At 30.9% G+C, this 40620-nt stretch carries 32 protein-coding genes and 1 riboswitch; of the genes, 24 read left to right on the top strand and 8 right to left on the bottom strand.

The genetic code is table 11. From position 1 onward, the window contains the following. Positions 1-86: 86 nt before the first annotated feature. The 4 genes from dapD to I4U58_RS01330 form a co-directional block, all read right to left on the bottom strand. Complete coding sequence (dapD, locus tag I4U58_RS01315; protein WP_195929184.1) at positions 87-794, bottom strand: 2,3,4,5-tetrahydropyridine-2,6-dicarboxylate N-acetyltransferase; 708 nt, start codon at positions 792-794, stop codon at positions 87-89. A 70-nt stretch (positions 795-864) separates the two neighbouring features. Next, entirely contained in the window at positions 865-1611 is a 747-nt protein-coding gene (gene dapB / locus I4U58_RS01320) for a 4-hydroxy-tetrahydrodipicolinate reductase (protein WP_195929186.1), read from the bottom strand. Positions 1612-1697: 86 nt separating this feature from the next. Then, entirely contained in the window at positions 1698-2609 is a 912-nt protein-coding gene (gene dapA / locus I4U58_RS01325; protein WP_195929188.1) for a 4-hydroxy-tetrahydrodipicolinate synthase, read from the bottom strand. Positions 2610-2742: 133 nt separating this feature from the next. Then, the gene (locus tag I4U58_RS01330) at positions 2743-3747 is read right to left on the bottom strand and encodes an aspartate-semialdehyde dehydrogenase (protein WP_195929190.1); all 1005 of its coding nucleotides are present in this window, start codon (positions 3745-3747) and stop codon (positions 2743-2745) included. A 172-nt stretch (positions 3748-3919) separates the two neighbouring features. Then, positions 3920-4088: riboswitch (Lysine riboswitch) on the bottom strand. Between the two features lie 496 nt (positions 4089-4584). On the opposite strand from I4U58_RS01330, the gene I4U58_RS01335 reads away from it, so the two are divergent. From I4U58_RS01335 to I4U58_RS01345, 3 genes are all read left to right on the top strand, one after another. Next, positions 4585-5802 (top strand): L-serine ammonia-lyase, iron-sulfur-dependent, subunit alpha, encoded by a 1218-nt coding sequence (locus tag I4U58_RS01335; protein WP_195929192.1) that lies wholly within the window; start codon positions 4585-4587, stop codon positions 5800-5802. Positions 5803-6112: 310 nt separating this feature from the next. Beyond that, a complete protein-coding gene (locus I4U58_RS01340; protein ID WP_195929194.1) occupies positions 6113-9289 on the top strand; it encodes a sensor histidine kinase in 3177 nt (1058 codons plus the stop codon). Between the two features lie 351 nt (positions 9290-9640). After that, entirely contained in the window at positions 9641-10759 is a 1119-nt protein-coding gene (locus I4U58_RS01345; protein ID WP_195929196.1) for an amidohydrolase, read from the top strand. 249 nt (positions 10760-11008) lie between these two features. Here the strand turns inward: I4U58_RS01345 and I4U58_RS01350 are convergent, their stop codons facing one another. Continuing rightward, a complete protein-coding gene (locus I4U58_RS01350) occupies positions 11009-11197 on the bottom strand; it encodes a hypothetical protein (RefSeq protein WP_195929198.1) in 189 nt (62 codons plus the stop codon). A 328-nt stretch (positions 11198-11525) separates the two neighbouring features. Between I4U58_RS01350 and I4U58_RS01355 the strand changes: the two genes are divergently transcribed. From I4U58_RS01355 to I4U58_RS01375, 5 genes are all read left to right on the top strand, one after another. Continuing rightward, entirely contained in the window at positions 11526-12398 is an 873-nt protein-coding gene (locus I4U58_RS01355) for an N-acetylmuramoyl-L-alanine amidase (RefSeq protein WP_195929200.1), read from the top strand. A gap of 272 nt (positions 12399-12670) precedes the next feature. Continuing rightward, on the top strand, positions 12671-13642 hold the full coding sequence (locus tag I4U58_RS01360; protein ID WP_195929202.1) for a bile acid:sodium symporter family protein: 972 nt from the start codon (positions 12671-12673) through the stop codon (positions 13640-13642). Positions 13643-13789: 147 nt separating this feature from the next. Beyond that, positions 13790-14080, top strand: coding sequence for a small, acid-soluble spore protein, alpha/beta type (locus I4U58_RS14300; protein WP_307993558.1), 291 nt, complete (start codon positions 13790-13792; stop codon positions 14078-14080). Next, a complete protein-coding gene (locus I4U58_RS01370) occupies positions 14067-14813 on the top strand; it encodes a class I SAM-dependent methyltransferase (RefSeq protein WP_195929204.1) in 747 nt (248 codons plus the stop codon). Before I4U58_RS14300 ends, I4U58_RS01370 begins: the two co-directional genes overlap by 14 nt. 58 nt (positions 14814-14871) lie before the next feature. Continuing rightward, positions 14872-15813 (top strand): Hsp33 family molecular chaperone HslO, encoded by a 942-nt coding sequence (locus I4U58_RS01375; RefSeq protein ID WP_195929206.1) that lies wholly within the window; start codon positions 14872-14874, stop codon positions 15811-15813. 184 nt (positions 15814-15997) lie between these two features. On the opposite strand, the gene I4U58_RS01380 is transcribed toward I4U58_RS01375, so the two are convergent. Further along, a complete protein-coding gene (locus I4U58_RS01380; RefSeq protein WP_243269526.1) occupies positions 15998-17011 on the bottom strand; it encodes a hypothetical protein in 1014 nt (337 codons plus the stop codon). Positions 17012-17548: 537 nt separating this feature from the next. On the opposite strand from I4U58_RS01380, the gene I4U58_RS01385 reads away from it, so the two are divergent. From I4U58_RS01385 to secG, 15 genes are all read left to right on the top strand, one after another. Then, positions 17549-18724 (top strand): M20 family metallopeptidase, encoded by a 1176-nt coding sequence (locus I4U58_RS01385; RefSeq protein ID WP_195929210.1) that lies wholly within the window; start codon positions 17549-17551, stop codon positions 18722-18724. Between the two features lie 131 nt (positions 18725-18855). Beyond that, on the top strand, positions 18856-20313 hold the full coding sequence (locus I4U58_RS01390) for an MFS transporter (RefSeq protein ID WP_195929212.1): 1458 nt from the start codon (positions 18856-18858) through the stop codon (positions 20311-20313). 711 nt (positions 20314-21024) lie between these two features. Beyond that, entirely contained in the window at positions 21025-22056 is a 1032-nt protein-coding gene (locus tag I4U58_RS01395; RefSeq protein WP_195929214.1) for a sugar-binding domain-containing protein, read from the top strand. Between the two features lie 108 nt (positions 22057-22164). Beyond that, complete coding sequence (gene gap / locus I4U58_RS01400; protein ID WP_195929216.1) at positions 22165-23172, top strand: type I glyceraldehyde-3-phosphate dehydrogenase; 1008 nt, start codon at positions 22165-22167, stop codon at positions 23170-23172. Positions 23173-23419: 247 nt separating this feature from the next. After that, entirely contained in the window at positions 23420-24616 is a 1197-nt protein-coding gene (locus I4U58_RS01405) for a phosphoglycerate kinase (protein ID WP_330593235.1), read from the top strand. A 240-nt stretch (positions 24617-24856) separates the two neighbouring features. Continuing rightward, entirely contained in the window at positions 24857-25603 is a 747-nt protein-coding gene (tpiA, locus tag I4U58_RS01410) for a triose-phosphate isomerase (protein ID WP_195929220.1), read from the top strand. Positions 25604-25619: 16 nt separating this feature from the next. After that, positions 25620-27146 (top strand): 2,3-bisphosphoglycerate-independent phosphoglycerate mutase, encoded by a 1527-nt coding sequence (gene gpmI, locus I4U58_RS01415; protein WP_195929222.1) that lies wholly within the window; start codon positions 25620-25622, stop codon positions 27144-27146. Between the two features lie 274 nt (positions 27147-27420). After that, positions 27421-28713, top strand: coding sequence for a phosphopyruvate hydratase (eno, locus tag I4U58_RS01420; RefSeq protein ID WP_195929224.1), 1293 nt, complete (start codon positions 27421-27423; stop codon positions 28711-28713). 307 nt (positions 28714-29020) lie between these two features. Further along, entirely contained in the window at positions 29021-29647 is a 627-nt protein-coding gene (locus I4U58_RS01425; protein WP_195929226.1) for a class I SAM-dependent methyltransferase, read from the top strand. Between the two features lie 196 nt (positions 29648-29843). After that, on the top strand, positions 29844-31703 hold the full coding sequence (locus I4U58_RS01430; protein ID WP_195929227.1) for an NAD(P)/FAD-dependent oxidoreductase: 1860 nt from the start codon (positions 29844-29846) through the stop codon (positions 31701-31703). Between the two features lie 13 nt (positions 31704-31716). Next, positions 31717-32646 carry an ABC transporter ATP-binding protein gene (locus I4U58_RS01435; protein WP_195929229.1) on the top strand — a complete coding sequence of 310 codons (930 nt, stop codon included), beginning with the start codon at positions 31717-31719 and terminating at the stop codon, positions 32644-32646. Between the two features lie 12 nt (positions 32647-32658). Continuing rightward, positions 32659-33807, top strand: a complete 1149-nt coding sequence (locus I4U58_RS01440) for an ABC transporter permease (protein WP_243269527.1) — start codon at positions 32659-32661, stop codon at positions 33805-33807. Further along, entirely contained in the window at positions 33800-34909 is a 1110-nt protein-coding gene (locus I4U58_RS01445; RefSeq protein WP_243269528.1) for an ABC transporter permease, read from the top strand. Before I4U58_RS01440 ends, I4U58_RS01445 begins: the two co-directional genes overlap by 8 nt. Before the next feature lie 237 nt (positions 34910-35146). Beyond that, the gene (locus I4U58_RS01450) at positions 35147-35890 is read left to right on the top strand and encodes a metallophosphoesterase (RefSeq protein WP_195929233.1); all 744 of its coding nucleotides are present in this window, start codon (positions 35147-35149) and stop codon (positions 35888-35890) included. 148 nt (positions 35891-36038) lie between these two features. After that, complete coding sequence (gene secG / locus I4U58_RS01455; RefSeq protein ID WP_243269529.1) at positions 36039-36278, top strand: preprotein translocase subunit SecG; 240 nt, start codon at positions 36039-36041, stop codon at positions 36276-36278. Positions 36279-36450: 172 nt separating this feature from the next. Here the strand turns inward: secG and I4U58_RS01460 are convergent, their stop codons facing one another. Both I4U58_RS01460 and ilvD read right to left on the bottom strand, forming a co-directional pair. After that, positions 36451-37389 (bottom strand): AEC family transporter, encoded by a 939-nt coding sequence (locus I4U58_RS01460; protein WP_195929235.1) that lies wholly within the window; start codon positions 37387-37389, stop codon positions 36451-36453. Between the two features lie 72 nt (positions 37390-37461). Next, positions 37462-39129 carry a dihydroxy-acid dehydratase gene (gene ilvD / locus I4U58_RS01465; protein ID WP_195929237.1) on the bottom strand — a complete coding sequence of 556 codons (1668 nt, stop codon included), beginning with the start codon at positions 39127-39129 and terminating at the stop codon, positions 37462-37464. Positions 39130-39564: 435 nt separating this feature from the next. Here ilvD and I4U58_RS01470 point away from each other — a divergent pair, with 435 nt between their 5' ends. After that, complete coding sequence (locus tag I4U58_RS01470) at positions 39565-40254, top strand: FadR/GntR family transcriptional regulator (RefSeq protein ID WP_195929239.1); 690 nt, start codon at positions 39565-39567, stop codon at positions 40252-40254. Positions 40255-40620 lie beyond the last annotated feature (366 nt).

The raw sequence follows: 40620 nt of genomic DNA on the forward strand, positions 1-40620 counted from the left end.
ATTGACAATCTATCATATAAAAAAGACCATGCAAATTGGCAAGGTCTTTATCTATATAAATCTCTATTTTTATATTTTATTATTAATTATCCTCTTAAATCATCCATTAATTGAGTTTTACCAGCAGTTTTTTCGTCTTTCATTTTAACTACTTTAGCTGGTGAACCTGCAACAACAGCACCTGGTTCAACGTCTTTTGTAACAACTGATCCAGCAGCTACAACAGCGCCTTTACCGATTCTTATACCTTCTAATATTACACAGTTAGCTCCGATAACAACGTCATCTTCAACTATAACTGGAGTTGCTGAAGGTGGCTCAAGAACACCTGCTACAACTGAACCAGCACCTAGGTGTACGTTTTTACCTAATGTTCCTCTAGCGCCTACAACAGCATTCATATCTACCATAGTTCCTTCGCCTATAATAGAGCCGATATTTATAACAGCACCCATCATTACAACAGCATTTTTTTCTATAGTAACCATATCTCTTATTATAGCGCCTGGTTCTATTCTAGCGTCTATATTTAACATATCTACCATTGGTATAGCAGAGTTTCTAGCTGTATTTTCAACATACATATCTGTTATTTTATCTTTTATAGGAGCTATAGCTTCTGTTATAGTTTTGTAATCTCCTATTAGAGTATATTCTCCATTGTTTCCGAAAACTTTGAAGTTCTCATTTTTTTCTATTTCAGCAGTAGTAGAAACATAAATTTTAACTGGTGTTTGTTTTTCTGCGTCTTTTATATATTTTGCAATTGCATAAGCATCATTTAAATCTAACATGTCAATCTCCTTAAAACTTTATATTATTTGTAGTGTAAGTAGGTTAATCAAAATTTTATTAATATAAATTTTAGCCTAACATATCGTCCATATTATAGAAACCAGGTTGTTGATTTACTAAGTATTTTGCTGCAGCTATAGCGCCTTCAGCAAATACATTTTTAGAACGAGCTGAGTGATTTATTTCTAATATTTCGTCGTTTCCAGCAAAGATAGCGCTATGTTCACCGACTATAGTTCCACCTCTTACAGCATGTATTCCGACTTCGTTTTGTTGTCTTTTTCCTGTACGACCATGTCTGCCATAAATAAATTCAGATTGTTCTCTTATTTCCTTAACAGCATTTGCAATCATTACAGCAGTACCGCTAGGAGAGTCTACTTTTTTGTTGTGATGTTTTTCTATTATTTCTATATCAAAGTTGTTTAAATTTTTGGCAGCTTCTTTTACTAATTTAAGTAAGATATTTACTCCAAGTGACATATTGAATGATAAGAAGACAGGAATTTGTTTAGAAGCTTGATGGATTTTTTCCATTTCCTCATCATTGTATCCAGTAGTTGCAAGAACTACAGGAGTTTTTGTTTTTAGACAACAATCTAATATATCATCTAGTGCAAGTGGGTTAGAGAAGTCTATAACCACATCTGCATCTTCTTTTACTTCGGCAAAACTTGAGTAAGTGTTAAATTGATTATTAACATCATGGTGTTTTGGACTAACACCGGCAACAAGTTGAAGTTCTTCATCATCTAATACGCATTTTGTCAATACTTGACCCATTGTTCCGCTGTATCCGTTTATTATAACTTTCAATGTTATACCCCCTAATTAAGTTTGATTTATTTCAAGGAAGAATAATAAATTATTTATATTCTTCCCTGTCAAAATTAAGCTTCGATCTATTTTACTCCAAGTTCAGCAGTTTGTTTAACATCAAGACCAGCATTTATTAATTCTTGTTTTAATACTTCTAAGTTTTTCGGATTCATTTCACCAAGTGGTAATCTTAAGTGACCAACTTCAAATCCTAATAAGTTTAATGCTGTTTTAACTGGAACTGGATTTACTTCTATAAATAAAGCATCAATAAGAGCTTTTAAATCTAATTGTATTTTGAAAGAACCTTTAACATCACCGTCTAAGAATTTTGCAACTAAATCATGAGTTTGTTGTGGACAAACATTTGCTAAAACAGATATAACTCCGCTACCACCTAATGATAATAATGGAGTGATAGAGTCGTCATTTCCAGAATAGATTGCAAAATCATCTGGAACTAATCTAGCAACTTCAGCAACTTGAGCTATATCACCGCTAGCTTCTTTTATAGCAACTATGTTTTCACATTCGTTAGCAAGTTCAGCAACTAAATCTGGAGCAATATTAACTCCTGTTCTAGAAGGAACGTTGTATAAAATTATTGGTAAATCAACAGCATCAGCTATTGCTTTGAAGTGAGCTTTAAGACCAGTTCTATTAGCTTTGTTATAATAGGGTGTGATTATTAATAAAGCATCAGCTCCCATATCTTGAGCACCTTTTGCTAAACTAAGAGAATGTCTAGTATCGTTTGTACTAGCACCAGCGATAACTGGTATTCTTTTATTTACTGTATCGACGATACATTTAATAACATCTAGTTGTTCTTCATCAGTCATAGTACTAGCTTCACCAGTAGTACCAGTAGCAACTATGGCATCTGTTCCGTTAGCAATGTGGTATTCAACTAACTCTTTAATTTTTTCAAAATTTGGTGTGTTATCTTCATTAAATGGTGTAACTAATGCAACTGCAGAACCTGTAAATATCATATATATCTCCCCTTTTTATATCATAATCATTTTTAAAAATTATTTTATTAATACTAATTAAGTTTTGTTTACTAAGTTGTGAAACTGTTAAACATTTATTTTATTGAGTTTATAAATAAGTTATTTTGTCAGATTAAACTAAATCATTTTTTACTAATAATTCAGCTATTTGTACTGCATTTGTAGCAGCCCCTTTTCTTATATTGTCAGCAACTACCCATAAGTTGATACCATTATCAACACTAAAGTCTCTTCTTATTCTACCAACAAAAACTTCGTCATGTCCTTCAGCATCTACAGCAAGAGGGTATTCATCTTTAGCTGGATTATCAACTAATACAACACCTTCAGCGTTTTTGATTGCTTCAACAACATCTTCAAGCTCAAAAGGTTTATTAAATTCAACGTTGATTGATTCACTGTGAGCACCTCTAACAGGAACTCTAACAGTAGTAGCAGTAACTTTTATGCTATCATCATTAAATATTTTTTTAGTTTCATTTATCATTTTCATTTCTTCTTTTGTATAACCATTATCCATAAATACATCTATATGTGGTAAACAGTTATACGCTATTGGATGAGGATAGAATTGATTTGGTTTTCCAGCAATTCCGTCTTCTAAATCCTTAACACCTCTAACTCCTGAACCAGAAACAGCTTGATAAGTAGAGAATACAATTCTTTTTAAACCGTATTTTTCATATAAAGGTTTTAGTGGAACCATAGCTTGTATAGTAGAGCAGTTAGGATTAGCTATTATACCTTTTTTTATTTCTTTTATAGCTTCTGGGTTAACTTCTGGTACTATAAGTGGAACGTCTGGATCCATTCTCCATTGAGCTGAGTTATCTACAACTATTATGCCTTTTGATGCAACTATTGGAGCAAATTTTTCACTAGTAGCTCCACCAGCAGAGAATAATGCTATTTGAATATTTTTTCCATCAAAAGCAGTTTCAGTTAATTCTTCAACTGTGTAATCTTTTCCTGCAAAAGTTATTGTTGAACCAGCAGATTTTTTAGAAGAGAAAAAATATATATTTTCTATTGGAAATTGTCTTTCTTCAAGAACTTTTAAGAAAGTTCTCCCTACCATACCAGTAGCACCAACTACTGCTACATTAACTTTTTTCATTTTATATCACCTCATATAATTTATTGTATTTTGTATCTAATCATGATTACTTCCCAAATAGAGATATAAAAGTAAGGGGAGGGTATATATATAAATGGATACTGCAAAAGTAGATTTTGATATTAAAAAACGCACAAAGGAATACTTTGTACGTTGCTAACACAAATCAAAGTAAACCTGTAGCCCCCCACTTAGATAAGTGACAGTCTCATGTATCTTATACATGACCCCAGCATATACCTTCGCCAAGATATAAACTTCGGCAAATCATCCTTTCAGTAATTATCTACACTTGCCAGCTACTATTACTTACTGATAATCATTGCGCCTCTACTTAGGTTAGTTAATTGTTTTTGATTTTTAATAAGTTGTTATGAATTAATGTTATTACAAAATTATGGAAAAATCAACCGAATTGTTATAAAAAGTTAAAAAATTTAAAAAATAATGAAAAGTGTGGCGGAAAACATTTTTTTGGGTTAAAATAATAAAGTAAAAAGTATATTTAGGTTTAAAAAAATTACCATTACTGTAAAATAATAGAAATTAACAATAAGTATATGATTTATTTAAAGAAATATGTATAATGTTATGCGTAAGGATTTTTATCAAGCAGAAAAAGTAGGCATTTATTAATATAAATGCTTAAAAAATTTCTTCTAAAAGCTTTAGCATAAAAATATGCCTTAGGAAAATGTTTGGAATAATGATTTTCTGATATATGATTAATTTATTAAAAATGACAAACAATAATTATCATATACAACTATTATTATCAGATATTATTAAAAGTTTAACATACAAAAATAATTAATTTTTTATTAGGAGGAAAATTTAATGGAATCATTAAAAGAGCTTTATAAAATAGGTCCTGGACCATCAAGTTCACACACTATGGGACCACAAAGAGCAGCAAGAATATTCAACGAAAAAAACCCTAATGCAGCAAGCTTCAGAGCGCACTTATACGGAAGTTTAGCAGCTACAGGAAAAGGTCACTTAACTGACTATATAATAATAAAAACTTTAGAGCCTAAACATGTAGAAATAGTATGGCAACCAGAAGTAGTAAAAGAATTCCATACTAACGGAATGAAATTAGAAGCTTTAGATAAAGACGGAAATGTAGAAGATGAATGGACTGTATTCTCAATCGGTGGAGGTTCTTTAGCTGAAGAAGGTAAAAGAGGACATTCTTCTGCAAGTGTTTACCCACACGACAACATAGAAGACATTATAGAATGGTGTAGAGAAAACCACAAAAACTTCGTTGACTACGTAAAAGAATTCGACGATGAAGATATAATGGATTACTTAAGACAAATAAGAATAACTATGAGACAATCATTAAACGATGGTTTAAAAGCTACAGATGTTATTCCAGGAAAATTAAAATTAGCTAGAAGAGCTAGAACTTTCTTCAGACAATATAAAGTTAACAAACAACTTTCTTCAATGATATATGCATACGCTTTAGCTGTATCTGAGCAAAATGCATCAGGATTTGAAATAGTTACTGCTCCAACTTGTGGATCTGCAGGTGTATTACCAGCTGTATTATTCACAATGCAAGATTTCTATGGATTCGATGATGAAGCTGTAGAAGAAGGTCTTGCTGTAGCAGGTTTAATAGGTATAGCTGTTAAGAAAAATGCATCAGTTTCAGGTGCAGAAGTAGGATGTCAAGGTGAAGTTGGTGTTGCATGTGCAATGGCAGCAGCAGCGGCAGCATTCATGAAAGGTGCAGCTCTTAGAAAAATAGAATACGCTGCAGAAATAGGTTTAGAGCATCACTTAGGTATGACTTGTGACCCAGCTTACGGATATGTTCAAATACCATGTATAGAAAGAAATGCAATGGGAGCACAAAGAGCGTTAGATGCTGCTAACTATGCATTATTATCTGATGGTGTTCACCACGTTAAATTCGACCAAATAGTTAAAATAATGGACGAAACTGGTAGAGACATGATGGATAAATACAAAGAAACAGCTCAAGGTGGAATCGCTTTATTATACGAAGAAAGCGGAGAATTCGACGATAACGAAGCATAATAAAAAATTAATAATAAATATATAAAGAAACTACATCTAGATATTTTATCTAGGTGTAGTTTTTTTATTTGAGCAACGGACGAAGTCGTTGGCGATATGAACACAGTGAATTTTAAGCAACGGAATCTTCGATTCGTTGGCGCATGAGCGAAGCAAATCTTATACATAAATCCTTCTAAGAAAATATTACCTTCCTTAAAAATAAAATTCTACTTGGTATAATATATTAAATTAATATATACTAAAGTAGCACAAAACTATAAAAGGCAAATTTTATAATTTATTATAAAGTACTTAAAAAAGGTGGGCTATGATAAAAAATAAATATATAAAAAAGATATTAGTGATGGCGTGTATATTTTCTTGTATTAATATTAGTACGAGTTACGCGAATATAAGTGAAAATTATAATTTTAAAAATATTATGAGTGAAGATGGTTTATCTCAATCTACTGTAGAAACTATATATCAAGATAGTAAAGGATATATATGGATAGGTACTAATGATGGTCTTGATAGATATAATGGCTATGAGTTTAAACAATATAAATATAATAAAAATGATAAAAACTCAATAGCTAATAATTATATTGTTGATATTATGGAAGATAAAGACGGGTATATATGGATATCAACTATAAATGGACTTAGTAGAATAGATACAGATAATGATGAGATAAAGAATTATTCATCTGATAAAAATAATGGAAATTTATCTGATGAAAATTTATGGCAGATAATTTATACTTCAGAAGATAAATTTTTAGTTTCAAGTGTAAATGGACTTAATTTATATAACCAAGAGAAAGATAGTTTTGATAGAGTTTTATCTGATGAAGATGAACTTCCAAGTCAGTTTATATATTCTCTAAAAGAAGATTCTAATGGCCATATATGGGTCGGTACTGACAAAGGTTTAGTTGAATTAGATAAAAATTTAAAATTAGTAAATTCTTATCAAGATTCGATTGGAGAAAGTGAAATATATAACTTGTATGAAGACTTAAATAAGAATCTATGGGTTTGTACTGTAGATAAAGGTTTATTTAGAATAAATTTAAATGATAAAAGTATAAAGAATTATAAAAGTAGTGAAAGTAAGTTTTCTCTACCAAGTAACACTGTAAGAGATGTAATAAATAATTCAAAGAATGAGCTTTGGATTGGAACAGATAAAGGCCTTTGTTTATTTAATTATGAAACAGAGGAATTCGTAAGATATAGTAAAAAGGCGTACGAAAGCAATACTTTAGTAGATAACTCAATATTTTGTTTATTCAAAGATAGAAGTGGTCTTATATGGGTGGGGACATATAGGGGAATATCTGCATTTAATCCTAATACTAAATTCCAACATTACAAGTCTGACAAAGAAGACAGTAATAGCATAAGTGGAGATGTAATTCAAGGGATATACAAAGATGATGATAATTTAGTATGGATGGGAACGAGTGAAGATGGTATAAATATCATGAATGGGAAAGCAGTTGAGTATTTAAATACAGGAAATAGTAAATTATGTAGTAATGCAATACAAGATATAACAGGATATAAAGAAAAAATATTTATAGGAACAAATGACGGTTTATCCGTTTTAGATAAAAGTAGTGAAAATTATACTATAACAAATTATACAGAAAAAGATGGATTGCCATCAAATAAAATAAGATCTTTGTTTGTAGATTCTAAAGGACAGTTGTGGATAGGAACTAATAAGGGCTTGGCATTGTATTCAGATAACGAGCTTAGAGATATTACATATATTTTTGATGAAATGGGAGTATCAGATAAATTTATTAGAGCTGTTTATGAAGATTCAAAGGGAAATTATTATATCGGTTGCTTTCTAGAGGGAGGGTTAATAAAAATTAATCCAAAGGCTAAATCATATAAAATATATAAACATATTGAAAATGACGAAAATAGTATAAGTAATGACTGTATAAGATTTATAACTGAAGACCTAAAGGGAAACATATTAGTTGGAACAAGCTATGGACTAAATATTCTTAATTCTAATACAGATACATTTAGAAGTTATACTGAAAAAGATGGTCTTATAAATAATACTGTATATGGAATATTAGTTGATGATAAAAACAACATATGGATGAGTACAAATGGTGGAGTATCAAGACTTTGTGCTGAAGAAGGTATATTTGAGAACTTTACTATAACAGATGGACTTCAATCTAATGAGTTTAATGGAAGATCTTGTTTTAAAGCTAGTACTGACAATATGTACTTTGGTGGTATAAATGGATTTAATGTTTTTAATCCTAATAAAATACATATATCTAAATTTAAACCTAATATTATAGTTGATAATTTTGAAGTAAATGGATTAAATAAAAAAGATATATCAAATACTAAATTTAAATATAATGAAAATAATATAAAAATAAGCTATTTTACAGATGATTATGTAAATACAAAGACAACTCAATATTATTATAAATTAGATGGAGATGAAAAAGAGTGGAGTACAACCAAAAATAATTCAATTATATTTGCCAATTTAAGTCCTGGAGATTATACATTGAGAATAAAAGCTAAGAGCCAACATGGAGTAATAGGAGAAGAAACTGTAATTAAGTTTACTATTAAATATCCGTTTTGGAAAAGTAAATACGCAATATGCTTATATTTACTATCAATAATAATTTTGATACTTATAAATAAATATAAAGTAAGAAAGTTAGATAGATTGATAAATGAAAAAACTAATGATTTAAAATTAAAAATGGACGAAAATGAATTATTATTCAAAAAGGTACTAACACTAGAACAAAATAAAAATAATTACTTTATCAACTTATCTCATGAGCTTAGAACACCGTTAAATGTATTAAATGGTATTAATCAATTAATAAAAGATTTTTGCAATAAAGATGTATTTATAACTCCTAAAAAGCTATCTTATTATATGGATATAATGGAGAGAAATACTTCTAGATTATTAAATTTAATTAACAATATAATCGACAATACAAAAATTGAAAATAATAGCTACATACTGACTAAAGAAAAAACAAATATAGTTTATCTAGTAGAAGAAAACGTTATGGATATGAAAGACTATATAGAAGAAAAGGGTCTTGAATTAATTTTTGATACAGATATAGAAGAAAAGATTATTTCATGTGATAAAACAGAAATAGAAAGATGTATCATAAACTTAGTTGGAAATGCTGCTAAATTTACTCCAAAAGGTGGATTAATCCAAGTTATAGTAAGTGATTTAGGTGATAAAGTTAAAATATCGGTAAAAGATAATGGTATAGGTATTAGTGAAGAAAATAAAAAATTAATATTTAATAGATTTAACCAAGTTGTAGAAAATAACTCTGAAGTTAAGGGAGGGAGTGGTTTAGGACTTACAATATCTAAACAACTTATATCACTTCATGGAGGAGATATATATGTAGAAAGTGAAGTTGGAGTAGGGAGCGAATTTATAATAATACTTCCTGTAGAAAATGACTAAATACAATAAATTACAACTTATAAAATTTAATATTTATCACATTATAAAAATTAATCTAAAGAGATGTTAAATAAAAGTAACATCTCTTTTTTATATCTTCGTTGGCGTTATGAACGCAGTGAATTTTAAGCAACGGACGAAGTCGTTGGCGTTATGAACGTAGTGAATTTTTATATATTATGAAAAAGAGATTATGAGCATAAATAATTGGACAATTTATTAAAATTGTATATAATAAAATTATCTAAAAATTAAAACTATTAAATTATACATAATTGTAATTATAAAAATATATAAATTTAGGGAGAGATTTAGTAGTTAAAATATAAAGTTAAATTAGGGGGAAATTAAATGAAAGACATATCATATATAGATAAAATAGTAAAACAACATAGAACAAATCTACACAAATTAGCAGAACTTTCTCATGAAGAATTCAATACAGCTAAATATATAAGAGATTATTTAGACAAACTAGGTATACGATATGAAACTCCTTTAGAAACAGCAACAGTAGGAATAATTAAGGGGAATAATCCTAAAAAAACTATAGCTTTTAGAGCAGATATTGATGCACTTCCAACAGAAAACGGCGCTCAACATCTATGTGGTCATGATGGACATATGAGTATTCTTTTAGGATTTTTGGAATATATAATGGACAACAAAGAAAACTTAAATGATAATATAGTTTTTGTATTCCAACCAGCAGAAGAAGACACAGGTGGAGCAGAGCCACTAATGAAAGTGGGCATATTTAAAAAGTACAATGTAGATGAGGTATATGGTCTTCATATTCATCCAGATTTTCCAGAAGGGTATATAGGATGCAAAGCTGGGTACTTAATGGCACAAAATGGTGAGATAGATGTTGAAATAATCGGAAAAAGTGGTCATGGAGCTATTCCGCAAAATACAATAGACGGAATAGTTATAGGGGCTAATTTTGTTACTTCTGTCCAAAGTATTGTTTCGAGAAATCTAAATCCTATGGAAGGTGCTGTTCTTACATTTGGAAAAATGGCAGCAGGTTCTATAAGAAATATAATTGCAGAGAATGTCAAGTTAGAAGGAACAATGAGATGTTTTAATCCAGAAATTTATGACACAATGAAGAAAAGACTTTTTGAATTTGCAAAAGGATTTGAAATAGCATATAACTGTAAAGTAAATGTAAAAATAGAAGATGGATATATTGCAGTAAATAATGATGAAAATCTATTTAATGAATTTGTGGAGGCAGTTGGAAAAGAAAAAATAACAAAAACTGAACCTCTTATGATTTCAGAAGACTTCTCTTATTATCAAAGAGAAGTGCCAGGGCTTTTCTTTATGCAAGGAGCCAGAAATGAAGAGAAGGGATTTGTTAATGGTCTACATAGTTTAAGATTCGACTTTAACGAAGATATTATGTTAGATGCTATAAAAACTTATGTGAAACTACTTAAATTTAAAGGTTCAATAGAATAAATTATTATAGGTTAAACTTATTTTCTATAAAATTAAATATAGATTTATAATAAAAATCAGTTTACACCGTTTAGATGTAAACTGATTTTTTAAATTCTAAGGAAATTATATATTATCTGGTTTGTGGATAATATATAATTTCCAACCTATTCACTAAAGCAACGGAATCTTCGATTCGTTGGCGCTATGAGCGAAGCGAATTTTAAGCAACGGACGAAGTCGTTGGCGCTATGAGCGAAGCGAATTTTTTTATCTAATGTCAAATAATAATCCTGCTTTATAATCGTCGTCGCTTATATCTGTTATTGAATCGATATTTCTTAGAATCATGTCCTTATGATCATCACTCATTGGAATACCTTCTTCCTCTAATGATTGAATAAATTCTAAGTTTTTGATTAATCTTTCTACTGATTCGTTAAGTTTATCAAAATCCATGGCAGTATACCTCCTGTATTTGTTTGAAATTTAATTCCTCACTCCACCCAAATTCAGGATACAACGATGTTTTTGATTTATAATTGAATTTCATCATTGATTCCTCCGTATATATTATTTTCGAAGTCCCTCAACCAAGTTTGAAAAGCAATTTTGTTTCTATTATTATTATAGAGTTTAAATCGTAGAAATAAAAGGGAAAAAACAAAAAAACATTGGAATCACTAATAGAATCGTAAAATGCTCTTTAATAAAATTGATTAAAAAACTTTTAACATTTATAATTATATGTAACAGGGGAAATTTTTATGATTATAAGGAGGGAAAAATGAGAAAAAAATCATTAATACTATTAGGGATACTTATTATATCAATGATAAGTTTTGGTTGTTCAAACTCCAACCAATCAAGTGACAATGAAGTTATATCAAATCAAAATAATTCATCGCAACAGTCTTTACAAAATAATCAAGAAAATTCAGCGGGGAATAATTCACAAGATAATAACAACTCACAAAGTAATCCACAACAAAGTCAAATAACTGATAATGATAATTCACAAAATAAAACTGGACAATATGTAATTTGTATAGACCCAGGTCATCAAGCAAAGGGAGATATGAGCCAAGAGCCAGTAGGACCAGGTTCATCTGAAACTAAGTTTAAGGTGTCATGGGGTACACAAGGTGTATCTACAAATATTCCAGAATATGAATTGACATTAAGTGCATCAAAAATTTTAAAAAGCTATTTAGAACAAATGGGATTTAAGGTAATAATGACTAGGGAAACTAACGACGTAAATATTACAAATTCAGAAAGAGCAACTTTTGCAAATGAAAATAATGCAGATTTAGTAATTAGAATTCATGCTGATGGTTCAGAAGACCAATCTGTAAGTGGGGCATCACTTCATATTCCAGCACAAAACGGTCAATATACGAGCAAGATTTATCCAAAGAGCAACGAATGTGCAGAGATTATGATGGCTAGCATGAGACAAGCTGGATTTAAAGTGAATAATATATACCAAAGAAGTGATTTAACAGGATTTAACTGGTCGGAAGTACCGGCTGTGCTAGTTGAAATGGGATATATGTCTAATCCAGAAGAAGATCAAAAAATGTCACAGACATCTTATCAAGAAAAGATGATGAAGAGTATAGCTGAGGCAACACAAAAATATTTCAATCAAAATTAATCGAAAAAATACCATAACAGACCTTTTTTATATAAAAAAACATATAGTTTTTTACGAAGAATGAAAATTTTCAGTTTTTTCATAAATTTCTCTAAAATGCCTTGACATCATATGACAAAAGTATTAGTATTATGTAATACTTGAACAAGGAAAATATTACCTCATAATGTTTTTAGCTTGGGGGAGCTTAAGACAAAGGTAGATATTCTTTATCAGGGGAATCAAAATCGGGGATATTTTGATTATATATATTTAAAAAGGGGGAATAAACAATGAAAACATTAGAAAAAATAAGCGACTTTGTAGGAAAGTATATGGCAATTATAGTATTAGTTATAGCTGCAATGGCGCTATTTGTACCTACTTCATTATCATGGGTTAAGACATCTTGGGTAAATTACTTATTAATGGTGGTTATGTTTGGTATGGGGCTTACGATAAAACCAGATGACTTTGTAATAGTATTTAAACAACCTAAAAATGTTATCATAGGATGCTTATCACAATTTACAATAATGCCGTTATTAGCATTTGTATTGGGGAAATTATTTAAAATAGACGACGCATTATTAGTAGGTTTAGTATTAGTTGGTACATGCCCAGGGGGAACATCTTCTAATGTAATGAGTTTCTTAGCACAAGGAGACGTAGCATTATCTGTTGGAATGACTAGCGTTTCAACAATACTAGCACCAATATTAACACCAGCAATAACATATTTATTATTAAGAACAACTGTAGATATAGATGCATTTAGTATGTTTTTCTCAATAATACAAGTTGTTATAGTACCAATAGGTCTTGGATTTATAGTTAACAAATTATTCTACAAATTTACTTCAAATGTAAAAAAGGTACTTCCATTAATATCAGTTACAGCTATAGTAATGATAGTTGCAGCAGTTGTATCAGCAAACTCAGCAAAAATACTTACAACAGGATTAGTAGTATTTGCAGTAGTTATACTACACAACTGTGGAGGATATGCACTTGGTTACACAATAGCTAAGATGTTAGGATTAAATTTAAGTCAAAGAAAAACTATAGCTATAGAAGTTGGAATGCAAAACTCAGGTCTTGCATCAAGTTTAGCGACGACAGCTTTTCCAAATTTAGCAATGGCAACAGTACCAGGGGCAATCTTCAGTGTATGGCATAATATATCGGGGGCAATAATAGCGAGTATATTTTCTAAGATGAAAGATGATGAAACACAATCAAGTAATCGAGAAAGTGTAAGCTAAGATTCGGAATTATAATAGGAAAATTTAAGTGAGATATTTTTTATATAAGATGGCTTTTATCGATTTAGAAGTCATCTTATTTTTATGAATTTATGTATAAAAGGCTTTAATATGGCAATACTCCTAAATATAGAAGGAGTGTTAAATATGGAAAATAAAAAAACTAATACGCAATTAAGCGCTGAATTAATATATAAATGTGAGAAAACTAAAAAAAATAGCAGCAAGAAAGATAAACCATTGACAGACAATGATATAATGAAATATGAGATAGCATCAGAATTAGGATTAATCGACAAAGTAAGCGAAAGAGGCTGGGCAGGCCTTACTGCAAAAGAAGCAGGTAAAATTGGCGGAATGCTTACAGCCCGCAAGAAAAAACTAAAAAAACAAGAAGAAGAAAACAAGGGGAACGATAGCGAGGATGGATCAGTATAGAGATTTTGCATTCGTCTATGATGAACTTATGGACGATGTTGATTATGATGGTTGGGTAAACTATATAGAACAAATAATTAAAAACGAAAATGCAGAAGTAAAAAACATCTTGGAGTTAGCTTGTGGAACTGGTAATATAACAATACCACTAGCTAAGAAAAACTACGATATAGCAGGTATAGATATTTCTGACGAAATGCTTAACGTAGCAAGAAGTAAAGGTGAAAAACAAGGTATAGATTTAGTTTTACTAGAACAAGATATAGCAGAACTTGATTTCGATGTTACAAATTTAGATTGTGTTTTATGCGCTTGCGATGGATTTAATTATATAACTTACGACGAAGATTTAATGAATGTATTTTCTAAAACATATGAACTACTAAAACAAGAAGGTATATTTATTTTTGACATCAGCTCATTCTACAAATTATCTACAGTATTAGGAGATAATATGTACGGAGAAAACAGAGATGGTGTATCATATATGTGGCAAAACTACTTCGATGATGAACAAAACTTAGTTGAGATGGAATTAACATTTTTTGTTGCAGACGAAGATGGAAAATATGACAAACACGAAGAAAGACATTTACAAAGAGCTTACACAGAAGAGGAAATCCTAGATATGCTTGAAGAAGCAGGTTTTTCTGATGTTAAGGTTTATGGAGATTTTACTTTTGAACAACCTGAAGAAGATTGTGAAAGAGTATTTTTCGTATGCAGAAAATAATATTATGCTTATAATAACTAAGTATGGGCAAATTTTAGATAATTAATGGAGGAATACAATGAAAGATTACGTAATAAAAGCTACAAGTGGAAATGGTGAAATAAGAGCTTATGTTGGTAACACTAGAGAAATGGTTGAACAAGCTAGAATAAACCACAATACAACAAAAGTAGCAACAGCAGCATTAGGAAGAACATTAACTGCAACTAGCATGATGGGTCTTATGATGAAAAATGAAAAAGACGAATTAACTGTAATAATCAAAGGTGGCGGACCAATAGGAACTATACTTGCAACTTCTGATGCAAAAGGTATGGTTCGTGGATATGTTCAAAACCCAGATGTACAAGTTGAAAACTATCCAAATGGTAAATTAAACGTAGCAGGTGCTGTAGGAACAGATGGATACGTTCAAGTAATAAAAGACTTAGGATTAAAAGAACCTTATATAGGATCTTATCCATTAGTAAGTGGAGAAATAGCAGAAGACTTCACACATTACTTTGCATTATCAGAACAAACTCCTTCAGTAGTTTCACTAGGTGTTTTAACTAGAAATATGGAAGTTGAAAGAAAAATAACTAAAGAAGATGGTTCAGAAGAAATAGTAGCATGTAGAGAATTCGACGTTGAACAAGCTGGTGGATTTATAGTACAATTAATGCCATTTGCTAGCGAAGAAACTATTGCTCAATTAGAAAACAACATAAAAGATATACCATCTATAACAACTTTATTAAAAGCTGGAAATAAACCAGAAGACATAGTAGAAATGGTACTTAAAGATTTAGAACCAAAAATACTAGATGTATGTGAAGTTGGATTTGAATGTAACTGTTCAAAAGAAAGAACAGGAAAAGTTCTTCAATCAATAGGAGAAAAAGAACTTCAAGCTATAATAGATGAAGATAAAAAAGCAGAAGTAACTTGTCATTTCTGTAACAACAAATATAACTTTACAGAAGAAGAATTAGTTAACCTTTTAAACGATATAAAATAATAAATTTAAAAGATATGTAGAATAAATATTCACATAAACATAACTGTATAAAAATGAAAAGGAGTATATAAAATAGATAAAATTTTCTACTTTATATACTCCTTTTTCGTATAACAATGGTTAAGTTGATATTTATTAGAGTATAAAAAATAAATGCCAACTTAACCATTGTTATAAATCAAGATTAAATATGGAAATTTAATTCATATACTTTTGTTGGTCGCCCCTTAATATTGCTAGTTTGGGTACAAGTGATTTTTGCATAACCACCTTTTTCTAAATTTTTAAGTATACGGTTTGCATTTCTTACTGTACTTTTTAGATGGGACGATAAATCTTGAGTTGTTACCATATTTGAATTGGTAAGTTTTAAAATGCTTATGATTCTTTTTATTGTAACAGCTGACAGATTACTGTTCTTAGCTATTTTCCCAATATCATAAATTGCATGATTTTCAATAACCATACACGCTTTTGAATTTAGTGGTCCAATAAGGTTGCCCTTTTCAGTAAATATAAAGCTTTTTCCTGATAATAATGCCTCCCTGCGTGCAGTATGTGAATTTTTAATTGCCATGTCTAAGTTAAGTCCTATCCCATAACCAATTGATACTTCAAAATCTAGATGTTCATTTAAATAGACACTTAAATTACAATTTTGCTCATTATTTGTAATTTGATGTAAATTATCTACAGTAATAAGAGCGCAACAATCAGCACTATTTTTGTATGTTGTACTATTTATCATATTAGAGCGTAAAAAATTCTTTGTATGTTCCATGATTAACTCTATATTTTCATCTGTATTTAAACTATTATCAGAAGCTGAGATACTAATCATTACAGGTAGGTTTTCACGCATATGGTCTAAAGACATAAGTGACATAAATCTTTTGACTAAATTTTCAAGAAAAACTGGTGTTTCTATTGCATATTCATAAGGGATATTATGCTCTTGCAAAATCGGTACAATATTACCATATTGGCATAAAACTATATCTATTGCATTCATATTCCATAGTCTTAGAATTTCATTTACAATTTGAGTTTCTAATTTTTTTATACTATCTTTACTTAAGTTTTTACTCCAAATATCAATAGGATACTGTTGATAATCTGAATCCATTAAACTTAAATAATCATTAGCTGTAATTCCAACTTCTAGCGGAATCATAAAATCCAAGATAACTCTATTCATATTTAAGTCCCGATTTCGTAGAAGTAAATTTAAAATTGAGCGATATACTCCCGTAGAATCTATTTCAAAAGAAATGATGGGACGTTTTATTTCATGATCTACCATCTCAAGAACAGCTTTTGCAGCAGAACTGCTAACTATAAAGCCATCAGTACAAGCGGCGTACTGGTCATAGACTTTATGTATTTTTTCAATACTATCAAAAGCTACAACTTTGATATTGCAATCTAAGTCTAACTTTGAAAACATATTTTCTAAATGAGAATGGAGAAAATGACTCGTAATAACTACAATATTTGTGTTCATTTTTTATTCACCTCTAGCAATTATATTATCAAAAAGCATTTTATAAATCAATGTAAATATTCCAAAAGGGAAATGTTTGTTAAAAAAATACATAAATGTATAATAACAAAGCAGAATTATTTGACAAATGGAACAAATATTGATATATTATTATTAAGAAAGTATTCTATATATATTCTATAAATATAGAAAATACTTCAAAAAATATTCCGTAAAAGGAGAACAAAGGTTATGAATTATTATAACAGAGCAAAAGAATTAGCAGAAGAAACGGTTGCACATCGTCGTTATATCCATACAAATGCTGAAGCGGGATTAGATCTTCCTAAAACTAAAGCATATGTTATGGAACAATTAAGAGCGTGTGGTATAGATGCTCAAGATTGTGGATATGGTGTAACAGCTACTCTTGGAAAAGGCGGCAAAGTATTATTATTACGTGCTGATATGGACGCACTTCCAATGGCAGAAGAAAGTGGAGAAGAGTTTGCATGCCCAACAGGCAAAACTGCACACACTTGCGGACATGACTTCCATGCAGCTATGTTACTTACAGCAGCTAAGATGTTAAAAGAAAATGAAGATGCTCTAGAAGGAACAGTAAAATTAATGTTCCAACCGGCAGAAGAAACATTTGAAGGTAGCAAAAACATGATCGAAAATGGTATATTACAAAACCCACCAGTAGATGCAGCGCTTGCATACCATGTATCAACAGGGCAAATGCCAGTTGGTCTATATATGTACAATAACAAAGATACAATGATGTATTCTGTAGATGGTTTTAAAATCACGCTAACAGGAAAGGGTTCGCATGGGGCTTATCCTCATGCAGGTATAGATCCAATAAATATTGGTGTACATGTACATCTTGCATTACAAGAATTAATAGCAAGAGAAAGTGACCCAACACATTCTTGTGTATTAACAGTAGGTAAATTCCATGCAGGAACAGTAGGTAACATAATACCAGAAACTGCAGTACTTGAAGGAACTATACGTACTAACAAACCAGAAGCAAGAGAATTACTTGTTCGTAGAATGAAAGAAGTTGCAGAAAGTGTTGCAGCTGTTTATGGAGGAAGTGCAAAAGTAGAAATGCTTTCAGAAGTACCACCACTAATCTGTAATCCAGCTCTTACTGATGAATTCGTAGGATACATGGAAGAGATAGGTATACCAGGACTTACAGGATACCCAGGAATATCAGCTAGTGCATCTGAAGACTTCGCTGTTATAGCAGAGAAAGTACCAAGTACATTCATGTATTTATCAGCAGGATTCTTAGATGAAAGAGGTATAGCTCCAGCACATAATCCAAAAGTAAGATTCAATGAAGATGTATGTCCAATAGGATCTTCTTGTTTAGCTCATTGTGCAACACAATGGTTAAAAAACAATAAATAATAAATATGATAAAAATTTATTACATATCGTGAAAACGATAAATTTAGAACGTGAAAACGGTAAATTAAAAAAGAAAATAAAAATTATTTTTAAATAAAAAAAACGGAAAAGAATTAAAGGAGATTTAGATTATGTCTAACGAACGAACGCAACAGACAGTAGCAATACCGCTACCAAAAGCTAAGAAAAATCTTGTACAAATCGGATGTATATGTATGATGCTTTCTGTAGCTATGTACGGTCTTGTATTTTCAACATTAACTTCACCAATATTAGAAAGTGTAAACGCAATGGGATACGTAGGTTTATTCTCTATTTTTGCGGCATTAGGAGTATCTATAATGACACCAATCGGAGGAAAACTTGGTGACTTAATAGGACGTAGAAATATAGTAGTTATACCAGGTATCATATGTATAATATGTGGGGTTGCATTTGCATTTGTGCGCTCATTAGTACCACTTATGGCTTTACGTTTATTAATAAGTCTTGCACAAGGGGCTTTCACAGCTGCACCTTATATAATAATGGGATTAATAAACGAAAGAAAAGATGTACCAAAAGCAATGGGTATGTTAGCAGCTGCTATAGCAGTTGGTGGTTTTGGAGGAAGTATAATAGCAGGTATACTTACTGATATGAATATGCTTACAGTAGCAATACTTATGCCAGCTTTACCTCTAATCCTTGGTATAGTATTAATCGGATTAAACATGCCAAACCAAAAACGTGAAGGAAAAGTTACAATAGACATTCCAGGAATAATAGCATTAGTTGTTACACTTTGTGCGATATTATTATCTTTAAACTTCGGATCATCAATAGGATGGACTAATCCAGCTATAATAGGTGGATTCATATTAGGAATAGTTGCACTTGTAGCGCTTATAAAAATAGAAGAAAAAGCAGAGGAACCAATAATACCTCTTGCATTATTCAAAAACAAAAACTATACAATGCTTTTAGTAGTAGGATTTGCTAGTTACTTCTATCAAAATGCAATGAACGTTTATGCACCAATAGGAGCAATGCAAGTAATGGGTAAATCAGCAAGTATAGCTGGTTCTTTACAAATGCCTCGTACTTTACTTACTATAATAGTACCAATAATAGCAGGAACATGGGTTGGAAAGAAAACTTCAAACATGTGGAAAGCTATGGTAGGAGCAACTGCTTTAGCAGGTATACCAATGTTAGCTATGGGATTCACTTCTCCAACTACACCAATAATGATATACTTCGTAGCTCTTACATTTACAGGAATTGCAGAAAGTTTCCGTTCAGTATCTATAACACCAGCAGCTCAATCTATGCTTGAGCCAAAAGATATAGGTGTTGGTACATCATTCGTAAACTTCTTCAACTCACTTTCAGGAACAGTTGCAGCAACAGTATTCGCAGTAGCTTACAACATGAATACAGCAGCTGACCCAACAAATGTAGAATTAATACAAAAAGGTGTTAATGCAGTATATTGGGTTGCTGGAATAGTAGGAATAGTAGGACTTATAGTAGTTGTATTATTTGTAAGACCACAAATGTCTGATAAAAAACAACAAGTAGAAAAAACTGAAGAAAAATGTGCTTAATATAAAGCCTTAAATAAATAATATAAAAAATAAGGGATGTTTTATATCTGTAGTATTACAGTATAGGACATTCCTTTTTTTTTATGTATAATAAATTAGAATATATTATTTTAAAAGGAAACAAAATATTTATTGGTGTGATAATAGCAAGTAAAAAATCATCATCAAAATTTAAAGAAAAGATAAAAATATAAGATAATGAAAAAGAGTTGAGCGGGAAAAATAAAAACGTGGGAGTAAATTAAAAGCTTGCTTATAAACTCAGATAAATAAAAATATAAATTGCTTGAAAAATATAAGTTATAAGAGTGGTAAAGAGGGGACTTTGTAACTTAGAATAAAAAAGTTGGTTAAGGATACAATAAAAAACGAAGATTTACAAAATAACTAATTTATAAATAAAATCAATAGAGAAAATATTTAAATAAAATCATAAATAAATATACTAAACAACAAAAGAAAATAAAAATAATGATAGAGATATTAGTATCAAGCGAAGATGGAACTTTGTTTTCTAAGTGAAAATGCTGGGAAATCAAGGTTTTTATTAAAATATAAAATAAAAACTATAATCTGAGTTAAAAAAATAAAAAATTATGAAAACGTATTGAAAAATATTTGCATCTAAGGTAAAATAAAATTATCTTGTGGGACTCAAATGGATACATAGGACTTAAAAAGTCCCAGCGTAAAGAATGAGGTATAAAACTTATGAACAATTTATTAAAAATGCAACAAAAATTAATTCCACAAGTGCTTGACATAATGACAAGACGATACTCAATACTTAGAGAGATATATTTAAACGAAACTATCGGAAGAAGAAGTTTGGCAAATATGTTAGGGTTGAGTGAAAGAATTGTTCGTTCAGAAACAGAAGTTCTAAGAGAACAAGGTCTTATCAATGTTGAAACATCAGGTATGAACATAACAGAAGAAGGAATAAAGCTTTTAGAAGGCTTAAAAGAAACTATGAATGAAGTTATGGGATTATCTACACTAGAAGATAGATTAACTCAATTATTAGGAATAAAAAAGGTAATACTTGTGCCTGGCGATTATGAAAAAAATAAAAGTGTTTTAATCGATGTAGGAAGATCAGCCGCATCACATTTTACACATATATTACACGACCACGACATTGTTTCAATTACAGGTGGAACTACGATGGCAGAGTTTTCAAAAGGACTAAAACACGATAAGAAATTTGAAAACGTAACTATAGCACCTGCTAGAGGAAGTGTAGGCTTAAATGTAGAGATACAGTCAAATAATATAGCGGCAGATATAAGCAAGAAATTACACTCACAATATGCATTGCTTAATTTACCTGATAAGTTAGGAAAAGAGTCAATGATGATGTTAGCTCAAGAGCCAGAAATCAAAAAGACTTTAGATTTAGTTTCAAAATCAGACATAGTTGTGTTTGGTGTTGGTAGAGCTGACGAAATGATATTAAGGCGAAACTTATCAAAAGAGGTAGCACAAGAAATACTAGATAAAGGTGCTGTATGCGAGTCTTTCGGATATTACTTTAATAAATCAGGTGAGATTGTATACAGATTAAATACAATTGGTATTGATTTAGAAAGTGTTCAACAAGCGAGAGAGGTAATCGCAGTATTTGCAGGATCTAAAAAGATAGAAGCTTTTCTAGCGATTTCTAAAATTAACAAGAACTTAGTTTTAGTAACTGACGAGCATAGTGGAGAAAAACTTATTGAATTAATTAAAAGTCAATAAATTTAGTCAATAACTAATGATATCAGCATAGACTGATAAATAAATTAGTAAAATAGATATTAAAATATAATATAAAAATAGGTTTTATTTTTAGGAGGTTAAATCATAATGGTTAAAGTAGCAATCAATGGTTTTGGTAGAATAGGAAGATTAGCATTAAGAAAATTAATGGAACAAACTGACAAATTTGAAGTAGTAGCAATAAATGACTTAACAGATGCAAAAATGTTAGCTCACTTATTCAAATATGATACTGCTCAAGGTAGATTCAATGGTGAAATAGAAGTTAAAGAAGGTGCTTTCGTAGTTAACGGACAAGAAATAAAAGTTACTGCTGAAAGAAATCCAGAAAACTTACCATGGGCTGAATTAGGGGTAGACATAGTATTAGAGTGTACTGGATTCTTCACTTCTCAAGAAAAAGCTGAAGCTCACATAAAAGCAGGAGCTAAAAAAGTTGTTATATCTGCACCAGCAACTGGTGACGTTAAAACAATAGTTTACAACGTAAACAACGAAATATTAGATGGTACAGAAACAGTTATATCAGGGGCTTCTTGTACAACTAACTGTTTAGCACCAATGGCTAAAGCTTTAAATGACAAATTCGGTATAGAAAAAGGTTTAATGACTACTATACATGCTTACACTAACGACCAAAATACTTTAGATGGTCCTCATCCAAAAGGAGATTTAAGAAGAGCTAGAGCTGCTGCAGGAAACATAGTTCCTAATACTACAGGTGCTGCAAAAGCTATAGGTTTAGTTATACCAGAATTAAAAGGTAAATTAGACGGAGCTGCTCAAAGAGTTCCAGTTGTAACTGGTTCTTTAACTGAATTAGTTTGTACATTAAAAAATAATGTAACTATAGAAGAAGTTAATGCTGCAATGAAAGAAGCTGCTAACGAATCATTCGGATACACTGAAGAATACTTAGTATCTTCTGATATAGTAGGAATGAGCTTCGGTTCATTATTCGATGCAACTCAAACAAGAGTTATGGAAGTTGATGGAAAACAATTAGTTAAAGTTGTATCTTGGTATGACAATGAAATGTCTTATACATCTCAATTAATAAGAACTTTAGGATATTTTGCAAACTTAGCAAAATAATTTAGGATAAGGTCCGGGTTTGTAGTATCTTCTACAGCTCCGGACTTTTTTAGGATAAGGTCTAATAAATTAATTTAACATAAAAATAAAACTACTCAAGAGCGATTATCATTTAGATTAGGGAATGGTATATTGGGGAATAAAAAAAGCAAATCGGAATGAATAATAAATAAATACAAATTTTTACAAATATATGATATATTAAAAAAAGGAAAGTGTTTACTTTGAAAGGAGTTTAATTATGTCAATGTTAAACAAAAAAACAATAGAAGATATAAACGTTACTGGGAAAAGGGTATTAGTAAGATGTGACTTCAACGTACCTCTACAAAACGGAGTAATAACTGACGAAAACAGATTAGTAGGTGCATTACCAACTATAAAATACTTAATAGAAAAAGGTGCAAAAGTTATATTATGCTCTCACTTAGGGAAACCAAAAGGAGAACCAAAACCAGAATTATCATTAGCACCAGTTGCAAAAAGATTATCAGAAATGTTAGGACAAGAAGTAGTATTTGCTGCAGATGATAACGTTGTAGGGGAAAACGCAAAATCAGCAGTTGCAGATATGAAAGACGGAGATGTTGTCTTATTACAAAATACTAGATATAGAAAAGAAGAAACTAAAAACGAAGAAAACTACTCTAAAGAATTAGCTTCTTTAGCTGACGTATTCGTTAACGATGCATTCGGTACTGCACATAGAGCTCACTGTTCAACTGTTGGAGCTGGACAATTCTTACAAGAAAGAGCTTGCGGATACTTAATCCAAAAAGAATTAAAATTCTTAGGTGAAGCAGTATCTAATCCAGTTAGACCTTTCACTGCTATATTAGGTGGATCAAAAGTTTCTGACAAAATAGCTGTTATAAATCAATTATTAGAAAAAGTTGATAACTTAATAATAGGTGGAGGAATGGCTTATACATTCTTAAAAGCTCAAGGATATGAAATAGGAAACTCTTTATTAGAAGCTGATAAAGTTGACTATGCAAAAGAAATGCTAGCAAAAGCTGAAGAAAAAGGTGTTAAATTATACTTACCAGTAGATTCTAAAGCTGCTAACAAATTCGCTGCAGATGCAGAAGTATTAGTAACAGAAGATCAAAATATACCAGAGGGATATTTAGGTTTAGATATAGGACCAAAATCAGTAGAAAAATTCGTAGATGTTGTTAAAAATTCAAAAACAATCGTTTGGAACGGGCCAATGGGAGTATTTGAATTTGAAGCATTTGCAGGAGGAACTTTAGCAATAGCAAAAGCTATGGCTGATTTAGAAGATGCAACTACTGTAATAGGTGGTGGAGATAGTGCTGCTGCTGTTAACCAATTAGGATTCGGAGACAAAATGACTCACGTTTCTACAGGTGGTGGAGCTTCGCTTGAATTCTTAGAAGGAAAAGAATTACCAGGAATAGTTGCATTAGACGATAAATAAGAAGTATTTAAATATAAAAATTTAAATAAATAATGGGAAAATAATAATAATATAAAGTCTAAGGAATAACTTAAAATTAAACTATATCTGATTATAAAGACGATATCTAAGAAATGTTGATATATAGGGAGAATTGGCATATTTTGGATTAGATATATAAACAGTGTAAATTATAGCGATTTTGTACAATATAGTTTAAAATAAAAAGGTATTCTACATGTTCAAAAGGAGGAAATTTGAATGAGAAAACCAATAATTGCTGGAAACTGGAAAATGAACAAAAACATAAAAGAAGCTCTAGAGTTTGTTAAAGAAGTCGGAACTAGAGCTGATAGAGATGATGTTGAAGCAGTAATATGTGCACCATTTTTACAACTAAAAGACCTTAAAGAAGCTACTAAAGGTACTAAGATAAAAGTTGGAGCTCAAAACATGCACTACGAAACATCAGGAGCATTCACAGGAGAAGTTTCTGCTGAAATGTTACAAGAAATAGGAATGGACTATGTTATTATAGGTCATTCTGAAAGAAGAGAATATTTTGGAGAAACTAACGAAACAGTTAACAAAAAAGTATTAAAAGCATTACAAGTAGGTATAAATCCAATTTTATGCTGTGGTGAGACTTTAGAACAAAGGGAAGCTGGAGTTACTAAAGATTACGTAAAAACTCAAATATTAGCTGGATTAAAAGATGTAACTAAAGAAGATTTAGCAAAAGTTGTTATAGCGTATGAGCCGATCTGGGCTATAGGAACTGGAAAAACTGCAACTGCAGAACAAGCTAATGATGTTATATCATACATAAGAGAAGTTATCGCTTCAGTTTACGGGGATTTAGCTAACGAAGTTAGAATTCAATACGGAGGAAGTGTTAAGCCAGCTAATGTAGCAGAAATAATGGGGCAAAGCGACATAGATGGAGCTTTAGTTGGTGGAGCATCACTGAAAGCTGATGATTATGTTGCTCTTGTAAATTTTAAATAGGAGTGAAATTATATAAATGAAAAAGCCAGTAGCATTAATAATCATGGATGGTTTTGGAGAGAGTAATAATACAATAGGAAATGCTGTTAAAGAAGCAAAAACTCCTAACTTAGACAGAATCGAAAAAACTTATCCAACAACATTAATAAAAGCAAGCGGTCTTGATGTTGGTCTTCCTGATGGACAAATGGGTAACTCAGAAGTTGGCCATACAAATATAGGAGCAGGTAGAATTGTATATCAAGATTTAACTAGAATAACAAAATCTATACAAGACGGAGATTTCTTCACAAATGAAGTCTTAGTAAAAGCTATGGAAAATGGAAAAGAACATGCTGTTCATATAATGGGATTATTATCTGACGGTGGAGTTCATTCACATATAGATCACCTTAAAGCTTTAATCAAAATGGCTAAAGAACAAGGTGTAGAAAAAGTATACGTACATGCATTTACAGATGGTAGAGATACTGACCCACAAAGTGGTATAAACTACGTTAAAGAAATTGAAGCTTATATGGCTGAAATGGGTGTAGGACAGTTCGCTACTATAAACGGTAGATATTATGCAATGGATAGAGATAAGAGATGGGAAAGAGTAGAAAAAGCATACAGAGCTATGGTTTGTGGCGAAGGTGAAACTGCTACTTCTGCATCTGAAGCTGTTGAAGAATCTTATAAAAAAGGTGCAACAGACGAATTTATCATTCCAACTGTAATAGTTAAAGATGGTCAACCAGTAGGAAAAATATCTGAAGGTGATTCAGTAATATTCTTCAACTTTAGACCAGATAGAGCTAGAGAAATATCTAGATGCATAGTTGATAAAGAATTCAATGGATTTGAAAGAGTAGACGTAAATACATTCTTTGTTTGCTTAACAGAATATGATGTTACTTTACCAAATGTTCAAATAGCATTTGGACCACAATCATTAAGTAATACATTAGGGGAATATTTATCAAAATTAGGGAAAACTCAATTAAGAGCTGCTGAGACTGAAAAATATGCTCACGTTACTTTCTTCTTCAACGGTGGTGTTGAAGAACCAAACAAAGGAGAAGATAGAGAATTAATACCTTCACCAAAGGTTGCAACATATGACTTACAACCAGAAATGTCTGCACCAGAGCTAGAAGCAAAAGTTATGGAAAAAATAAACGAAGACAAATACGACTTCATAGTTGTTAACTTTGCTAATCCAGATATGGTTGGACATACAGGTGTAATGGAAGCAGCTGTTAAAGCTGTTGAAACAGTAGATAATTGCGTTGGCAAATTAGTAGATAGAATAGTAGAAATTGGTGGAAGCGTTATAATAACTGCTGACCACGGAAATGCTGAATTAATGTTAGATCCTACAACAGGAAAAGTTATAACATCACATTCAGTAAACCCAGTACCATTTATAATAGCTGGTAAAGATTACGTAGGAAAAGAGTTATTAGCTGATGGTAGACTATCAGATATAGCTCCAACAATATTAGATATGATGGGATTAGAACAGCCAGAAGAAATGACTGGTCACTCATTAATAAAATAGCAATCTAAATATAAATTTTTTATATTTAAAATTAGGGTGGCTGCTAGTACTCAGCCATCCTACTAAAAAAGCCAATTTATATAAATAATAATTATAAATTTAACAAAAGTATAAAAAGGAAAGCTAATCGAGACAATTAAAATTAAAGAAAATAATAATAATAAATATAATTAAAATACATAGATAATTTGCAAACTTATCCATCAATCTGTTTGAAAATAAATTTATGATTTTAAAACTAACTTGATTAGTGGAGATTTGGAAGGAGAAAATTATGTCAGTAATAGAATCAGTATACGCAAGAGAAGTATTAGACTCAAGAGGTAACCCAACTGTAGAAGTTGAGGTTGTATTAGAATCAGGTGCAGAAGGTAGAGCTATAGTTCCATCTGGAGCATCTACAGGAGCTTTCGAAGCTGTTGAATTAAGAGACGGTGACAAAGGTAGATACTTAGGAAAAGGTACTCAAAACGCTGTTAACAACGTTAACACTATAATAGCACCAGAATTAGAAGGATTAGAATCAACTGATCAACCAGGAATAGATGCATTATTATTAGAATTAGACGGAACACCAAATAAAGGTAAATTAGGGGCGAACGCTATATTAGGTGTTTCTATGGCTGTAGCTAGAGCATCTGCTGATGAGTTAGGATTACCATTATTCCAATACATAGGTGGAGTTAACGCTAAACAATTACCAGTTCCAATGATGAACATATTAAACGGTGGAGAACATGCTGATAACAACGTTGACGTTCAAGAATTCATGATATTACCAGTTGGAGCTCCTTGCTTCAAAGAAGGTTTAAGAATGGGTGCAGAAGTATTCCACGCACTTAAAAAAGTTCTTGGAGAAAAAGGATTAGCTTGTGGTGTAGGTGATGAAGGTGGATTCGCTCCAAACTTAGGATCAAACAGAGAAGCTTTAGAATTAATAGTTGAAGCTATAAAAGCTGCTGGATACGAACCAGGAAAAGACGTTATGTTAGGATTAGACGTTGCTGCATCAGAAATGTACAACGAAGAAACTAAAAAATACGTTTTAGCTGGAGAAGGAAAAGAATTAACTGCTGCTGAAATGGTAGACTTATACGAAGATTGGACTACTAACTTCCCAATAATAACTATAGAAGATGGTTTAGATGAAGAAGACTGGGATGGATGGAAAGTTCTTACTGAAAGATTAGGTAAAAAAGTTCAATTAGTTGGTGATGACTTATTCGTTACAAACACTGAAAGATTAGAAAGAGGTATAGAAGCTGGTGTTGCTAACTCTATATTAATAAAAGTTAACCAAATAGGTACTATAACTGAAACTTTAGATGCTATAGAAATGGCTAAAAGAGCTGGATACACTGCAGTAATATCTCACAGATCTGGTGAAACAGAAGACACTACTATAGCTGACTTAGCTGTAGCTGTAAACGCTGGTCAAATAAAAACTGGTGCTCCATCAAGAACTGATAGAGTTGCTAAATACAACCAATTATTAAGAATAGAAGAAACAGTTGGTGCTCAAGCTAGATACTGTGGATTAAAATCTTTCTACAACTTAAACAAATAATTTTCAATTAATTAGCAAACAAACAAATTTTATGAATAATAGTATAAATCCTTAAAAGCCTAGGTGGAAACTTCCACCTAGGCTTTTTTTAAAGTAACGGACGAAGTCACCCGATCATGAACGTAGTGAATTTTAAGCAACGGAATCTCCGATTCGTTGGCGTCATGAGCGAAGTGAATTTTTTTATAGTATTTAGAGATATTTTTTATAAAATAAATGAAAATGATATTCATTAACTTTTAAAGTGTGCTAAAATTAGAATTAAAGAAGAATAATTTTAGAATTAAATATTTGAAGGGGGTATATCATGAAAGATTACATAAAGTTATCAGAACAGTATTTTGATGGTCAAGCAAAAGTGTATGATGAAAATAATAGTATGTATTATTCTGGTCCTGCAAAGGTTAGTTGTAATGATACTGTCAAGTATTTAAAAGATATAAATTATAATAAATTGTTAGATGTTGGGTGTGGAACAGGATATCTTCTCAACCTATTATCTGATAAAAAAGAGGCAGAATATCATGGACTAGATTTATCAGAAGGAATGTTAAAACAAGCAAGAGCAAAAAATATCCGAGGTACAACACTTGTAAAAGGAAGATCTGATGAGTTGCCATATGAAGATAATTATTTTGATGTTGTGACATGCATCCAAAGTTTTCATCACTATCCTGATTCAGATAAAGCTATGCAAGAGGTATACCGCGTATTAAAACCTGGTGGAATATATATACTTTCTGATACAGGGGTAGGAGGTATCGGAGGATGGATTTATAACCACATTATATTTAAGTTAATAAATAGTGGTGATTGTCATGCAGCAAATAAAAATGGCATTTCAAACTTAATGATGAAAAATGGATTTGATATAGTAGAAAATAAAAAACTAGGTAAATTTATATATACTGTTGTGGGGAAAAAATTAAAATAAAAAGAGATGGCCGAAATTGATGTAAAATTTCAGCCATCTCTTTTTATTTTAAGGAGATTAAATATTATAAATTTAGTGGATAACATTAGCACCATGAACGTAGTGAATTTTTATTTCACGTTGTAATAGTGAGAAATCTCAATTCATAGATATTAATAATACATGAAAAATAGATAATATAAGGAGATTGATATTTATGAAAAAAGAAGTTGTTTTTATCGGAGCAGGAATTTCAGGTCTTACAGGGGCTGCACTTTTAGCAAAGAAGGGCTTTAAAGTTACTGTAGTAGAGGCACAATTTAAGCCAGGAGGTTCTTGTGGAATATTTAAACGAGATGACGTTATTTTTGAGCAAGGATCAGCTATGATTTATGGATTTGGAGAAATAGGGTTTAATCCACATAGATTTGTATTTAATTCATTAGAAGAACCGATAGATATTTTAAAACACGATAGTTTATATGCAATTCATTTTAAAGGACACAAAATAATATTTTATGAAGATATAGATAAATTTGTAGAGCAATTGGGAGAGATTTTTCCAGATGAGAAGGAAGGATTTAAAAAGTTTTATCACGACTCAACAGATTTATATTTAAAAGTTATAGCAAACCAACCGACATTCACAACACCAGATGTAGTCACAAAGGAGCAGGGGTTAATGCAGTTAAAAAGTGCTCCAAAAGCATATTTGAAATTTTTAGGATATATGAATAAAAACACAGAGCATATATTGAAAAAATACTTCAAGTCTAAAGAAGTATTCGATTTTTTTAATAAATTAACATCTACATATTGTTATACAAATGTAAAAGAAACACCTGCCATACTTGCGGCTGTTATGTTTGTCGACAACCATATTGGAGGAAGTTATTATCCAGCAGGTTCAACATTAAATTTAGTTGGTAAGCTGGAAAAAGTAATTGAAGAAAATAACGGCGATATGATTTATAACAAGCAAGTCAAAAAAATACTTATAGAAAACGACAAGGTAGCGGGAGTAAAGCTAGACGACGGAAGTATTATAAAATGTGACAGAGTAGTTAATTCAGGAAATGTGTGGAACTTATACAACAACTTAATAGACAAAAATTTATGTAAAAAGGGAAGAGAATGGGCAAATTCACTTATCCCGACATATCCATCATTAGTATTATTCACATTAGTAAAAGAAGACGTAATCCCAGAAGATACACTACCAATTGAGATGCTTATAGGAGATACAGAAAAAATAGATGAAGGCGAAGTAACGCTTTATATATTGGGAAAAGACGACTACACACTTTGTCCAAAAGGATACCAAACTGTAATTGCAATAGGACCAACTTTTAAAGAATGGATAAATCCAATAGGAGATTATCACACCGAAGCATATTTTAAACAAAAACAAGAAGAAAAGAACAGAATATTAGATTTAATAGAAAAGAGATTCCCAGGATTTAAAGATGCACTATGTCATGTAGAACTAAGCACACCAGCAACTCTACAAAGACTTGTTATGAAAGAAAAGGGAGCAGTCGCAGGTCCAAAACAACAGCTAGGTCAACATATGTTAAAACGTTTAAAGACTAAAGGTGAAATCGAAGGGCTTTATAACTGTGGTGAATCAACAGTTATGGGAACAGGAACACCTGCTGTAACTGTATCTGGAATAAGTGTAGCAAATCTTATTTTGAGAGAGTGCAATATGCAAGAATATGAAGCGAAATACATCAAAGGCGATTATGTAACAATGGTGAAAAAACCGTACACAGGAAAAAACTTAAAATTAAGTTCTGATAAAAATGAAGACAAAATTGGAAAATTAGCAATGAAGTGCCAATATTGTATGAATCCTAGATGCCAAAAATCATGTAAAAACAATATTCCAATAAGAGATATAAATAGAAGGTTATCTGTCGTGAACTTTTATGGTGAAAGAAAGTTATTAAATCAATTTGATACAAATCCTTGCATTAACTGTGAAAATGTATCTTGTGAAGAAGTATGTATAAGAAATAAATTTGCAGAATCAGTAAGCATAAAAGAAATCAACAGTAACTTGGTTAAAAAGTAAAGGAGGAGGTCTGATGTATATTCTCCAGGTAGAGAATTTATACAAATCATATAACCATGTAGAGGCAGTAAAAGGAATTAGTTTCTCTATAAGACAAGGAGAAATATATGGGCTTTTGGGGCCAAATGGAGCAGGAAAAAGTACATTAATCAAGATGATTGCAGGAATTGAAAAAAAGGACAGTGGAAAAATAGTATTTGATGAAAACCAGACAAATATAAATAAGTATAAAAAACACTTGGGAATAATAACACAAGACATTGCAATTTATCCTAGTTTCACAGCTTATGAAAACGTGTCGTTTTTCTGCTCACTATATTCATTTAAAGGAAAAGAATTAAAAACAAGGGTAAAACATGCATTAGAATTTACAGGACTTAGTGAGTATAAAGATAAAAAGGCGTCGGAGTTTTCTGGAGGGATGTTGAGAAGATTGCACCTTGCCTGTGCAATAGCTCACACCCCAGAGCTTATCATAATGGATGAACCGACAGTCGGAATAGATCCACAATCCAGAAATCACATTTTGGAATCAGTAAAACAATTAAACAAAAATGGGGCGAGCATAATTTATACATCACATTATATGGAGGAAGTAGAAGAACTTTGTGACGAGATATGCATAATCGATAAAGGAAAAATAATTGCACAAGGAACAACAGGGGACATTAAATCAAATTTACTCAAGTACAACATTTACACAATAATGCTTAAAAATGAAATAGAAGGAATTGAAAATCATATAAAAAAAATCAAGGGGATATATAGTGTAGATGTAAATGGAAATGAGATAAAGTGCAATTATAACAAGGATATAAATATACTTCAAAAACTCGTAAATACAATTTTTAATAATGGTGGCGTAATCGAAAGTATAAAAGACGAATTGCCGACTTTGGAAACTGTATTTTTAGATTTGACTGGAAAGAAATTAAGAGATTAGAGGGGGATAGAGTTGATTTTATTAACTTTAATAAAAAAGGAAATAATACAATTTTTTAGAAATAAAACTGATGTAATTACAATGCTCATATTTCCAGTCATTCTTATATTTGTGATGGGAAAGTCACTAAACGGTCTTATGAGCATGGACAAGAATATATTTTCTGGAAAAACTATATATTACAATATAGAAAACGACGGTGGGAAAAACAACAATGTGCAAGTTTTTTATGATTTTATTACAGAATTTCAAAAAACTAGCGATATAAAATTTGTGCAGAGTAATGATATTGAGAAAGCTACACAACTTGTAAATAAGAATGAGGCTATTTGCTTTATAAATATTGATGGTGATGATATAGATTATTTTAGAAATGAAAATGAAGAAAGCACCGAAAGCAAGGTATTTAGAAATTTATACGAGCAGTACATGAAAAAATACACATTTATCCACTATATTGCAAAGACTGATTCAACTAAAGTTTCAAAAATTCTAAGTTCTAAAAACAATACAGAAATTAAGTTAGAAGGAATAGGATATGACGAGGTCAACTCATTTACATATTACACCTTTGTGGAGCTGACTTTGATTATATCATACATATCTACAATTACATCAATTTCAATGTATAAGGAGAAATTTTTACATACAATGACTAGATTGAGAGTATCAAATATTAAAAAAATAAATATAATTATCTCAAAAATTGCTCTTGGAATAATTATTGGGCTTATGCAAATCTTAATCGTATACATTTGCTCGACAAAGCTATTTGATGTAGATTGGGGAGAAAATACTACATATATTTTACTTGTCTTGATTTCATTTATAATATTTAGTTCTGTCCTAGGAATATTTATGTATATGGTGTTTGATGATCAAAAGACTGCCTATACATTTAGTAACATGTTGATAATTGTGATGGGGTTTTTGGGTGGTTCTTATGTACCACTTTGTTTGGTCAAATCAGCAAGAATAACGAGTTTTCTGTGCCAGCTAATGCCTAATTATTGGGTAAATATATCACTTCTAGGGCTAAACTACAACATAGACACACCTTATTATAAAATGGTAATAGTAATATCTCTCGGGGCATCTGTTTTAATGATTATATTAGGAAATATAATATTGAAACTGAAAGAAGGTGGAAGTGTTGATTAAGCTAATATTAAACACAGTAAAGTTATTGATGAAGAAAAAAAGCTACATACTAATCGGGATAATTATGCCAGCATTTATAGTAGTTTTTTTCAGTTTTGAATTTGGAATAGAATATAAATACAAAGTAGGCATAGTCGACAAAGATAAATCATACGCCTCAAATGAAATTATAAAAAGTATAGACAATCTTGAAGATATAGAAACTACCAAAGTAAAAGAAAAAGACTACAATATTCTCTTGATAACGCAGCAAATCGAAGTAGCAGTAATAATAGATAAGGGATTTGAAGATAATTTATTAAATTTTAAAGAACAAGATATAAATATAAAATCTATTAAACATAATGATGTGGAAAGCTCGATAAGCCAATTAATAAATTTAAAATGTGAAGATTTGAGCATGGTGGCGTCTTTGAGCGAGAAAAACATAAATAAATTTAAAGAAATGAATTTAGAATATAACGACCAACTGGCAAGTCTTAGTTTAAATAAAATAGAACAAAATATACCAAAAATACAAAACACCATCGGACTTATGATTTTTACTATATTTATAGTAGCAGGAAATATAGCTAGTTTCTTGATAGAAGATGAAGAAAACAAAACTAAGATGAGGATATTGAGCTCTGGAATTAATAAATGGAAGTACTACATATCTATGATTTTTATTTTTTACATAATGACTATGTTGACTACGGGGGTTTATTATATTGTCAGCAAAATTTTGAACATAGATTATGGAATGGAAAAAAGCAGTTATTTTTTAATCGTTATGGCAGTTTTTAATTTAATTGCGATAAGTTTTAACTTATGTATTGTTTCATTTACTAAAAGTAGATACGCATCAACCATAATAAATATTTTGATAGTTGTGCCATGTTGTATGCTTAGTGGGTTGTTTTGGGACTTTGATATTATGGAAAAAAGTCTGCAAAAAGTCGGAAACCTTATGCCGACTAGATGGGTTTATGTATGTATTGAAACGCTTCAACAAAATAACAATTTAAGTGAAATAAACATGTACTTAGTGGCAATGATGATATTTTCTATGGGATTGTTTTTGATAAGTTTCGCTAAATTAAAAATGAATAATGAATTATAGAATTAGAAAATAAATTGTAAAACGTAAATAAAGGATTATAGAAATTAGAAAATAAATTGTAGAACGTAAAAAAGGAATATTAGAAATTAAAAAAAGGAATTGTAAAAAGTATAAAAAAATAAGAGAAAAGTTAAACAATTTCTATATAACAGCATATAAATACATAAAATAAAAACTTTATTATAAATAATTAAAAAGGAGTAATTATAACAGAAGTATAGGGAATGGAGGGAGAACATGATTTATATTACAGGAGATTGCCACGGGGATTATGCAAGATTTAATACAAAAAATTTTCCAGAGCAAAATAGCATGACAAAGGATGATTTTGTTATTGTTTGTGGTGATTTTGGATTTTGGACTCCATCAAAGGAACAAGAACATCAACTACAATGGTTGTCACAAAGGCCGTTTACAACATTATTTATAGATGGAAATCATGAGTGCTTTGATGAGCTTTACAACCTGCCTATAGAAGAGTTTTGTGGCGGAAAAGTTCACTATGTAAAAGACTCAATAATACATCTAATGAGAGGGCAAATTTTTAACTTAGATGGACTAAAAATCTTTACGTTTGGAGGAGCCAAAACCCACGATATGCCAGCAGGAATATTAGATATAGAAGATCCTCACTTTAAACAAAAGAAAAAGAAGTTGGACAAAGAGGGCGCAAAATATAGAATAAACCACGTATCTTGGTGGAAAGATGAGATGCCGAATCAGTACGAATATAGATATGGAGTTGAAAATTTAGAAAAACACGACTGGAGAGTGGATTATGTAATAACGCACTGCTGTCCATCTAGTATACAACGAATGATTGCAGAAGATGAATACAAAACAGATGAACTTACCGATTATTTAGACGAAATAAAAACAAGTTTGAGTTATAAAAATTGGATTTTTGGACATTATCATGATAACAAGATGATTACAGATAAAGATATTTTAATTTACGAACAGATTATAAGAATAAAATAAATTTACTTATAAATTTATAAAAAAGTGGCTAAAAAATTGGTAAATATATACCAATTTTCCTTAAATAAAACACTCGTTTTCTTGTAATAAATGCACTAATATGGTAAACTAAAATTTGAATAAATTCAGTAATAATAGGAGGGTACTCATGCTTAATAATATTTTAATGGGTGTACAAATAGTACTATCAGTACTTTTACTATTAGTTATAATGCCTCAAGAAGGAAAAGGGAATTTCTCTTCTGATTTCAGTGGAGCAGGAGATGATTTTGAAGCACAAGCTTACTTTAAACCAAAAGGAAAACAAGCATTTCTTTTAAAATCAACAAAAATATTCTCAGTATTATTTTTCCTTAATGCATTAGCATTAGTAGTATTAAATAAATAGGGAATTAGATGATTGGCCATCATTTAATAAAATTTAAAGATTGAATTTAGTTTTTAAATAAAAAGTCTTCTAGGATAACTAGAAGACTTTTTTTGTATATTTATATAAGTTTTTTTGTTATATAAAATATGTATATAAGTTATGTATATATTTATATATAAGTAAGTAGATTTTATATAAGCGATAAAGTTTTTAATATATAAATCCACATAAACATTGTTATTATGCAGAAAAATGATGTAAAGACTATTATTTGGGCGGCTAAATCGCTATCTCCGTCCATTTGTTTCGCCATTTGGAAAGTCGATACACCTGTTGGCGCACCGTAGATTATAGTTAGCGTAAGTAATGCAATTCCTCTAATTCCAAGAAATACGCTAAGTGGAATCATAATTAAAGGAACTAGGATTAACTTTGTAATAACGATAAATATGGTTTCGTGTAGATACTTTTTTACATCAGAAAATGCGAATGATGCACCAAGGAGAATTAAACCAAGTGGAGTTGCCATTTTTGACACATCTTCAACAGTTTCCATTATGCAAGTCGGAAGTTTTATCCCAATAAGAAGGAAGACAATACCTACAAAAGCACCAATTATAAGAGGATTTGTAACAACACCTTTAAGTATTTTTTTGATGTTGATTTGAGAGCCTCTAAATATTTCAAGTGATATAACAGCTAGCATATTGAAAAGAGGGACTATAACTGCGATTAACATAGCTGTAGTACCGACATTGCCATCACCATAGACAGAGGTTGCAACAGGAATACCAAAGATGACGAAGTTGCTACGAAATACCCCTTGAATCATAACACCACGCTTTGGATTTTCTTTTTCGATTTTTGGGATAAAAAATAGTAATAATAAGAATAAAATAATCACGCCAGATGCAGCAAATAAAATAAGTTTGCCGTCAAATACTGTCTCCAAATCTGTAGTATATACGTTGTAAAAAAGCAGCACAGGTAAAAATACTTTAAAGACGACTTTGTTCATAACATCTAGTGTATGTTGGTCAAAGATTTTTATGTATTTTAGAAAATAACCAAGAACCATCATTAAAAACAACGGAGCTACAACGTTAAAAGATAAGATTAAGTTTTCCATAAGATTCTCCCCTTTAAAAGTAAAGGACTAAGTCAGATGACTTAGCCCATATTAAGATTGAAAAGATTTCAATTATTTATTTGCTTTTAATACTGCGCCTTTGTCACCAGATGTAACCATAGAGGCATATCTTGCTAAATAACCAGTAGTTACTTTTGGTTTTCTAGGAGTCCAAGCAGCTTTTCTTCTTGCTAATTCTTCATCTGAAACGACAAAATCTAAAGTTTTTTCTTTTATGTTTATTTTTATTAGGTCTCCTTCTTCAACAAGAGCTATCGGTCCGCCAACAGCAGCTTCTGGAGAAACGTGTCCGATTGATGCCCCTCTAGATGCACCAGAGAAACGTCCGTCAGTTATAAGAGCTACACTAGAACCTAATCCCATACCAGCTATTGCAGAAGTAGGATTAAGCATTTCTCTCATACCTGGTCCACCTTTTGGTCCTTCATATCTTATTACAACAACGTCGCCAGCTACGATTTTGCCACCTTTTATAGCAGCTATAGCATCTTCTTCACAGTCGAATACTCTTGCTGGACCTTCGTGTACTAACATTTCAGGAACAACGGCAGATTGTTTAACTATACCAGAGTCAGGAGCTAAGTTTCCTTTAAGGACAGCTATACCACCAGTTTCTGAATATGGGTTTTCGATTGGTCTTATTGTTTCTGGATCTTTATTTACACAATTAGCAATATTTTCGCCTACAGTTTTCCCAGTAACAGTCATTATATCTAAGTTAAGTAAGTTTTTCTTAGTTAATTCGTTCATAACTGCATAAACTCCACCAGCTTCGTTTAAGTCTTCCATGTATGTGTATCCTGCAGGAGCTAAGTGGCAAAGGTTTGGAGTTTTTGAGCTTATTTCGTTAGCTATATCTACGTTTAAATCAACTCCAGCCTCGTTTGCTATTGCTGGTAAGTGTAACATTGAGTTAGTAGAACAACCTAGCGCCATATCTACAGTTAGAGCATTTTGGAATGCTTTTTCAGTCATTATGTCTCTTGGTTTGATGTCTTTTTCTACTAATTCCATTACTTTCATACCTGCATGTTTAGCAAGTTTTATTCTTTCTGAATATACAGCAGGAATAGTTCCGTTTCCTTTAAGACCCATTCCTAAAGCTTCAGTTAAGCAGTTCATACTGTTGGCAGTATACATACCAGAACATGAACCGCAAGTTGGACAAACTTTGCTTTCAAATTCTAAAACATCATCTTCGTCCATAGTTCCAGCAGCGAAAGAACCTACTGCCTCAAACATACTTGATAGACTTCTTTTTTCGCCTTTAACACGACCAGCAAGCATAGGACCACCGCTGACAAATACGGTTGGTATATTAACTCTAGCTGCTGCCATTAATAATCCAGGTACGTTTTTGTCACAGTTAGGAACCATAACTAATCCGTCGAATTGGTGAGCCATAGCCATACACTCAGTAGAGTCAGCTATTAAGTCTCTTGTAACTAGTGAATATTTCATACCGATATGTCCCATTGCTATACCGTCACAAACTGCAATCGCAGGGAAGACAACAGGAGTTCCTCCTGCCATAGCTACACCAAGTTTAACTGCTTCTACGATTTTGTCTAAGTTCATGTGACCAGGAACGATTTCGTTGTATGAACTTACTATACCTATTAAAGGTTTTCTCATTTCTTCTTCAGTATGCCCTAAAGCATTAAATAATGAACGATGGGGTGCTTGTTGCATCCCTTTTCTTACTGCATCACTTCTCATCTTTATTATCCCCCTAAAATTTAAAATATATTCATTTAATGTAAAATTTTATAATTTATTGTTTTTATTGGTTCCATAAGTTCTGAAACATAAATTTTAAGTATCCTTTAAATTCAAAATTATATACAAAAATTTAAAGATTCAGACTTTTTAATTTAAAACTATTGATAATCACTATATTATGAGGTATTATTTTCCTATAAATAATATAACATCATACTAATACATTTAACATATGATGTCAATAATTACTGATAGAAAAATTTAAAAATACTGAAAATATTGAATAATAAGAGAAAAATTAATAAAAAGTAATGCGAAATAAAAAATTATGTAGATATAAACTAAGATAATAATTAATACCTAGATATATAAATAAAAGCAATGTAACAAGTAATAGCATGGTATATAAATAAAAATCAAGGGGTGGAGAATATGGAATATAAAAAATCACAATCATTATCAGAGCAAGCGGCTGATGAAATACTAGATATGATAACAATAAAAAAACAATTTAAAGTGGGGGACAAATTGCCTAATGAAACAGAGCTATCATCTATTTTAAATGTGAGCAGGACGACATTGAGAGAGGCTATAAAAATGCTCGTCTTAAAAGATATAGTAGAAATTAAAAGAGGAAAAGGAACATTTGTAAAAAGTGACGAAGTAGACAATTTCACACTTTCAGACTTAAAAGGACATTCATCTGATTTGGCGGATTTATTGGAAATGAGGCTGATTATAGAACCTATGGGTGCATATTATGCGACAAAGAGGGCAAGTGACAGCGAGATTGAAAAAATAATCGAATACGGCGAAATGGTAGAGCAAAAAATTCTAAATAACGAAGACAGAACAATAGCGGAACAACTGTTTCACAACGCTATTGCAAAAGCAAGCGGTAACTCATTTATGAAAGAATTAGTACCTATTATCAGCAAGGCGATAAACGAAAGTGTCCAACTTTCAAAACAATACGAAAAAGCAACAGAATTAACATTAAAAGATCACAAACTAATTATGGATTTTATGAAAGATAGAAATGCAGAAGGGGCAAAAACAGCGATGAACCTCCATATCATCCACACAATCGATAGCTTTGGATTTAATGATAGATTAATATAGGTATAAAAATTGATTAACCTGCCAATAATGACATTGTGACGAATACACACTCACAAAGATGGTCTCAGGTTTAAATATACGGAAATAGCGTATAGAGTTGTTTAATTGAACAGAACTAAGAAAATCGGTGTTACTCTACACCGATTTTTAATTATATAAAAATTTATTATAATGAGCGAAGTGAATTTCAAGCAACGGAATCTTCGATTCGTTGGCGCTATGAGCGAAGCAAATTTCATATACTTACAAAAAAAGAAAAATTCTCCTACGAAAATCTATAAAATATTTTGCAAATCAAGTATAATATTGATTTGGATTAAAATTCATTAAAATATAAAAGTGGCCACATACATAAATAAAAATATT

Source organism: Clostridium sp. 1001270J_160509_D11 (assembly GCF_015667935.1).
GTDB lineage: Bacteria > Bacillota > Clostridia > Peptostreptococcales > Peptostreptococcaceae > Intestinibacter.

Bases quoted from the DNA above. Each gene is read 5' to 3' on its own strand.
- dapA (WP_195929188.1), bottom strand. From the start codon at position 2,609: ATGATATTTACAGGTTCTGCAGTTGCATTAGTTACACCATTTAATGAA.
- I4U58_RS01425 (WP_195929226.1), top strand. From the start codon at position 29,021: ATGAAAGATTACATAAAGTTATCAGAACAGTATTTTGATGGTCAAGCA.
- gpmI (WP_195929222.1), top strand. From the start codon at position 25,620: ATGAAAAAGCCAGTAGCATTAATAATCATGGATGGTTTTGGAGAGAGT.
- I4U58_RS01405 (WP_330593235.1), top strand. From the start codon at position 23,420: ATGTTAAACAAAAAAACAATAGAAGATATAAACGTTACTGGGAAAAGG.
- secG (WP_243269529.1), top strand. From the start codon at position 36,039: ATGCTTAATAATATTTTAATGGGTGTACAAATAGTACTATCAGTACTT.
- eno (WP_195929224.1), top strand. From the start codon at position 27,421: ATGTCAGTAATAGAATCAGTATACGCAAGAGAAGTATTAGACTCAAGA.
- I4U58_RS01430 (WP_195929227.1), top strand. From the start codon at position 29,844: ATGAAAAAAGAAGTTGTTTTTATCGGAGCAGGAATTTCAGGTCTTACA.
- I4U58_RS01360 (WP_195929202.1), top strand. From the start codon at position 12,671: ATGAAAACATTAGAAAAAATAAGCGACTTTGTAGGAAAGTATATGGCA.
- I4U58_RS01355 (WP_195929200.1), top strand. From the start codon at position 11,526: ATGAGAAAAAAATCATTAATACTATTAGGGATACTTATTATATCAATG.
- I4U58_RS01350 (WP_195929198.1), bottom strand. From the start codon at position 11,197: ATGGATTTTGATAAACTTAACGAATCAGTAGAAAGATTAATCAAAAAC.
- gap (WP_195929216.1), top strand. From the start codon at position 22,165: ATGGTTAAAGTAGCAATCAATGGTTTTGGTAGAATAGGAAGATTAGCA.
- I4U58_RS01370 (WP_195929204.1), top strand. From the start codon at position 14,067: ATGGATCAGTATAGAGATTTTGCATTCGTCTATGATGAACTTATGGAC.
- ilvD (WP_195929237.1), bottom strand. From the start codon at position 39,129: ATGAGAAGTGATGCAGTAAGAAAAGGGATGCAACAAGCACCCCATCGT.
- I4U58_RS01395 (WP_195929214.1), top strand. From the start codon at position 21,025: ATGAACAATTTATTAAAAATGCAACAAAAATTAATTCCACAAGTGCTT.
- I4U58_RS01470 (WP_195929239.1), top strand. From the start codon at position 39,565: ATGGAATATAAAAAATCACAATCATTATCAGAGCAAGCGGCTGATGAA.
- I4U58_RS01335 (WP_195929192.1), top strand. From the start codon at position 4,585: ATGGAATCATTAAAAGAGCTTTATAAAATAGGTCCTGGACCATCAAGT.
- I4U58_RS01385 (WP_195929210.1), top strand. From the start codon at position 17,549: ATGAATTATTATAACAGAGCAAAAGAATTAGCAGAAGAAACGGTTGCA.
- I4U58_RS14300 (WP_307993558.1), top strand. From the start codon at position 13,790: ATGGAAAATAAAAAAACTAATACGCAATTAAGCGCTGAATTAATATAT.
- I4U58_RS01340 (WP_195929194.1), top strand. From the start codon at position 6,113: ATGATAAAAAATAAATATATAAAAAAGATATTAGTGATGGCGTGTATA.
- I4U58_RS01390 (WP_195929212.1), top strand. From the start codon at position 18,856: ATGTCTAACGAACGAACGCAACAGACAGTAGCAATACCGCTACCAAAA.
- I4U58_RS01375 (WP_195929206.1), top strand. From the start codon at position 14,872: ATGAAAGATTACGTAATAAAAGCTACAAGTGGAAATGGTGAAATAAGA.
- I4U58_RS01345 (WP_195929196.1), top strand. From the start codon at position 9,641: ATGAAAGACATATCATATATAGATAAAATAGTAAAACAACATAGAACA.
- I4U58_RS01435 (WP_195929229.1), top strand. From the start codon at position 31,717: ATGTATATTCTCCAGGTAGAGAATTTATACAAATCATATAACCATGTA.
- I4U58_RS01380 (WP_243269526.1), bottom strand. From the start codon at position 17,011: ATGAATAGAGTTATCTTGGATTTTATGATTCCGCTAGAAGTTGGAATT.
- I4U58_RS01330 (WP_195929190.1), bottom strand. From the start codon at position 3,747: ATGAAAAAAGTTAATGTAGCAGTAGTTGGTGCTACTGGTATGGTAGGG.
- dapD (WP_195929184.1), bottom strand. From the start codon at position 794: ATGTTAGATTTAAATGATGCTTATGCAATTGCAAAATATATAAAAGAC.
- I4U58_RS01450 (WP_195929233.1), top strand. From the start codon at position 35,147: ATGATTTATATTACAGGAGATTGCCACGGGGATTATGCAAGATTTAAT.
- tpiA (WP_195929220.1), top strand. From the start codon at position 24,857: ATGAGAAAACCAATAATTGCTGGAAACTGGAAAATGAACAAAAACATA.
- I4U58_RS01460 (WP_195929235.1), bottom strand. From the start codon at position 37,389: ATGGAAAACTTAATCTTATCTTTTAACGTTGTAGCTCCGTTGTTTTTA.